This window comes from Leisingera sp. NJS204 (genome assembly GCF_004123675.1).
Classification (GTDB): domain Bacteria; phylum Pseudomonadota; class Alphaproteobacteria; order Rhodobacterales; family Rhodobacteraceae; genus Leisingera.
In genome coordinates this window covers 57,672-115,342 of sequence record NZ_CP035419.1, presented here as the reverse complement: position 1 = coordinate 115,342, position 57,671 = coordinate 57,672, and the positions used below count along the sequence as shown (strand labels likewise).

44 protein-coding genes and 1 pseudogene (1 of these 45 only partly in view) are annotated in these 57,671 nt (G+C 62.2%); 15 read left to right on the top strand and 30 right to left on the bottom strand.

The features are described from left to right. Positions 1-107: 107 nt before the first annotated feature. The gene (locus ETW24_RS21815; RefSeq protein WP_129373195.1) at positions 108-1,607 is read left to right on the top strand and encodes a caspase family protein; all 1,500 of its coding nucleotides are present in this window, start codon (positions 108-110) and stop codon (positions 1,605-1,607) included. A gap of 22 nt (positions 1,608-1,629) precedes the next feature. On the opposite strand, the gene ETW24_RS21810 is transcribed toward ETW24_RS21815, so the two are convergent. Then, on the bottom strand, positions 1,630-2,472 hold the full coding sequence (locus ETW24_RS21810; RefSeq protein ID WP_129373194.1) for a M15 family metallopeptidase: 843 nt from the start codon (positions 2,470-2,472) through the stop codon (positions 1,630-1,632). 181 nt (positions 2,473-2,653) lie between these two features. Here ETW24_RS21810 and ETW24_RS21805 point away from each other — a divergent pair, with 181 nt between their 5' ends. Continuing rightward, positions 2,654-3,229 (top strand): OmpA family protein, encoded by a 576-nt coding sequence (locus ETW24_RS21805; protein WP_129373193.1) that lies wholly within the window; start codon positions 2,654-2,656, stop codon positions 3,227-3,229. Positions 3,230-3,273: 44 nt separating this feature from the next. After that, a complete protein-coding gene (locus ETW24_RS21800) occupies positions 3,274-5,442 on the top strand; it encodes a serine/threonine protein kinase (RefSeq protein ID WP_129373192.1) in 2,169 nt (722 codons plus the stop codon). Between the two features lie 83 nt (positions 5,443-5,525). Here ETW24_RS21800 and ETW24_RS21795 read toward each other — a convergent pair whose 3' ends face one another. From ETW24_RS21795 to tssA, 22 genes and pseudogenes are all read right to left on the bottom strand, one after another. Next, on the bottom strand, positions 5,526-6,248 hold the full coding sequence (locus tag ETW24_RS21795; RefSeq protein WP_129373191.1) for a PP2C family protein-serine/threonine phosphatase: 723 nt from the start codon (positions 6,246-6,248) through the stop codon (positions 5,526-5,528). Then, positions 6,248-6,928, bottom strand: coding sequence for a type VI secretion system-associated protein TagF (tagF, locus tag ETW24_RS21790; RefSeq protein WP_129373190.1), 681 nt, complete (start codon positions 6,926-6,928; stop codon positions 6,248-6,250). The genes ETW24_RS21795 and tagF overlap by 1 nt, the downstream gene beginning before the upstream one ends. Continuing rightward, positions 6,928-10,500 carry a type VI secretion system membrane subunit TssM gene (gene tssM / locus ETW24_RS21785; protein ID WP_129373189.1) on the bottom strand — a complete coding sequence of 1,191 codons (3,573 nt, stop codon included), beginning with the start codon at positions 10,498-10,500 and terminating at the stop codon, positions 6,928-6,930. Before tssM ends, tagF begins: the two co-directional genes overlap by 1 nt. Next, the gene (tssL, locus tag ETW24_RS21780) at positions 10,497-11,921 is read right to left on the bottom strand and encodes a type VI secretion system protein TssL, long form (protein ID WP_129373188.1); all 1,425 of its coding nucleotides are present in this window, start codon (positions 11,919-11,921) and stop codon (positions 10,497-10,499) included. Before tssL ends, tssM begins: the two co-directional genes overlap by 4 nt. A 14-nt stretch (positions 11,922-11,935) precedes the next feature. After that, the gene (tssK, locus tag ETW24_RS21775; protein ID WP_129373187.1) at positions 11,936-13,276 is read right to left on the bottom strand and encodes a type VI secretion system baseplate subunit TssK; all 1,341 of its coding nucleotides are present in this window, start codon (positions 13,274-13,276) and stop codon (positions 11,936-11,938) included. A 47-nt stretch (positions 13,277-13,323) separates the two neighbouring features. Next, on the bottom strand, positions 13,324-14,799 hold the full coding sequence (gene tagH, locus ETW24_RS21770) for a type VI secretion system-associated FHA domain protein TagH (RefSeq protein ID WP_129373186.1): 1,476 nt from the start codon (positions 14,797-14,799) through the stop codon (positions 13,324-13,326). 8 nt (positions 14,800-14,807) lie between these two features. After that, positions 14,808-15,107: a PAAR domain-containing protein gene (locus tag ETW24_RS21765; RefSeq protein ID WP_129373185.1), complete on the bottom strand. Its 300-nt coding sequence runs from the start codon at positions 15,105-15,107 to the stop codon at positions 14,808-14,810. A 15-nt stretch (positions 15,108-15,122) separates the two neighbouring features. After that, positions 15,123-15,731 carry a DUF6931 family protein gene (locus tag ETW24_RS21760; protein WP_129373184.1) on the bottom strand — a complete coding sequence of 203 codons (609 nt, stop codon included), beginning with the start codon at positions 15,729-15,731 and terminating at the stop codon, positions 15,123-15,125. Positions 15,732-15,740: 9 nt separating this feature from the next. Further along, entirely contained in the window at positions 15,741-17,852 is a 2,112-nt protein-coding gene (locus ETW24_RS21755; RefSeq protein ID WP_129373183.1) for a type VI secretion system Vgr family protein, read from the bottom strand. Between the two features lie 64 nt (positions 17,853-17,916). Continuing rightward, entirely contained in the window at positions 17,917-21,492 is a 3,576-nt protein-coding gene (locus tag ETW24_RS25260) for a type VI secretion system contractile sheath domain-containing protein (protein WP_368075972.1), read from the bottom strand. Between the two features lie 549 nt (positions 21,493-22,041). Continuing rightward, positions 22,042-22,539: pseudogene (gene tssB / locus ETW24_RS25000) on the bottom strand (type VI secretion system contractile sheath small subunit); the annotation flags it as partial. Continuing rightward, positions 22,532-23,386, bottom strand: a complete 855-nt coding sequence (locus ETW24_RS21730) for an ion transporter (RefSeq protein WP_129373182.1) — start codon at positions 23,384-23,386, stop codon at positions 22,532-22,534. The gene ETW24_RS21730 and the pseudogene tssB (ETW24_RS25000), both read right to left, overlap by 8 nt. A 69-nt stretch (positions 23,387-23,455) precedes the next feature. Continuing rightward, the gene (locus tag ETW24_RS21725; protein ID WP_237454798.1) at positions 23,456-24,703 is read right to left on the bottom strand and encodes a hypothetical protein; all 1,248 of its coding nucleotides are present in this window, start codon (positions 24,701-24,703) and stop codon (positions 23,456-23,458) included. A gap of 35 nt (positions 24,704-24,738) precedes the next feature. Then, positions 24,739-27,462: a type VI secretion system ATPase TssH gene (gene tssH, locus ETW24_RS21720; protein WP_129373181.1), complete on the bottom strand. Its 2,724-nt coding sequence runs from the start codon at positions 27,460-27,462 to the stop codon at positions 24,739-24,741. 1 nt (position 27,463) lies between these two features. Further along, positions 27,464-28,519: a type VI secretion system baseplate subunit TssG gene (gene tssG / locus ETW24_RS21715; RefSeq protein ID WP_129373180.1), complete on the bottom strand. Its 1,056-nt coding sequence runs from the start codon at positions 28,517-28,519 to the stop codon at positions 27,464-27,466. Next, complete coding sequence (gene tssF / locus ETW24_RS21710) at positions 28,483-30,360, bottom strand: type VI secretion system baseplate subunit TssF (RefSeq protein WP_129373179.1); 1,878 nt, start codon at positions 30,358-30,360, stop codon at positions 28,483-28,485. The genes tssG and tssF overlap by 37 nt, the downstream gene beginning before the upstream one ends. Before the next feature lies 1 nt (position 30,361). Beyond that, positions 30,362-30,859, bottom strand: a complete 498-nt coding sequence (tssE, locus tag ETW24_RS21705; RefSeq protein ID WP_129373178.1) for a type VI secretion system baseplate subunit TssE — start codon at positions 30,857-30,859, stop codon at positions 30,362-30,364. Beyond that, complete coding sequence (locus ETW24_RS21700) at positions 30,852-31,655, bottom strand: type VI secretion system accessory protein TagJ (RefSeq protein WP_129373177.1); 804 nt, start codon at positions 31,653-31,655, stop codon at positions 30,852-30,854. The genes tssE and ETW24_RS21700 overlap by 8 nt, the downstream gene beginning before the upstream one ends. A gap of 90 nt (positions 31,656-31,745) precedes the next feature. Continuing rightward, positions 31,746-32,246, bottom strand: coding sequence for an Hcp family type VI secretion system effector (locus tag ETW24_RS21695; RefSeq protein WP_129373176.1), 501 nt, complete (start codon positions 32,244-32,246; stop codon positions 31,746-31,748). Between the two features lie 67 nt (positions 32,247-32,313). Continuing rightward, positions 32,314-33,810 carry a type VI secretion system contractile sheath large subunit gene (gene tssC, locus ETW24_RS21690; RefSeq protein WP_129373175.1) on the bottom strand — a complete coding sequence of 499 codons (1,497 nt, stop codon included), beginning with the start codon at positions 33,808-33,810 and terminating at the stop codon, positions 32,314-32,316. A 15-nt stretch (positions 33,811-33,825) separates the two neighbouring features. Further along, positions 33,826-34,341 carry a type VI secretion system contractile sheath small subunit gene (tssB, locus tag ETW24_RS21685; protein ID WP_129373174.1) on the bottom strand — a complete coding sequence of 172 codons (516 nt, stop codon included), beginning with the start codon at positions 34,339-34,341 and terminating at the stop codon, positions 33,826-33,828. A 70-nt stretch (positions 34,342-34,411) separates the two neighbouring features. Then, a complete protein-coding gene (tssA, locus tag ETW24_RS21680) occupies positions 34,412-35,485 on the bottom strand; it encodes a type VI secretion system protein TssA (protein WP_129373173.1) in 1,074 nt (357 codons plus the stop codon). Positions 35,486-35,670: 185 nt separating this feature from the next. Between tssA and ETW24_RS21675 the strand changes: the two genes are divergently transcribed. The 6 genes from ETW24_RS21675 (at position 35,671) to ETW24_RS21650 (ending at position 39,999) form a co-directional block, all read left to right on the top strand. After that, positions 35,671-36,516 (top strand): hypothetical protein, encoded by an 846-nt coding sequence (locus ETW24_RS21675; protein ID WP_129373172.1) that lies wholly within the window; start codon positions 35,671-35,673, stop codon positions 36,514-36,516. 61 nt (positions 36,517-36,577) lie between these two features. Continuing rightward, positions 36,578-36,997, top strand: a complete 420-nt coding sequence (locus ETW24_RS21670; RefSeq protein WP_129373171.1) for a hypothetical protein — start codon at positions 36,578-36,580, stop codon at positions 36,995-36,997. A gap of 3 nt (positions 36,998-37,000) precedes the next feature. Continuing rightward, complete coding sequence (locus ETW24_RS21665) at positions 37,001-37,618, top strand: MotA/TolQ/ExbB proton channel family protein (protein ID WP_129373170.1); 618 nt, start codon at positions 37,001-37,003, stop codon at positions 37,616-37,618. 16 nt (positions 37,619-37,634) lie between these two features. Next, a complete protein-coding gene (locus ETW24_RS21660; RefSeq protein WP_129373169.1) occupies positions 37,635-38,045 on the top strand; it encodes an ExbD/TolR family protein in 411 nt (136 codons plus the stop codon). Beyond that, on the top strand, positions 38,042-38,449 hold the full coding sequence (locus ETW24_RS21655; protein ID WP_129373168.1) for an ExbD/TolR family protein: 408 nt from the start codon (positions 38,042-38,044) through the stop codon (positions 38,447-38,449). Before ETW24_RS21660 ends, ETW24_RS21655 begins: the two co-directional genes overlap by 4 nt. Further along, complete coding sequence (locus tag ETW24_RS21650) at positions 38,446-39,999, top strand: DUF4384 domain-containing protein (RefSeq protein ID WP_129373167.1); 1,554 nt, start codon at positions 38,446-38,448, stop codon at positions 39,997-39,999. The genes ETW24_RS21655 and ETW24_RS21650 overlap by 4 nt, the downstream gene beginning before the upstream one ends. A 259-nt stretch (positions 40,000-40,258) precedes the next feature. Here the strand turns inward: ETW24_RS21650 and ETW24_RS21645 are convergent, their stop codons facing one another. Beyond that, positions 40,259-41,761 carry a caspase domain-containing protein gene (locus ETW24_RS21645; protein ID WP_368075970.1) on the bottom strand — a complete coding sequence of 501 codons (1,503 nt, stop codon included), beginning with the start codon at positions 41,759-41,761 and terminating at the stop codon, positions 40,259-40,261. Between the two features lie 186 nt (positions 41,762-41,947). Here ETW24_RS21645 and ETW24_RS21640 point away from each other — a divergent pair, with 186 nt between their 5' ends. Then, the gene (locus ETW24_RS21640) at positions 41,948-42,988 is read left to right on the top strand and encodes an OmpA family protein (protein ID WP_129373166.1); all 1,041 of its coding nucleotides are present in this window, start codon (positions 41,948-41,950) and stop codon (positions 42,986-42,988) included. A gap of 691 nt (positions 42,989-43,679) precedes the next feature. Here ETW24_RS21640 and ETW24_RS21635 read toward each other — a convergent pair. Continuing rightward, positions 43,680-44,780, bottom strand: a complete 1,101-nt coding sequence (locus tag ETW24_RS21635) for a ParB/RepB/Spo0J family partition protein (RefSeq protein ID WP_129373165.1) — start codon at positions 44,778-44,780, stop codon at positions 43,680-43,682. Beyond that, positions 44,777-46,081: an AAA family ATPase gene (locus ETW24_RS21630; protein ID WP_129373164.1), complete on the bottom strand. Its 1,305-nt coding sequence runs from the start codon at positions 46,079-46,081 to the stop codon at positions 44,777-44,779. The genes ETW24_RS21635 and ETW24_RS21630 overlap by 4 nt, the downstream gene beginning before the upstream one ends. A gap of 554 nt (positions 46,082-46,635) precedes the next feature. On the opposite strand from ETW24_RS21630, the gene ETW24_RS21625 reads away from it, so the two are divergent. The 3 genes from ETW24_RS21625 to ETW24_RS21615 all read left to right on the top strand — a co-directional run bounded on the left by ETW24_RS21625 (position 46,636) and on the right by ETW24_RS21615 (position 49,319). Further along, the gene (locus ETW24_RS21625) at positions 46,636-47,319 is read left to right on the top strand and encodes a DnaA N-terminal domain-containing protein (RefSeq protein WP_129373163.1); all 684 of its coding nucleotides are present in this window, start codon (positions 46,636-46,638) and stop codon (positions 47,317-47,319) included. A 105-nt stretch (positions 47,320-47,424) separates the two neighbouring features. Next, positions 47,425-48,699: a Vi polysaccharide biosynthesis UDP-N-acetylglucosamine C-6 dehydrogenase TviB gene (gene tviB / locus ETW24_RS21620; protein ID WP_129373162.1), complete on the top strand. Its 1,275-nt coding sequence runs from the start codon at positions 47,425-47,427 to the stop codon at positions 48,697-48,699. 185 nt (positions 48,700-48,884) lie between these two features. Next, positions 48,885-49,319: a GFA family protein gene (locus ETW24_RS21615; RefSeq protein WP_129373161.1), complete on the top strand. Its 435-nt coding sequence runs from the start codon at positions 48,885-48,887 to the stop codon at positions 49,317-49,319. An 81-nt stretch (positions 49,320-49,400) separates the two neighbouring features. Here ETW24_RS21615 and ETW24_RS21610 read toward each other — a convergent pair whose 3' ends face one another. The 4 genes from ETW24_RS21610 to ETW24_RS21595 form a co-directional block, all read right to left on the bottom strand. Continuing rightward, the gene (locus ETW24_RS21610) at positions 49,401-50,312 is read right to left on the bottom strand and encodes a MurR/RpiR family transcriptional regulator (RefSeq protein WP_129373160.1); all 912 of its coding nucleotides are present in this window, start codon (positions 50,310-50,312) and stop codon (positions 49,401-49,403) included. A gap of 61 nt (positions 50,313-50,373) precedes the next feature. Further along, positions 50,374-50,676 carry a type II toxin-antitoxin system RelE/ParE family toxin gene (locus ETW24_RS21605; protein ID WP_129373159.1) on the bottom strand — a complete coding sequence of 101 codons (303 nt, stop codon included), beginning with the start codon at positions 50,674-50,676 and terminating at the stop codon, positions 50,374-50,376. After that, entirely contained in the window at positions 50,669-50,905 is a 237-nt protein-coding gene (locus ETW24_RS21600) for a type II toxin-antitoxin system ParD family antitoxin (protein ID WP_129373158.1), read from the bottom strand. Before ETW24_RS21600 ends, ETW24_RS21605 begins: the two co-directional genes overlap by 8 nt. Positions 50,906-51,057: 152 nt before the next feature. After that, a complete protein-coding gene (locus ETW24_RS21595) occupies positions 51,058-54,915 on the bottom strand; it encodes a PEP/pyruvate-binding domain-containing protein (protein ID WP_254695774.1) in 3,858 nt (1,285 codons plus the stop codon). Between the two features lie 410 nt (positions 54,916-55,325). Between ETW24_RS21595 and ETW24_RS21590 the strand changes: the two genes are divergently transcribed. Beyond that, positions 55,326-56,222 (top strand): PhnD/SsuA/transferrin family substrate-binding protein, encoded by an 897-nt coding sequence (locus ETW24_RS21590; protein WP_129373156.1) that lies wholly within the window; start codon positions 55,326-55,328, stop codon positions 56,220-56,222. 17 nt (positions 56,223-56,239) lie between these two features. Next, positions 56,240-57,671, top strand: partial view of a response regulator gene (locus ETW24_RS21585; RefSeq protein ID WP_129373155.1) — the 5' portion only. 851 nt of this gene lie beyond the right edge of the window; only the first 1,432 of its 2,283 coding nucleotides appear in the window; its start codon is at positions 56,240-56,242; the stop codon falls past the right edge of the window.

The following is a 57,671-nucleotide window of genomic DNA, read 5'->3' as shown; positions in this document are numbered from 1 at the left end:
CCGGGCGGGGCCGTTTTTCACCTTCAGCGGCGGCGAATTTCCTTTTTCTTTGCTGCCGCAGCGGACTACATTGGGACATAGCTGAAACTGCCAGCCCGGGTATTCGCATGTCACTTCTCATCAAGCCTCTGATTTTCACAGCCTGCTTGCTTGTTGCAACGGGTGCGCAGGCCGCAAGCGACCGCATTGCTCTGGTTATCGGCGTGGCGGACTATCAGTACCTGCCGCCGCTGGAGAACACCCGCAACGATGCCGTGGCAATGGCGGACACGCTGGAAGGGATCGGTTTTGACGTCAGCCTCGCATTGGATCCCGGCACGTCGGATATGGTGCAGCTGCTGGAGGATTTCACTTTCCGTTCCGAAGTGGCCGATCTGGCTCTGGTCTATTTCGCCGGCCACGGGATCGAAGTGCAGGGCGAGAATTTTCTGATCCCGGCTGATGCCCAGGTGGCCAGCAACCGCGATGTGCAGCGCCAGTCCTTGTCGCTGAAACAACTGCTGGGGGCAGTGGACCGGGCCCGCAAGATGCGGATCGTGATCCTCGACAGCTGCCGCGACAACCCGCTGGGCGATTCCATCACGCTGGAACAAAGCAGCAGTGAAGCTGCCGAAACAAATGCCGCAACCCGCGGCGGCGGCGGCATGGCAGCAGCCGATCCGGACCGGGGCACCCTGGTGGCCTTTGCCGCCAAGGACGGCCAGGTGGCGTTGGACGGCTCCGGCAGCAATTCGCCCTATGCCACTGCGCTGATAGAAAAAATGGTGCAGCCGGGGCTGGAGATCAGCCTGATGTTCCGCCAAGTGCGCGACCGGGTGATGGAAAACACTGCTAATCTGCAGGAACCGCATACTTATGGCTCACTGACCGGCGTGCCTTTCTATCTTGCCGGCCCGGGCAAAAATGATGCTCCGGTCACGGTAGCAGATGCCTCCGAGGCCTGGGCGGCGCTGAAACCCGACCAGGAAGAGCAACTGCTGGCGCTGGCGGATCTTGGCGACACCCGTTCGATGCTGGGCCTGGCCTATATCCGGCTCAACCCCAATGAAGGCCGGTTTGATCCCGCCGCGGCGGTCGGCTTCCTGCAGCGTGCCTCCGATGCCGGCTCTCCCGAAGCGCAGTTCGAACTGGCCAAGCTTTATGAACGCGGCACAGGTGTCGCAACGGACCCCGCCAAGGCGTTGGAATTGTACCAGGCTGCTGCTGCACAGGATTTTGCGGATGCGATCAACGACCTTGGCTTCTTGCACTACCAAGGCGGGCTGGGATTGCCTGCCAATCCGAAAAAAGCCCTGACCTTTTTTGAACGCGCTGCGGATCTGCGTCACCCGCAGGCCCAGTTTAATTTCGCTGCCTTGATAGATGACGGTCTGATCCCGTCGAAAGGTCCGGAAGATTCAGCGCATTATCTTTATGCAGCTCTGCGCAGCGGCAGTTCTGATGTGCTCAACCTGCTGAGCGAGCGGCCCAATATGTTCACTCCGCAAACCCGGCGCTCTCTTCAGTTGAAACTGAAGGAGAACAACTTTTATGCCGGTGCCATTGATGGCAATTTCGGGCCAGGAACCCAACGGGGAATCCGGCAGGCTTACGGGTTGGAAGGCTGACGGGCGGATTTGCGAAACAACATCACAGCTGACCATCCGCGATCCACGCATCCAGCTGGCGGCGGCTGATCTCAAAGTGCATGCTGTCTTCGCGCCGGAATCCGGCGCCCCAGACCCAGCCCTGATCATAAAAGAAATCCGCCATGATGGTCAGGCCCAGCTGGGTCTTGCCGTCGGTGAAATTATCCAGTTTGCCATCAATGTTCAGATCAACGGCCAGGCCATAGCTGTGGGTCGACAGTGAATTTGCGGTGCCGCGGATCCGGCGCACACACAGCGCGCCGGCCGTATTGATGCGGGCATAGAGATCCGGATCCGCCTGGCGGATGTTTTCAAACACCACCTTCAGGCTTTCGATCGCCGGGCGCAGCATGCTGACCCGGATCGGCCCGACCTGTTCGGTCACCAGCTTTTCCTTGAGGTTCGCATTGGTCATCGGTTGGCAGGTATCGTTCAAATCCTCCCGCGGACGGCCCAGTTTTTCCGTCAGATACTTGCCGCCTGTGACCCGCAGCCCGCGGTTCACATTCAAACGGTCGGCAATCAGAACCACCTGTGCGTAATCCAGATCGGCGCCGCCTGTCTGGTTCCAGATTGCGGCCTCGCCTGCCGCGTCATCGGTAAAAGGGGTTCCCCCGCCTACCCCTCCGGCCGGCAGGCTGGCAACCTCGCTTTGCAGATCGGTCATCCGCGATTGCAGATCCTCGACCTGCTGGCGCAGCATCTCAATCTCGATCCGCGCGGTCGAATCAACACCGCCCGCCCCTTGGAAGTCTTCTTCACTCAGCAGCCAGCTGAGCCCGAACCAAACCGCCGGAGCCAGCACAAGGCCAATGGCGATTATCACTGCTGGCAAAACCCGCATTTTCCCTCCCGGATCAATTGCGCCCATTTCAATCCGTCGCCGCGCGGCAGTAAACCCCCTGATTACAACTTGCCGGAAACACCGTGTTTTTTTCCCGCGCTTCACTCTGCGTGCCATTGGCAGGCCGCAGGTGCTGGTATAGACTGCAGCCATGTTGAATTGGCAGGGGAGGGCGCCGGGCATGATCCGCCTTAAAGGAATTTTTGCAAGTGTTCTGGGTGCGGGCCTGATTTTTGCCCCGCTGGCTCAGGCGCAGTCGAATGGCGGCGAATTGTCAGTCGAGGAAATCACCGAAGCCTTCAAGAAGCAGAAGACGCGCGGCCTGGTTATCGTGCCAAGCAGCACGGCTGCCGCCGAAGATCCTGCGGAAGAAACCGCAACCGTGGCCGCCGCGGCCGAGGAGTACAATCCGGTCGACCGGCAAACTCAGATCAATGTACAGATCTCCTTTGACTTCGACAGCGCTGCGCTGCGTGCCGATCAGGCCCCGAAACTGGCCAATATGTGCGCCTCGATGAAGGCGCTTGATGGCACAGTGTTCCAGATCATCGGCCATACTGACAGCTCGGGGTCCGCCGCCTATAATGAACGGCTGTCGCTGCTGCGGGCGCAGGAAGTCCGGCGTCACCTGATCAGCTCCTGCGGTGTGGGCGAAGAAATGCTCAAAGCAATCGGCATGGGTGAGACCGCGCCTTACAACGAAAACAATACGCGCGCCGATGAAAACCGCCGTGTTGAATTCCAGGCTCTGGGCTGATCACGGCCCCGACCCGCGCCGGATGAAGGGCCAGGGAGACTTCCATGCTTGAATCGCGCCCTGGCGACTTGTTCCAGCCGGGTGACCTGCTGAACAATACCTACAGGATTGAAGGCCTGCTGGGTCGCGGCGGCACGTCTCATGTCTATAAGGCACGCTCGGAAATCTCCGGCAACCTGGTCGCCCTGAAGGTGCTGAAACAGGAACTTGCCGCCAATGAGGACTTTACCGTTCTGATGGCGCGCGAGGAGAATATCCGCGAAATCCGCCATGCTGCGGTGGTGCGCTATTCGGAAAATCACCGCACCCCGGACGGCCATATCTATCTTCTGATGGATTATGTCGAAGGCCCCGGTCTCGACAAGCGCCTGAAGCAGGGACCGATGGAGGCTGAGGACCTGCTGGTGATTTGCCGCCGCGTGGCCCAGGGCCTGCAGGCGGCGCATATCCGGAACATCGTCCACCGCGATCTTAGCCCGGACAACATCATCCTGCGCGGCGGTGACCCGGCCGAGGCGGTGATCATCGATTTCGGCATCGCCAAGGACACCAATCCGGGCGCCCAAACCATTGTCGGAAATGAGTTTGCCGGCAAATACTCCTATGCCGCACCGGAGCAGATGAGCGGAAACACCGACGCCCGCTCGGACATCTATTCGCTGGGTGCACTGCTGTTGGCCAACTACCGCGGCGCGGCGCCGAAACTCGGCGCCAATCCGATGGAAGTAGTTGAAAACAAGCAAAAACCACTCGACACAGAAGGCTTGCCCGAACCTTTCAAGACCCTGATCGAGCGGATGTGCGCCCCGGATCCGAACGCGCGGTTCCAGAGTGCAGGTGAAGTTCTGGCCTTTCTGGATGATCCCGATGGCGGCAGCCTGGGGGATATCCTGGATGGCCCGGCTGAAGACGCCACCATTATCGTGCCGCAGACCAGCAAACCCGCCCCGCCGCCACGATCCTCGGCCAAGCCGGTTCAAGGTAAGGCAGAGGAGACAAAGGGCGGCCGCGGCGGTCTTTGGGCGGCTTTGGCGGTTTTGCTTCTGCTCGGCGGCGGCGGGGCCGGCGCCTATTTCAGCGGCATGCTCGACAGTGTTTTCCAGCCCTCCTATCCAGTGGCCCGCCCCTATTCTTTCATCGCCGAAAAAGCCCCCGATGGTCCGGTCCAGATCGTTGGCAACGTGCCAAGCGAAGCAGCACGGGACGCCCTTTTGGCGCTGTCCCAGGATGCCGATCTGACTCTGGCCTCCGGCGCGATATCCGACACCTGGGGCGCCGATGTGCTCAACACGGTTGAACCGCTTAAGGGTTTGCGCGAATGGCGCCTGGTGGTCAGCAACAACAAGGCGCGGCTCACCGGCTCCACCGACGACACCAACGTGGCCGAAATGCTGAACGAGCTGTTCCGCAACGGCCTGCCCGGCGCCCTGGAAGGCAAGGCCGAGATCCGGTTTGAACTGCCGATGCTGCCGGTGGCCGAGGTCAAGGCAGTGATGGAGGCTTTTGCCGATTGCGGACCGCTGCTGCGGGACGGCAATGGCCATTACGACGGTTACGCGCCCAGCGACCCGGTGCTGATCAGCGGCCGCGTCGCCAGCACCGCCACCCGGCTGGAACTGTTCGATGCGCTGCGCGCGCTGGCGCATGAACGCCAGGTGGTGCTGGATGTTGAGGTGCTGAACAACGCGCTATGTGTTGTCGAACAGCATCTGCCCAAAGCCCCGTCCGGCGGCGCCGAAGTGAAGTTCGCCGTTGGCGGATCAAGCGTTGAGCCCAATCCATCAGGCCGTTTCTTTGTCGGTGAAAACCCGGTCATCGATATCCTGCTGCCGGATGATGTGACCGAAGGTTACCTGACCGTGTCGATCCTGGATGTTTCAGGCAATGTATTCCATTTGCTGCCCAATATCTCGCGCGAAGACAATGCTGTTGCCAGCCTGCGGGACGGTGCCTCGGGCACAGTTCCCGTGCGGGTTGCCTATAGCCTGGAAGAATCCGCCACCAACGGCGGCATTGCCTTCAAGGTTGACGACAGCACCCTTGGGAAAAGCAAAGTGGTGGTCCTGCACTCCGCGGAACCGCTGTTTGACGGCATGCGCCCGACGTCCGAAAGCGCAGTAGGGTTTGCCGAAGCCTTGCAGGCCAGCTACGAGGCGGATTCCAGCCGCATCCGCTCGCTGGACAGCCGTATTCTGGTGACTGCAAAACCCTGATCAGCGGGCCGGAGTTTTTTGGCAATTCCAGCTCGGAAAACACACGTGGTTTGTTCCGTTTCCTTCGTCAGGAAACGGCGGCGTCACAGGACGTCAATCACCACGGCGGTAATATTGTCCGCACCACCGCCATTCAGCGCGATCTGGATCAGCTGATCGCCGACGGTCTCCAGCGGTGTGCCGGTCAGCGCATCCTGCAGGATCTGGAAGGTGGCATATTTTGTCAGCCCGTCCGAGCAGATCAGGAAGCGGTCGCCAGGTTCCGTATCACCGCGGATTTTGTCGATCTCCAGCTCTTCCCCAACACCAACAGCACGGGTGATCGCGTTGGATTGCGGGTGCTGTTCCGCCTCGTCCCATGTCATTTTTCCAGCCAGCACAAATTCTGCCACAGCCGAGTGATCCTCGGTCAGCATTTCGATATGCCCGTCCCGCAGCCGGTAGATCCGGCTGTCGCCGGCCCATAGCCCGGCAAAATGCTGATTGGCCATCACCAGCGCCGCAACTGTCGATCCGATTGTGCCGCCGCCACGGGCTTCCGCCTCGGTCCGGATCGCCTTGTGCGCGTTCTGTATCGCCTCGCGCAGCGCATGCATCCGCGCCGCAGGATCCAGACCCAGCGGGATCATGGCCGCAGCATCGGCGATCAGCCGGCTGGCATAATCCCCTGCGTCGTGCCCCCCCATTCCGTCTGCCACGAGCCAGATATCATGCTCCGGCAGCGCCAGAACCGCATCCTCGTTGACCTTGCGCTTAAGACCCACATGGGTTTGCGCGGTGTAACGGTATTTGCGCAATTGGTTCATCACAGCCCCTCCGCATCCGCCCAAACCGGTGCCTTTAGGTCAAAAAGCCCCAGTGCGGTGCCGCCTTGCGGCAGATCCGCACAGGCCAGCCTCCGCGGCACGCCATCCAGCATCGCCGTCCACAGACTGCAGCCGGTCAGCCTCCCTTCCAGTGCGGCACCCGCCAAGGCACTTGGCAGTACTTCCGGCCCCTGGGCACCGGCCAAAACAAGACCCGGGCCTGCAGCCGGCAGCGGATCCGCCGATCGTATGTCCGGCATTGGAATACCCGCAAGCGCTTCCGCCAGGCTGTCCTTGGTCATCGTATCCTCCAATGCATCCAGCGCCACATCTTCCAGCCGTTCAAACAGCGCATCCTCGCCAAAGCAGGGCACGGCGGCCGGACCATTCCCTGGCAGCGCCGCCATCAGCGTCAGCGGAAACCGCCGGCCTACCCGGTCAACCGACGGCATCAGCACCCCGATCACCCTTTGCGCTCCGGCCTGTCCGGCAGGCAGGGTAAACCGCCAGATCGGAGCGGTCATGTAGTGGGCATCAAAACCCGGGCCATAAATCTCCCGCCCGTCCAGCATAACCTGCTGCAGCCAGGCATCCCAAACCCGCACAAATCCGCCCGGTGTATTCAGCCGGAAAAAATCCCCGGCTGAAGGCATCTTACCGAATGCACCGAACCCCGCCATTACATCGACTTCGGGCAGCTGAATTTTGCCATTGCCGGCAAGGCAAATGGGTTGATGACAGATCCGGATTGCAGTTCGAACAGTGCTAGCCGCCCGCCAACGCGGAAATTCACCCGCCGCCGATCCGAGACATTGGTGCGCCGCACCTCTGCCGCATCCAGCAGCCGGAACCAGGCCCAAGGCCCATCGCGCGACATCACGTTCTCGGCGTCGCGTTTCTTGGGCAAAAGGGTGATCCGCGCCAGCCCCACCGACCCCGGCCAAGTCACAGCCACAGGCGTCGGCGCACCGGACCGGTGGTTATAGGCCACTTTGGAACCATCGATCTCCAGCACAACCTCCTTCGCCTTGGGGTCCAGCGCGTTGACGGTGATCTGAAACTGCACCGCAGGCTGAGCACCGCCGGCAAAAAACGCCTCCTTGATCTCGGCGGCATATTGCATCTGCTGCAGCACCGCCGGGCTGATGCCCAGATCCACGTCATTCACCCGCTTCCAGGTCCAGGGACGGCTGCGGGTATCGACGTATTTCAACAGCTGATCGTTAAAGAAGCCATCAATCATCCCGCCGGGTGCAAACAGTTTGGCAAAATCCGCCATTGCCACATCAGCGCGGGCCGAGCGGTTGAACGGATAGCGGTTCCCCAGCGCCTGCTCGCAGAACGGCAGCACCGCCGATTGCCAGCGCGCATTGATCGACGCACGGGTGCCCTCCGAGGTGATCCCCGAAGACCCCGCGGAAATCTGCGTTGCCCAGCGGGGCAGCGGCCCGCCCATCCGGCTGGCGGTCTGCTGGAACTGCAGCAATGCCTGGCCGCTTTGCCCGCCCGTGGCCACGCCCGAGAAGGACATCTTGTTCAGCTCCTGATAGACCTGCTGCAGCTGGCCCATCAGATCATCCAGCTGCGAGGGCTGGCCTTCGGGCCGGTTCACCAGATTGTACAGCCATTCAAACCGTTCCTGCACATAGGCGCCCGGCGGCTTGGCGGCCTGTCCGGGCGCATTTTCAGCAGAGCCGACCAGCGCCTCCAGCAGGATCTGGCCCTGGATCGACAGATTGGAGCGCGCCTCAATCGCGGCCACGTTCTGGGCACCCGCAGCAAGAGTGCCCGCGTCCAGAATAGATTTGTCCTCGTTCAACCGGGTCTCGGCACTGACGTCGGTCAGGATGTTGACGATGGGCGAGGTTGGCCCCGACAGAACATTCGTGACCTCAACGGCGTGGGACAGCGACTCCAGCGGGATAATGTCGATATCCCCCAGGATCTGGTCATAGCGGCTGATATAGTCGTTGTAGTACAGGTCCAAAACGTCCCGGCTGAGCTTCAGCAGCACTGCCTCGTTCTGGGCGGCATCACTTTGCTCGCCCAGCACCCAGGCTTCGCGGTGGACCCTCTCGGCGACACTGACCGCCTCCGGCAGGAATACGTTGTGGAAGCCGTCATAGGTGAAGACGCCTTCGATTCCCTCGTTCAAGGGTTTGCCGGAACTGCGCACCAGCACCCGCATGACCGACGGGCCGCCAACATCCGTGATCCGCCATTTCGCCAGCGCCGTGGCCTTCTTCGAATTCAAAATGCCGTTGTACACCCGCTGCGCCAGCGGCATTTCCGACAGGATGTTCTGCGCCTGGGCAATCAGCGGGCCATTAAGGGCAATCTCCTCCATCGGCTGCGACAAAAGCGCGGTCAGATGATCCATCAGGTCGGCACGCAGCTGGTTGCGGGCGATGCCGGGATAGGCGATCCGCTCCCAATCCAGCCGCATCCACTCCTTGATCAGGTCCTGGTTCATCGGCCCCTGCAGGCCCAGCATCAGATAGATTTTCAGCGCTTCATACAGCGTGTCGGGATTGTTGATATTTCCCTCGATCTGCTGCTCCAGCCGCACCAGCAGCCGCGGCAGCAACCGCTGGTTCAGCGCCGCGCGGTAGGTCTGTGCGGCCTGGGTGCCGATCACCTCGCCCTGATACAGGCCATAGGTCATGGCGCCATCGGGTTCCGGATCAGACAGCACCGGATTGCCCGGCATGTCGCGCAGATTGTTCAGCGCGGCGGCCACCGGCACCAGATCGGTATCGCCGACCGGGCTGGGCGGCAACTGCGCCGCTGCTGCCTGATAGGCGGCAACCTGACCCTCAGCCTCGGCAATCAGATCGGTGTTCCTCAGATAGGACCGCACCCAAAGCGCACCCATAGCAACGGCCACCAGCACTGTCGCAGTGATCGCAATCCGGCGGGTCCAGCGGTAGCGGCGTTCGACCTTGTCATCCGCCGACACCAGCCCCGCCTCAGGGAACATCAGACTTTCAAACAGCCGGGTCAGGAAGAAAGACCGCCCGGTGCCCTGACCGGTGCCAATCGCCTGCCGCCCGATGCCAAAAGTCTGCGCCATGCCCAGCATCAGCCGGTCGATCGGCGTGCCTTCCTGGGTGCCGGAGGTGAAATAGACCCCGCGCAGCATCTGACGCTGTTCATAACGGTTGTCCTGAAACACCTCGGTCAGAAACTCGCGTGCCACACCGCGCATCGAGGCCACCTGCGCCGGGAAGCCGGCAATCAGGGCGCGGCGCTGGTGGTCGGTCTCGGTCTGCATCTTTTCCAAGAGCTGCGCATTGACCTGTCCCAGCAGCAGCCCGAACTCCTCGTCAAACCCGGCAATCGGCGCGGCGTCCTTTTTGCCCTTGGGCAGCGGCAGGGTGAAACCCCAGACCTGTTCGCGGTCCTCTTTGCCCAGAGAGTCGTGAAACTCCTGAAAACCGGCAATCAGGTCGGCCTTGGTGAACAACACATAGACCGGAAAACGCACGCCCAGCTTCTCGCGCAGCTCCGCCAGACGGCGGCGCACGGCAGCAGCATGGCTTTTCTGGGTGATCTCGTCCTGCAACGACAGGTCCGACAGCGAGATCGCGATGATCGCACCGTTGATCGGCTGCCGCTTGCGGTACTTCTTCATCAGCCCCAGGAAACCCAGCCAGGCGGCGTTATCCGCCTCGGCGTCGCTTTCCTGGGTGGTGTAACGTCCCGCCGTGTCGATCAGCACCGCCTCATTGGTGAACCACCAGTCGCAGTTGCGGGTGCCGCCAACGCCGCCAATCGCGGCCTTGCCCAGCTTTTCAGCGAGCGGGAATTGCAGGCCGGAATTGACAATCGCCGTGGTTTTGCCAGCACCCGGCGGGCCGATCATGATGTACCAGGGCAGATCGTTCAGATGCCGGCGGCCGCCCTTTGACTTGCGCAGCTCCTTCATTGCGTCCTTGAACTTGCCGCGCAGTTCGCCGATTTCCTCGGACAGCACATCGTCTTCCGAGGTATCCACCGCTTCGGCGATCTCCTCGGTCATCTCCTTGTCCTTGCGGCGGCGCCGCCAGAAGATGATGCCGATGATGATGAAGTACAAAAGGAAGATCACCCCGATGGTGATCAGCCGCGACGTCACACTGTCAAACGGGCGCCAGTCCTCGCTGCCGATGAAAGGGGTGAAATACCACACACAGGCCGACAGCACCGCTGCCAGGATCAGCAGGATGGTATAGATCGACCGGAACAGCGGAAAGATATAACGGCGGATCATCCTTCAACCTCCTGAACCAGCAGGATTTCGATCCTGCGGTTCTTGGCACGCCCTGCGCGGGTGCTGTTGTCTGCAATCGGTTCCTTGTCGGCGCGGCCCTCGGCCGACAGCCGGTCCGGGTCGGTCATCACCTTGGCCATGCCTGCCATCACCGATTTCGCCCGCGCCAGCGACAGCGCCATGTTGGATGGGAAGCGGGAGGAGCGGATAGGAATATTGTCGGAATGGCCCGCCACGATAATCTTGCCCTTTTCGTCATTCAGCGATTCAGCCACCCGGTTCACCGAGGACCGGAATTTCTGGCTGAGCTGGTCCGAGCCCGAGCCGAACATGCCGGACCCGGCCAGCCGGATAATCAGCGTGTTGCCCTTTTGGAAGACCTGCACGATGCCTTCCTTGATCTCAGGTTCCAGGAAGCCCGAGACCTTGGCGATCTGTTCTTCGGTTGTTGGTGCAGGCGGCGGCGGCGGCGGTGGCGGCGCACGCCGTTCCAGCTCTGCCTTGGGGCCGGAATCGACAATCGTCAGCTGCCCGACCACATTCTCGGTCTGGTTCGACAGCATCCAGCTAAGGCCCATAAACTGCAGCGCCAGCAGCGCGCAGGTGGCTGCCAGGGTGATCCACACCAGCCGCCAGACCGACAGTGCCTTGAACGGTTTGACCAGCCCTTCCCAATGCGGCGACAGATCGCGCTCTACGGGTCCGCGCTGGTTGCGGATGATCCGGGCCAATGCGCCGCGGATCTGCAGATGTTTCTCGGAACCGCCCTGCTCCACCCGCAAACGGCCCTCAAATCCCAGCGACAGGCACATGTACAGGAATTCGAGCATGTCGATATTGCCGCCCGGCTCTTTCTCCAGCCGTGCCAGCAAGTCATAGAACCGGTCGCCGCCCACCACCTCGCGGTGGAATGTGGCCACCATCGACTGCAACCCCCAGGCGGATTGCCCGCCCCAGGGCGTGTTCAGCACCACGTCATCCAGCGTCGCGCACAGCGCATAGCGCGCAATTTTCACCGTCTGGGCGGCAATGCCAGCCTGCAGCGCGCGGTTCTCGAACGCGCGCACCTCGGCCACCACATTCTTGCGCAAGCCATCCGGGTCCATGTGCTGGGCCCGGTTGCGGATCCGGCTGATCAGCGCAAACAGGGTCGAGGCACAGGCCGTCAGCTGGTTCATTCCCGTCAGCGCCATTTTCGGCGCCTTCGCCCCGCCCGCGGCAGCCTGCTGTCTGGGGGCCGCTGCCTGCGGCACGCCATAGGCATCCAGCCCCGGCTCAGCCGGCTGTTCCGCTCCGGGCTGGACCTGCGGTGTCTCCGGCTGCTGTACCGGCGTGGCCGTCCGCCGTCCGCCAGGGTTCGGCTTGATCACCGTCTTGTCGGTATCCCCCGGTTCGGCAAAGGGATCGTCATAATCAGCCATCTCAGCATCTTCCCTTATGCATTACGGATCGCCCAAAGCTCCATCTTGAGCCCCGGATACTGCCCAGACACATGCACTGCGATGCCGCCCGAAGTGGTCATCTTGCGCCAATAGGGGCTGTCCGCGTCCATCTCGAAATAGACCACGCCGGAGTGATAGGGGATCTGCCGCGGTGCCACCGGCAAGGGCCGCAGGGTGATCCCCGGCAGCGCCGAATTCACCAGCTGGCGGATCTCCTCGACGGGTCCGATCTTGGCCTGGCCGGAAAAATGCTTGCGCACGTCCTCGGCCGGAATGTCGGCGCTGACTGCCAGTACAAAACCAGCATTGCCCAGCAGTTTGCGGTCGGCAATGACCCCCACCGAGATACCGTATTTGCGCGCCTCCAGCTTGATCGGGATCGCCGTCTGCTCCAGAACCGAGCTGAGGTATTGGCGCAGCACCCGGATCACCGGCGCAAAGCATTCGACCAGATTGTCATGGGTATAGGGCGGAAACTCCGGCGCCTGTTTTTCGGTCGACATGAACACCGACAGCTCACCGGCCAGCCCGGCACAGGCGGTGAACAGGCGTTCGGGATGCAGGTTCTCGATATTGCGCAGATGGCGCACCTGCGGCAGCATCCGGTTGACCACCGCCAGCAGCATGAAGTCCGACACATCCGCCACCCCGCGGGCACCGCCCGCCTCTGACAAGCGGCCCGCCAGCGCCTCCATCCGGTGCGCCAGCAGCCCCTCCAGCTCACGCAGGAAACCGCTGAGCGCAGGCGCCGCCCGCACATCCAGGCAAGCCGGGACAAAGGCCTGATCCAGCACGATCTCCTTGTCCGGGCGCACCTCGATGATGCGCGCCACGGGGATCGCCAGCAGATCGGCCAGATCGTCCACCTCCAGGGCAAACTGCAGCCGCATCTTGCCCACATCCAACTCCACCGGCTTGCGCTCGGTCGAGGTGACATCGGTCACTTCCTGCTTGTCCGGACGCAACCGGCTGGCGGAGCGTTCGGCGCCGCTCAGGTCTACCTCGGTGGCGCCCTGGCGGCGCTGGGGCACGGTGATATAGACGATGCAATCCTTGACCGTCGAGGGCACTTCCATCGCCGGCGGGTGCGGATCCGCCATCGGCACCCGGAACACCGTGCCGTCATGGGTCAGCCCTTCGCAGGACTTCACCGCGAACTGGCCGATCTTCAGCGCCTCATGGTCGATTTCCAGCCCGTTCACACCCCAGGCATAGGGGCCGAGCCGCCGCGCCAGCCCGGCAACCAGCGCCTCGTTATAGCGGTCGGACTGCTGGAAGTGATGCGGCTGCAGAAACAGCCCCTCCGTCCAAAGTACTTTACTGTCCCAGGACACCGGGATCTCCTCTCAGTTGCGGGCACGCGCCAGCGGCGCGGTGCGCATCAGTCCTTCAGCCTGTCCAGCTGATCCTTGTAGGCACGCGCGAACTCGCGGCTGAACAAGTCGTGAAAATCATTCTCAGCCTGATCGGAAATCTCCGCATACAGCTGCTCATAGACGTCCCAGTATTGCGCCTTTTTACCGCGCAAAAGACCCTTAAGGCCGCCTTTGGTTTCGATCTGGCTTTCCAGTGCCTTGGGGTCGAGCCGTTTCAGCACACCTTTCAGCGCCGCCTCCATGCCGGTGACCATCGCCACCTCATGCGCCTTGATATCGCGCAGCGCCTCTTCAGCGGCGGTTTCAGGCGACAAGTAACCCTTGGTCGCCGGGCGCACCATCGCCTCAACCGCCTGTTCAGGCGTGATCGAGAATTTCAGCGGGTTGTTTCCGCCCGCCGAGATCATTGTCTGTTCAATCCGGAATTCAGACTTGATCGAGGTCCGCGTCATCAGGATTTCGCGCAGGCCGGTAACCAGTGTCCGCATCACCCGGCCCATGCGCGCCATTGTGCTGGCGTGTTCCGCCGGATCAAGGCTGACTTCGGCGCCGGCACCCTTGAGGAACGCGGCCACCGCGTCCTGCGCCTCAGCTGACGGCGGGGCCGCTGGCGCGATGGTCTTCTCTTCCCCCGCAGCCGTATCCTGCACCGGCGGTATCTCGGTCGGCGGTGCGGACGGCACTTCCGGCGGCGGCGCTGCGGGCGGGGTTTCCGGCACCGGGGGCGGAACCTCCCGCGGCGGCGGTGCAGGTTGCGGATCGGGGGCAGGCACCGGGGTTTCCGGCTCGCCTATACCGGACAGGAAATCATCGTCCCAATCGTCCGGGATCATGTTCGACTGTGCTGCAGGCACCGCGAACCCGTCCGAAGCGGTCGGGTTGTGGTTGGCCAGACTGGCCCCCTCCCCTTCGCGTCCGTCGCTGGCTTTTTGAAAGAACGGATCTTCTTCCTCGCCCAGGGGCGGCAGCAGCTCATCGATCGGATCCACCGGGTTCAGCTGAGCAGGCCCCTTCAGCCCCTCGCCCAGCAGATCATCCAGGAAATCACCGCCCGGCCCGGCGTCTTCCAGCAGCTGCAGCGGATCCGGCGCATTGGCGGCATTGCCGTGCGAGGCCGGCCCCTGCGCGGCGGGGGCAGCAATCATGCCGCCGACATCCGCCAGATCATCGCGGATTTCCACCACCAGCTCATAGTTGCCGACGCACAGCACATCCCCATTGTTAAGCGGCGTCGGCGTGCGGCCCAGCGGGATTTTGGAATAGTTCAGAAAGGTGCCGTTGGAGCTGAGGTCCACCACCACCACATTGCCATTGTGATCCTCGATCACGCAGTGATTGCGCGACAGCAGCTGGTCCGGATCCGGCAGCACCAGGTCGCAGCTGGCGCCGCGGCCCACAGTCAGGCTCGGCCCCCGCATCGGAACAGGGGCCGCATCGCCGGGCATTGCGCCCGAGCTTTGGAATTTCAGTGTCACTCCCATGCCTGGGCTTATCCTCCCACCAATACGGTGACCTGCCCCAGGGTGATCATGCCGCCGCACGCTGCCGTATCCATGATACGCGCCGCAGGCAGGCTGTTGATCAATACCGTGCCGGACCCTTTGACGATCGGGTGCGGCGGCGCCGCGGTACACATATCAGAGACCCGCGCCGCGGGCAGACCGCCCACCAGCACGGTCACCGCGCAGGGCGGCAGGATCGGCGTCGGCACCGGCAGCACCGGCGGCGGCGGGGTGGAGGGCAGCATGCAGGCATGCAGATCCGTCATCCGGGCCTGTGGCATTCCCATAACTTACATCCTCCCTCAGCTTTGCGTTGCCGCTTCCGGCACCTGGACAACCTGCCCCTTGCCGCCACGCGCAATATCCAGCGCCCGCTCTATCAGAACGCCGCCGTGTTCTTCAAACTTATCAGACAATTGACCCAAGGCCACCATATTCATGGCAAAGGCCGCCGCCTCGGACGCGCCTGCGGGGGCGGGATATTGATTCAATTCTCCCGGTCCCAGGGTGCCGGCCGCATAGAGCACCGCCAGCGCGCAATTCACCGTGTCATCATCCACATAGGCATGATCCAGGGTGATACGCGCCTTGTCGCGGTTTTCCTCGGATGGCTCAAACACCCAGGCCTCCGACGCCGTCAGCGAGGCCGGATCCTGGTCCGAGCGCGGCCCGATGTAATCGCGCGCCGCCAGACAGGCCCACCAGACCCGCTCCCGCGGGGGCAGCAGCACTGCCAAAAGCCGCAGCAGATCGACCAGCGCGCCTTTGCGGTCCAGCTCCTCCAGCACAGTTCCCGCCAGCGCCGTGGGCGGCGCCTCCAGCGGTGTTTTCAATATGACATTTGCCCGTGACAACAGCTTGGCCACCGGGTCAGCGGGCATTTTCACCAGCTTTTCAAATCTTGCCGACATCTGCACCACCTAGTTGATCATCGTGAGGCCGCCCTTCAGGGTCAGCATGGCCTCGCCTTTCACGGTGGTCATCGGCGCCTTGGCCTCAACCATTCCAGAGCCTTCGATCTTGATCATCGGCCCCTTGATCGTAACACCGGAATTGTCGATTTTTACCTCAGATGCCCCCACTGTCAGCTTGATCTCCTGGCCGGCGCTCATGGCGATCTTGCCCGCGGTCACATCAACCGTCAGATTGCCCAGCGACACGGTTTCCGAATGGTCCCCCTTGGCAATGGTTTCGGTCAGGTCGCCGGTGTCCACGTCCAGGGTCATGTTGCCGGTCTGGATGGTCTCGGACTTGTCGCCGGTTTCCACCACCTCGGTCCGGTCGCCCTCATGCACGGTTTCCGTCATGTGCTGCTGAACCGTGAACAGGTAGCTCTTTTCATCCGCCCCGGTCACTTCCGGATCGGGCGCATCCATGCCCACCGTCACCGTCGAGCGGTCCTTGACCAGCATCTGGTGATCCTTCTGCGCCTGCACCCGCATCAGCTCGCTGTCTTTCTTGTCGTCGAACATCAGCTCGTTATAGCCGCCGCCGCCCTTGGAGGAATTGGTTTTGATCCCCAGCTGGGTCTGATCATCGGGGTAGGTATAGGGCGGCATGGTTTCAGCATTGTAAAGCATGCCGGTGCAGATCGGCCGGTCGGGATTGCCGTCTTCGAACTGGATCACAACCTCCTGGCCGATCCGCGGGATCGCCACCATGCCCCAGTTCTTGCCGGACCAGGGTGTCACTACCCGTACAAAGCAAGAAGAGGTCTCACTCATCTTGCCTTCCCGGTCCCAATGGAACTGGATCTTGATCCGGCCATGCTTGTCGGTCCAGATCTCTTCGCCGCTCTGGCCGACCACGGTTGCAGTCTGCAGCCCCTGCACCTCCGGCCAGGGGGTCACCAAGGGCGCCCGGAACTGATCGGCCTTCAAAATGGCGCTGAAAGTCGATGCATAGACGTCATGCTCCATTTCCTCGGGCACATCCATATTGCGCGCCTTCAGGTCGCGCCGCATTGCCCCCTTGGTCGCAATCTCTTTCTTTTTCTGGCTTTCCCGCTCGCCGTAATCCCAGGCCACCTTGACATGATGCTCCGCCTCAATGACGAGATATTCTTTGTTGTTCTCCTTCACCGGATGTTTTTCCATGGTGAAGGTGCTGCCGGTGCCCAGGGTCGCCACACTGGAGGCGCCGCGCCAGCGGATGTGCCGGATCGCCTCCGCTTCCATCCGCACCCTTGAGCGTTTGTCACCCAATGGGGTCTTGGACGGATACCGGCCCTGATAGTCATAAACTTCGTAATTCTTGTAGGAATGGCTGCCCTTAAGTATTTCAGTGGCCGCCTTCAGATCCGCCGAGGGCGTTTCAAAATTGAAATCATTCAGCGTGACCTTGCCGCGGGTCAGGATCTCTTCTTTGGTCCATTCCGAGATATGCTCCTCGCGCCGCCGGTCGCTGTCATCGCGGGCGTGGAACTCAATACCCGCGCCGCCCTTGATCGGCGCATGGCCGCTGACACCATCGCACAGCACCAGCTTTTCAATCGCGGTATCGCCAATGGGACTGTCGAAGTAGAAGTATATCCCCTCTTCCTCCATCAGACGGCACAGGAAGGCATAATCGCTCTCGCGGTATTGCAGGCAGTATTCGCGCGCCTCGTAAGAATCGCTCAGCTTGTCGGTGAAATCGCTGAAACCGTACTCGCTGAACAGCTGCTTGATGATATCGACAGACGTCTTTTCCTGAAACACCCGCAAGTCGCTGGTCCGCGTCAGCAGCCAGAACCAGGGGCGCACCTCCGCCACATACATCTCGTAGCCGTTGCGAAAGCCCAGATACTCGACCGAAATGCACAGCCCGTTGAACTGATGCTCGGTCTGCTGGCGCATCACATGCACATTCATCTGCTTGCCGACCAGATCCTGAAGCTTGGGCTGGCTCTTGGTCGCGGCAAACTCAATTGTGGTCTCGGTCAGCTTGCTCAGCCCCTCGCGCACAATCGCACGGCTCATCATCAGGCCGTCGGTGGAATATGTCCCCGACATCCAGGCGAGGTCGTTTTCATGGCCCTTGCTTACAACCATGTCTCCTCCTTTCCGCGACGGGAACCGGGCCGGAAATCGCCGGCAGTGTTCTCAAACATTCGCATCATAAATCATCCAAAAGCGCGGCGAGGTCCGCATCCATTTCATCATCATCCCCGTCATCATCATCGTCGTCGTCCCCGAACGACGCCAACAGGTCGTCCAGATCCCCGAGGCCATCGTCATCCCCGCCGTCGTCTCCAAGGTCCAGATCGTCCAGGCCGAGATCATCCCCATCATCTCCGCCCAAATCCAGATCAAGATCCAAATCATCTTCATCATTGCCGCCGTCCGCTGGTTCGGCCGGCTTTGGCTGCCCGCGCGGATCCGGCGGCGAGGGTTCCGGCGCCGGCAATCCGGTCCAGGGGCCCAGGATCTCGCTGCCCTTCAGAGAATTGAAGGAGGTCAGCCGCACCTCGTCCCGCCCCTTGACCGCACTCACCGCCATGAACCCGCGCTCCTGCGCCAGCGCAATCTTGTCCAGATCAATATTGCGCTCGGTGCAAGGCAGCGCCACCTGATCGCCGAACTTATCGTTCACATAATGATAGGGCATCTCCCCCAAAGTCATGATTTTACCCAGTTGAAGCGACGGCCCGTTCTGCCGGAACGACCGCCCCAGCAGGATCGCCACCAACACCACCGGGTTGGCCCACAGCATGCCCTTCAGACCCTCGGTTTCAGTAAACTCCTCAAAATCAAATTCATAGCAAGGCTCAGTCTTCTCACCATATGGGCGCCGCAGCAGGAACCGCGGGCTGACCAGCCCCAGATGCCCGGCCTCCGCCATGCCCTGCAACGTATCCCAGGCATCGGCCACCAGCTTGGGCCGCTCCGCCTTCGGGGTCTTCAGGAACTCCGGCGAAATCGCGGCAAAGAACGGTGCATCCACATGCGCCGCCACCCGCGCAATCCGGCCCAAGAGTTCCGCATGCGGCGGGGTTTCCTCAAACTGATACATGCCGATCAGCGCCGAATAACCGCCGCGCCCGTTCTCCTCGTCCAGCGGCTCTTCGGTCAACAGCCGTACAAATCCGGTTTTCGACAGGTCTTCTTCCGCCGCCAGATCCACCGCCAATTCCTCGGCCGAGATGTCATACAGCATCACATCCAGCGTATCGTCATCCTCGATCGAGCGCGCCATCAGATCAAGCGAGCGCCACTGCGCCTCCACCGACTGGAACTCCGGATGGTGCAGCACCAGCCGCATCGCATCCGACAGCGCCTCATCCACCGCCTTTTGCATTGCCGCCACATCGGGGTCCGGCAGCGCCCGGATATGCGGGCCGACGACCCGCGCCAGCAGCTCCTCCACCGGCGAGGCCGGGCGCGGGGTGATGCCGGTTGCCCCGATCAGCTGCTGAAAGGCGCTCAGCCGTTTGTCGGCCGGCACTGAGTTACCCGCCGAGGTCCGCTTTGGCGCCCGCGCCTTGGTGCCGTGTTTCTCCGCCCAGGCCTTCAGCGTGCCCGCCGCATGATCCGCTGTCGCGCCGCTTTGCAGCTGTTTGCGCAGCCCCACCAATTCCGAAAACAGTTCAACGTTTTCATACAGCTCATCCGGGTGCAGACCGTCCAGATCCTCCAGCTTGACCGCAATCCCGGCGCCGTCCTTGCCGATCGGCAGCACCAGTTCAGCCGCAAAGCTCTCGATCACATCCTCAACCGTATCCGGGTCCAGCAGGATCGCCTTGCGGGCTGCCAGACCGTCGCCGGTCTCCAGCTGCCCCTTGGCTGCGCGGCCTGAGAAATCACCCAGAATGGCCAGCCGGAACCGCTTGCGCTGCAGCTTCTGCGGATCAGGGCGGTCCGCGCTCATGGTGCCATAAGCGAACTCGGGATCATCGGGTACTTCAACCGCCGCAGCCTCTGCCCCGGGGTCGTCATCGCCGGCGTCCAGGTCCCCCAGCAGCGCATCCAGATCGTCGCCCCCCGTGTCCCCGGCATCCTCTTCCTCACCGCCAAGATCCCCCAGCAGATCGTCCAGATCCATATCGCCATCATCACCCATCAGGCTGTCCAGATCGGAATCCGCATCTCCCAGCCCGCCCAGCAGCGCATCCAGATCATCCTCGGCACCCGCGTCTTCTGCCGCCTCCTCCGCCGAGGCCTCCTCGCCGAGGCCGGCCAGCAGACCGTCCAGATCGCCCTCTTCTTCCTCGCTGCCGAGATCGCCCAGAAGATCATCAAGGCTGGCGTCTTCCGCCTCCTCCGCGCTGTCCTCATCAAGCCCGCCCAGCAGCGCGTCCAGATCATCATCGCCCGCCGCTTCATCACCGGCGGCACCATCATCGTCCAAACCGCCAAGCAGATCATCCAAGCTGTTGTCTTCTTCCTCTTCAGCGGTGCTTTCGTCCGACGCGTCCAGACCGCCCAGCAAGCTGTCCAAATCATCGCCGCTATCCTCTGCGCCCATTGACGGCTCTTCGTCCGTATCACTCAATATCGCATCAAGGTCATCATCCTCGACTGCAGGCTCATCATCGTCCGTCAGGTCTCCTAGAAGACTGTCCAGACCGTCATCGCCGGCAGGCTCTTCCGCATCACGTCCGCCATCCAGCAAGGCGTCCGATTCCAAATCTGCGCCATCTGGCCCGCCATCGCCTTCGGTAAGGCCCGCCAGTATGTCATCCGGGACGTCTTCCGCGGCGCCCTCCTCGGGCGCATCGCTGCCAAGGTCCGCGAGCAAGTCATCCAGACCGCCATCCCCGGCGTCATCTTCTGCAGGCGCCTCCAATGTGTTCAGCGCAGCGCTCAGATCGTTGTCCCCGGCATCGTCCTCCGGTTCTTCCAGCCCGCCGAGGATACCGTCCAGGACATCCTCCTCCTCGGACGCGTCCTCCGCATGATCCTCTGCCAGACCGGCCAGCACGTCTGCGGCGCTGTCCTGGCCGTCCGTTTCCTCAGGCGTCTCAAGACTGCCCAGCAACGCGCTCAGATCTTCACCTGGATCCTCATCTTGCTCCGGGCCGCCCGCCAGCAACCCTTCCAATACGTCAACGGTCTCGTCTTCCGGCGCTTCTGAAGTCTCAACCGGCGCCAGACTGTCCAGGGCATCCTCCGCCGCGTTGCCGCTGTCTTCCTCCTCCGCCGCGTCTTCCAGCAGACCTTCCAGAACATCCTCCAGGCCATCCTCCGGGCCGCCGTCTTCAATGCCGTCTTCGACGGCGGCTTCAGCCAGGCTGTCCAGCGCCGCAGCGGCTTCGCTGCCGTCATCCTCTGCAACCGGATCAACATCTGGAAGTCCACTTAGAACACCGGTTATATCTTCGCCCTGGTCTTCTGCGATCTCTACCTGGGTCAGACTTTCCAGAGCTGCCTCCGCCGGATCATCGGCGTCTGCCTCTTCCGGCTGTAAGCCGGCCAGCTCATCCAGAACCGCTGCGGAGGCATCAGAGACATCCGCGTCCGGCACATCTGCCGCCGCCAGACTTTCCAAGGCGGCACCCGCGGTATCATCTTCCGCTTCATCCTCCGGCGCCTGATCTGCCAGCCCGTCCAGAATGCCAGTGTGATCCTCCGCGGGCTGCTCTGCAGTTTCAACCGCAGCGAGGCTTTCCAGCGCATCATCAGCCGCCGTGTCCGCCTGCTCCGGCACATCAACGTCCGCGAGCGCATCCAGGACACCGGAATGATCTTCCATTTCAGCTTCCGGCACGTCCGCGGCTGCCAGGCTGTCCAGCACCATCCCGGACACATCCTCCGCGCCGGCGTCCCCGGGTTCCTGCGCCGCCAGCCCGGCCAGCACATCGCCAGAAGTATCCGCGTCCTTCGTTTCAGGCACGTCCGCCTGCGCCAGCCCCTTCAGAACAGATGCTGCGCCATCCTCTTCTTCGGGTTCCGGCACGCCGGTTGCAGCCAAAGCCGCCAAAGCATCCGCCGCATCATCCCCCGGTTCGGGGTCTGCCGGTGCGGCGGCGCTTAGACCCGCCAGCACGTCAGCGGATGTATCTTTGGGTGCAGCATCCTGCGGGGCCGTATCCCGCAAACCTTCCAGAACCCCCGCCGAGGCATCCTCTGCCGCCTGATCCTCCGGCACCGCGTCGCGCAATGCGTCAAGAATCCCGCCGGATGCATCCGCAGGCGCTGCAGCCTCCGGAGCCGCCGCCGCCAGCCCGGCCAGCACATCGCCGCTGGTATCTGCCTCTTCTTCAGGCAGTTCCAGATTGCGCAGACTGTCCAAGGCCGCAGCGCTGCCGGCCTCTCCTGCCGGCGCCGACACAGCCGCCAGCAGCGACGGGTCGTTCAGGATCGTCTCAATCAGCGTTTCGGCGCCGGTCTTGCCGTCCATATAGGCCATCAGGTTCTGCAACTGGGTGCGCGCCTCCAGCAGCGGGCGCAGCGCATCCACCTTGGCGGCAATGGCGCCGGGCGAAAAATCCGCCATGCTTTCAAACGTCAGATCGACCGCCAGGTTGCCTTCACCGGTCAGCGTGTTGGGCACGGTAAAGGCGGCGCGCGGCGCCATAGATTTCATCCGTTCGTCAAAATTGTCGACATCGATTTCCAGGAATTTGCGGTCCGCAACTGCCGGCTGCTCAACCGTGGACTTGCCCGCAAGGTCGCTCATCACGCCCATCACAAAGGGCAGCTGCACCTTCTTTTCGGCGCCATACAGCTCCACGTCATATTCAATCTGGACGCGCGGCGCCCGGTTGCGGGCAATAAACTTTTGCGAGCTGTCAGCCATTTCCCTGCCCTTTCAACTGCGCAATTTCCGACCGCAACGCCTTGATCTCCTCGTGCAGCTCCCTCACATGCGCGTCCACCACATCGGTCTCCGATTTCACCAGATTGCGCAGTTTCTCGAATTCGGCCTCGGCGTCCGCCTCCACCGCGGTCTGCATCGTGTTGACCAGAAGGCCGATGAACAGGTTCAGTACCGAAAACGCAGTGATCACGATGAACGGCACAAAGAAGGACCAGGCAAAGGGGAACTCCTCCATCACCGGCCGCACGATACCCATTGACCAGCTTTCCAGCGTCATGATCTGGAACAGCGAATACAGCGACCGGCCCAGGGTGCCGAACCATTCATCAAAGGCCTGCCCGTACATCATCGTGGCCATCACGCCGAACACATAAAACACGATAGAGATCATCACGATCACCGCGCCCATGCCCGGCAAGGCATCCAGCAGCGCCTGTACCACCGCCCGCATCTGCGGGATGACCGACAGCAACCGCAGCGCCCGCACCACCCGCAGTCCGCGCAGCGCCGACAGGCCCTGGCTGTCCGGGAACAAGCCGAACGAGACCACAATCAAGTCAAAGATATTCCAGGCCGAAGCAAAGAAGCGCAGGCCATAGGCAAACAGCTTCAGCGCCAATTCCAGAACAAAAATGCCCAGAACAACAGTGTCGATGACATCCAGCAGACCGCCCGCATGCGCCCGCACCGCAGCAGAGGTGCCAAGCCCCAGAGTGATCGCATTGAAGATGATGATGCCCAGAATGGTATTGGTTACCCATTGGCGCTCAACAAATTCCCGGGCCCGGTCCCGGAGCGTCCCTTCGGTTTGCGCGCTGCTGTCCAATTTGTTTCTCCACCCGGTCTTTCAATTCTTGCCGGGCACGTTCTGCGCCCGGCGGTCTTGCATCATTTGTCAGGCCGCGTCGAACACGGTCCCGTCCAGCGCCTTGCTGGTGATTTTGTCGTAGGCATAGCCGCCGACCGCACCGCCCACGCCCAGGGCCAGATCCTTGGCGCCGGTAGCAATCGAGTTGCCGTCAATCGGCGACAGCGCCAGAGCAGCGAATTTCAACCCCTCGCGGAACACCTTCAGCGCTTTGGGATCCTTGATCGTCAGTGCCTTCACCCGCTTCATCAGCTCCTTGATATTGCTGGCCCAGCCGCGCGCATCGCCGTACATGATCTGGATTTTGTCGATGGCTTTCTGAACCTCGGCGTAGTTTTTCGCCAAGGCCGTATCCAGCGCCTTGCTGATCATCACCAGCTGGGTCTTCTTGTCCTTGATCGGATGCTTTTTCAGCTTCTTGCCGACCTCGGCCAGGAATTCCTTCTTCAGCTTTTCCTGCTGTTTCAGAATCTTGTTCAGGTTCTTGGACAGGTCATGCATTTTGACGACCATCTGGGCGTATTTCGCCTTCAGCGTATCTGCCGAATCCTCCACCGTCTTGACCGACGGCTGCGAGATCCCAAGGAACTCCTGGAACACGGCCGCCGACACCTCGTTTGCTGCATTCAGCGCCTTGTTTGAGGCCGCCTTTTCCACCACCGCCAGGTTTTTCACCAGGATGGTCTTGGACTGATCGATATTGATCGCCAGCTTGCCAATGTCTTTGGCCAGTGTGACGCCGGACTTGATCAGGCCGATGATGCCAAAGGCCGCGCCCGCGCCGCCGGAAAACGGCGAGGTCGCCATCGCGGCGATGCTCACCGCCAGCCCGGCCAGGGTGCCGGCAATGGACACGCCGATCTTGATCTTGAACTTGGACCATTCCTTTTTCTTCTTCTGCAGGCTGGTCCAGGCCTTTTGCGCCGCCAGCTCGGCGCCCTTTTCGGCCACTTTGACGTCATTTTTGATGGCGTCATTCAGCCCTTTCAACTGTTTTTCCATGTCCTTATCCGAGGCACCCTTGGCCACCATCTGGACAAACAGCTTGTCAAACACCTTGCACTTCTTCTCGATGGTGTCCTTGGTCTGCTCCAGCACCTCGTCGGCACCGGCATGGAATTCCTGCTGCAGAAGCGGGTCTTTTTCGACCCCCTTCTCCATTTTCTTATCCAGTTCGACCACCACCTTGAACGATAGTTTCGGCGGCTCCACCATCTCCAGCCCGGACACTTTGATGTCCAGGTTTTTCAGGTCCATAACAACATGTTTAACCATAGGATTTCCTTCCCACTGATTACTCTCGGACGCGATCAGTCAAACGCGTATGAAAATTCCCCGTCGGTGACGCCGATAGCAACTTTCTCGACGTCCTTGCCCTCCATCAGGCGGCGCAGAAATTCGTTTGAGATATCCGGCAGCATGGTGTTGGTGACGATCGCGTCGATCATCCGGCCGCCGCTGTCCAGCTCCTGGCAGCGGTTGACGATCTCTTCCACCACGGCGTCCGAATACTCAAACGGCACCCCATGCGACTCCTGCACCCGTTTCTGGATCCGGCCCAGCTGCAGCTTGGTGATCTCGCCGATCATCTCCGGGCTGAGCGGATAATAGGGGATCGCCACCAGGCGCCCCAGCAGCGCCGGCGGGAACACTTTGACCAGCGGATCGCGCAGTGCTTTTGCCATGCCCTCCGGCTCCGGCATCAGGTCCGGGTCCGAACACAGATCCATGATCGTTTCGGTGCCCACATTCGACGTCAGCAGGATCAGCGTGTTCTTGAAATCGATGATACGGCCCTCGCCGTCTTCCATCACGCCCTTGTCAAAGACCTGGAAAAAGATCTCATGCACATCCGGGTGCGCCTTTTCAACCTCGTCCAGCAGCACCACGGAATAGGGCTTGCGCCGCACCGCTTCGGTCAGCACCCCGCCCTCGCCGTAACCGACATAACCCGGAGGCGCGCCTTTCAGGCTGCTGACGGTATGGGCTTCCTGATATTCCGACATGTTGATGGTGATAACGTTCTGTTCACCGCCATACAGCACCTCGGCCAGCGCCAGCGCGGTTTCGGTCTTGCCCACGCCCGAGGTGCCAGCCAGCATGAACACCCCGATCGGCTTGTTCGGATTGTCCAGCCCGGCGCGGCTGGTCTGGATCCGTTTGGCGATCATCTTCATCGCGTGATCCTGGCCGATCACCCGTTTCGCCAGATGTTCTTCCAGGTTCAGAATGGTTTCGATCTCGTCCTTGACCATGCGGCCCACTGGAATACCGGTCCAGTCGCCCACCACGCTCGCCACCGCCTGATGGTCGACAATCGGCAGGATCAGCGCGCTGTCGCCCTGCAGCGTCTCCAGCTCAGCGTTCTTGTCCTTCAACTGCTGCATCAGTTCTGCGCGGTCTTCATCGGACAGCGGGCTATCGGCAGCGCCCTCTGCGCCGTCTTCCCCAGTATCCGGGGCTGTGTCCACGGGCGCGGCCCCCTCCCGGAGCTTGGCGCGCAGGTCCAGAATGCCCTCGACAACTGCCTTTTCCTTGTCCCAGCGTTCGGTCAGCCCGGCCAGCCGTTCCTCCTCAGCCGCCTTGGCGGCCTCCGCCGCCGCGCGCCGGTCTGCGACCTCATAGCCTGCGGTTTCATCCCGGCCGATGATCTCCAGTTCGGTGGTCAGCGCCTCGATCCGGCGCTGGCTGTCGTCCACTTCAGCCGGAACCGCGTGCTGGCTGACCGCCACGCGGGCACAGGCGGTATCCAGAAGGCTGACGGATTTATCGGGCAGCTGGCGTGCCGGGATGTAGCGCGCCGACAGGCTGACCGCAGCCTCGATCCCCTCGTCCAGCACCTGCACCCGGTGGTGATTTTCCAGCATCGAGGCGATGCCGCGCATCATCAGGATTGCCTTCTGAATGCCCGGCTCATCCACCTTCACCACCTGGAAGCGGCGGGTCAGCGCCGGATCTTTCTCAATGTATTTCTTGTATTCGGCCCAGGTGGTGGCACCGATGGTGCGCAGGGTGCCGCGCGCCAGTGCTGGTTTCAAGAGGTTCGCCGCATCGCCGGTGCCTGCCGCGCCGCCGGCGCCCACCAGCGTGTGGGTCTCATCGACAAACATTACAATCGGCACCGGGCTTGCCTGCACCTCGTCAATCACCTGGCGCAGGCGGTTTTCAAACTCGCCCTTCATGCTGGCGCCAGCCTGCAACAAGCCCACATCCAGCACCAAAAGCCGCACATCCTGCAGCGCAGGCGGCACATCGCCGCGGGCAATCCGCAACGCGAATCCCTCGACCACCGCGGTTTTGCCGACCCCCGCCTCGCCGGTCAGGATCGGGTTGTTCTGCCTGCGGCGCATCAGGATATCGACGATCTGACGGATTTCCTCATCCCGGCCGACAATCGGGTCAATCTCGCCGTTGCGCGCCTGCTCGGTCAGGTCGGTGCAGAACTGCTCCAGCGCCTCGCCCTTGCCCATTGCGCCCGGCGCCATCGACCCGGAAGCCTCGCCCGGTTCCGCACCGCCGCCGGTGACATTCGACCCATCCTGCGCGCCCATCCGTTCCTCGGGCGAACCATCAGTGGCATCGTTGAAGTTATCCGCCAGATCATCAGCGCCGATCCCGGCCAGCTCCGGCGACATATTTGACAGGATGTTGCGCAGGGCCGGTGTCTTCAGCATGCCCAACAGCAAATGACCGCTGCGCACCTGGCCTGCCGAATACAGCAACGATCCCCAGACCCAGCCGCGTTCCATTGCATCCATCAGATGGTCCGACAGATCCGAGATCGTCGACGCCCCGCGCGGCAGCATGTCCAAAGCACGGGTCAGTTCGGTGGCAATCTTGCCGGCATCCAAATCATAATGCTGAATGATCCGGTGAATGTCGCTGTCCTGCTGCGCCAAAAGCTGATGCAGCCAATGCACCAGTTCGACATAGGGGTTGCCCCGCATCTTGCAGAACACGGTTGCGCTTTCCACGGCCTGGTATCCCAGCTTGTTCAGCTTGCCAAACAGCGCCACGCGGCTGATCTCGGTCATCTTAAATCCCTCCCTCTATTCGCTCGTCAGCCCCGGCGCCAAATCCCGGGTACAGGTATAAATCATTCACGTCCGGCTGGTCCGCGTCCGGGTCGGGGCGCGACCGGATCCAGCTGGTATGCCCCAGCCGGGTGGTGCCGCCCAAAGACGCGCGCGGCACCTCGTCGCCTGCCAGGATCAGGTTCACGTCCCAATCCAGAAAATCCCCGGCATATGAGCGCACAATCGCGCGCAGCCGTTTCAAAGCCTCGCCGCCCGGCAGCAGCCGCTCGTAATCTTCCAGTTTCAACGGCCCGATCCGGATGCGGAACTTGGCGGAGCGGCTCCAGACCTTGTTGCCGATGCTGGTGCTGTGCCCCAATCCGCCATAGCCCAGCTGCCAGCGGTCGTCCGGCTCCAGTTCCAGCCAGCTGCCGACAAATTCCTCCAGCTGCACCGGCACCTCAAAAAACGCCGACAGGATCGACACCAGCCCCTCGGCATTCTTGGCACCCTTGGCCAGATGGCCGGCAAAATGCAGCTTGGCGAGATCCGGCATGTCGTCCCGGTCGCCGAATTTAAATCCGTTATAGCCGATCAGCGACGACACCTTGCGCGCCATCGGATCATCGGCCCGGTCAAAACTGACCGCCGGAGACCCTTGGGTCCAGGCCCGGTACAGCAGGCTCATCAGCCGGTGCGTCAGCATGTCGGCAAAGGCCACCATCGTCGGGTCGCGGTGGTTCCTTTTGCGGTCGCGGGCGTATTCGGTCAGATGCAGCGGCAGCGGCCCCTGCGGTCCGAACAGACCGAAAAAACGGTTGGTCAGAACCGCCGGTTTGCCCCCCTCGGCCGGTTTGAAATCCGCAATGGTCGAGGGCGGGAACGCCAGTTCCGCCTCTTGCCCCAAACGCAGCTTGTCCTCGCGCGGGCGGCGGCTTTCGCCCAGGCGCGGGGCGTCATTGAAATGCGCCTCCAACACCCGCAGGGCTTGAAAAACATGGTGCTTTTCAGGCGCCATGGCCAATCGGCCATACAGGCTCAGATCGTCCGGCCGAGGCCCTTTTCCGGTCGCCATCTGGCAATTTCCCCGCGTTTTTCAGTCTTCAGGACTGTCTCCGTGAATGAGTTGATGCTGGCATAGCCGCGCATGAACCGCTCCAGCACGGCCCCAAGCACATAGATGTTGCTGCCCTCGAAATAACTCTCGTCAAAGCCCAGGGTGATCTCCAGCCCGCGCACAGCGGTCGACAGGATCTCGTCGCTCATCCGGCGCACGATGGGGCGTGCGCCCACCGACAGGATCCCCTCCAGCTGCTTTTCTGTCACCCGGTCGCCCAAGGGCGCATAAAGCCCGACCAGCTCGCGCAGCGCTTCCGCCGACTGGCCCTTGCCGGTCTCGGCAATCGACACGTAGTTGAGGCTGAGGTGCGAGATCAGCCGCCAGGCGGTATCGCCCTGCGCCAGGGTGGGATGCGGGCGGGTTGGCGACACCGGCAGCGTCACTTTGCGCACCGGCCCGCCTTCGGGCAGATGGAACACATCGTCATTGCCGGTGGCCAGCAGCATCGGCAGGTCGCGGTTGGTGCACAGCGCGTTGACCGCCAGCTGTTCCAGCCCCGAGGAGTAGGGCACCTGCGACCGGTCCACCAGCGTCAGATAGACTTCCGACCCCAGGTAGGAACTGCGCACCCCGCGCAAGCGCTCCTTTTCCGAGCGCTGCCGCATCCGCCGTTTGACGGTGTAATAGGCCGGGTGGCTTTCGCCCGCGGCGGTGAAATCATTGGCCGAATAGAACGGGCGGAAGATTACGTCGTCCTCCCCCTCGCCGCTGATCCCGACCACGCTGTTCAGCCCGTAAATCTCAAAATCCAGGCCCGCAGTCCGGTTCGGGATCACGTGGTGCTCGGTATCGATCGGCGCAATCCGCACCCGGTCGCAGCGTTTTTCAAACAGGTTCACGGCCGGCACCGTGTTCAGCTTGAACACATCCGGCACCACGATCGGGGCAATCTCCGGCATTCCCTCGCGCAGCAGGATATACAGATCCACTTCGTCGCCCGCGGATTTCTTCAACCCCTCCTGCAGCCCCTGCAGTTCCACAAAACGGAACCGCTCCGGCATCGCAAAATACTCCTGCAGCAGCCGGTAGCCGTCATAGACCCGGCGCGGCAGCGGCAGCAGCGCCTCCTCCGGGCCAAAGCCTTTTTGCACCACTTTGGCGCCGCGCAATGGCAGCTGCCAATCCGCCCGCCGGTCGGTGGAGCGCGCAACAATTCCCTGCACCTGGGTGCACAGCAGTTCCAGCAGCGGCCAGCTGTTGCCCGCCTCGCTGGTCAGATACAGCGACAGATCATCCAACCCCAGCTTGCTGATCGGATCGCCGTCAATCCGCTTGACCCGCAGCCGGATGCCCGCGCGGGCGTCATATCCTGCGGCAACGCCCGCCGCGACCAGCTCGCCGCGCCCGTCGATATACTGCGCCTCGGTGATCTGGATCGGCCACATGGTCAGATCGGCAGAGGTGCGGAACTCGCAAGGCGTCTGCTCGCCCTCGGTCAGCCGCGACCGCAGGGTCGATCCGCGCTTCAGCACATAGCCGCTTTTGACCGCTGAATTCGCCACATCCGGCTCAAACGACGCAATCATCATCGACGGCGTCGGCGCCAGGTAATGCGGATAGATGATTTCCAAAAGGTTCGAGGTGAAATTCGGATACTGCAGCTCCAGCTCCAGCTGGACGCGGGCAGTCAGAAACGCCGCCCCCTCCAGCAGCCGTTCCACATAGGGGTCCAGAACCTCAACCCCTTCCATCCCCAGCCGCGCCGCGATCTTGGGATAGGCAGCCGCAAACTCCCCGCCCATGTCGCGCAGGTAGTTCAGCTCGTTCTCGTAATGGGTCAGCAGCCGTGTATCCATCTTACAGGGCCCTTTCCATTTCCACTTCGCCGGTGGTCAGATCGACCTTGCTGCGCAAATACAGCTCCAGCGGCATCGGCTGCGCCCACATGTCGGCGCGGATTTCCAGCCCCACGGTCATCTCGGTCGCATCAGTGCCATCCTGCAGCCGCACATCCACCGAGCCTTCGATGATCCGCGGCTCATAGGTTGCAATCGCCTGTTTGATCGATTGGCGGATCGCTTCGGCCTTTTCACTGGTCGAGGCTTCGCCGGCCACTTCGATCAGCCCGTAGTTCAGCACCGAAGCCGACACCGACGGATATTTCTGCGCATCAAAATGGCTTTCGACATTCTGGGTGTTCAGCAGCCAGGACAGATCGCGCTGGATGATTTCCCGCAGCCGCGACAGATCTATAACCCGGCTCTCGCGGGTTTCCTTCTGATCGCCAGGTGCATTGTCGGTCAGCCGGTCCAGCAGCGACGGCTGCAGGCGCTCGGCCAGAGTTTTGTCAGCCATTCTCTATGTCATGCCCATCCATCCGGAGTGTGCGCACATCCATGATGGCAATATCTTCATCGCCGATCGCCAGCAGCCGCTGTCCAAGACCGGTGTAGGTTTCCGCGCCGGCATCCTGCCACACTGTGGCACGCGCCAGCATCGACAATCCGTCCGCCTTCTCGGATCCGGGGTAGCGCGTCGGAATCATCGCTGCCACCGAACCGCCGCCCGCCAGGGTCAGCGTGCCGGCGGTCCAGACCGCATCGCGCAAATCGCTCGGCTCCTCGGCCTCGAATGAGACGATCTGCGCAAACGGCAGCCAGTAGTATTTGCCGTTGATCACCGCCTCCAGCACCGGACCCAGCCGCATGTCGGCGTCCGCAATCCAGTCGAATTTCTTGCCGTTGACTTCGCCGGAACTGGCCGGGGCCGCATCAAAGGCCTTGGCGCGCAGCTCCGCCGCTTCTGTGGGATTGCCGGTTGCCAGCAGTTTCTGGGCTTCGATCAGATGCGCCAGCCATTCCTCAGGCTCGCCCAGGATCAGCGGCGATTTTTCACCGGCAAAAACCTTCTCGCGGTAGACCTCGCAGATGATCGCCTCACGGTAGGCCTGCGCCATCACCGTGGCACCTTCATCCAGTCCCGCCGCCGCCTTCAGCTGGGCAATCGCCCGGTTCCAGTCGCCCAGAACGCACAGCAGCTGAAACAGGAACACCCGCAGCTTGGCGTTGCTCGCATCACCCCGGATTTTTTGCTGCAGCGCCTCCAGCGCCGCCCTGGGATCACCAGCTTTCAGATGCTCTTCGGGTGTCATGGGGTCTACTCCGCAACTGGGGTGGATGCTGCAAATACGTCAGAAAAACAGACCCCGGGCATGAAATACGCCCGGGGCCAGCCATTGGTTTTACTCGACCTTGCCGGTCTGAACGTTCCACTTGAAGGTGCCTTCAGTGGTCAGTTTACCGGTTTTCTGGTTGGTCGATTTGTACTCATGCTCGATCGAGGCATAAGCCAGCGACCAGGTCTCTTCCGGGATGCCGTCTTCGCTGCCCGAGATCGAGTAGCTGTCGATCACCACGTCTTTCAGCTTCCAGACCGAATAGACCAGCAGGCCTGCGCTGGCGCTGTCACCCGACCGGCACCAATGCATGATGATTTCCGGGCGCACGGTGCCATTTGCCACCGACAGCGCCAGACCGTTGGACGCTTTGCCCATCTGCGAGGTCAGTTCGATTTTGCCGAAGTTCGAATTTGCATGCATCCGCTGGGTCGAACCCAGATCGGTCATTTCAACGGCACGCTCGACATTCCAGCTTGCGGACTGAATGACGATCCATTTCTTGTGCTGTTCTTCTGTGGCGTCACCATCGACATCCGAGATTTGCACAAACATGTTAGCAGCCATTTTTCTATCCTTTCAATAACTAAGATCTCTACTGCGCTATGATCGTTTGAGGCTGGGGAGTGGAAAATCAGCCTCCCTTTTCCGAGGGCAGTTTGGATACCAGCCGCAGCGAGACAGAAAGCCCCTCAAGCTGGTAATGCGGGCGCAGGAAGAATTTTGAGGTGTAATACCCCGGGTTGCCCTCGACCTCTTCCACAACCACTTCGGCTGCGGCCAGAGGTTTGCGCGCCTTCTCGTTCTCCGAAGAGATATCCGCGTTGAAATCAACATAGTTGTTGATCCAGTCCTGCAGCCAGGATTCCATGTCCTGACGGCTTTTGAACGAGCCGACTTTGTCCCGCACCATGCACTTCAGATAGTGCGCAAACCGGCATGTGGCGAACAGATATGGCAGCCGCGCGCCCAGATTGGCGTTGGCAGAAGCATCCGGGTCGTCATATTCCGCCGGTTTGTGCAGTGATTGCGCGCCCATAAAGGTGGCCACATCGGTGTTTTTACGGTGAATAAGCGGCATCATGCCGTTCTTCGCCAGTTCCGCCTCGCGCCGGTCGTCAATGGCAATCTCGGTCGGGCATTTCTGATCGACGCCGCCATCGGTGGTCGGGAAAGTATGCGAGGGCAGGTTTTCCAACGTGCCGCCGCTTTCCACGCCGCGGATCCGCGAGCACCAGCCGTACATCTTGAACGAGCGGGTGATGTTCACCGCCATGCCATAGGCCGCGTTGACCCAGCCGTATTTCTCGCTGGTGGCGCCTGCGGTGTCTTCCTCAAAGGCAAACTCGTCCACCGGATCGGTTTTCGAGCCATAGGGCAGACGGCCCAGGAACCGCGGCATGGCCAGACCGACGTATTTCGCATCCTCGCTGTCGCGCAAGGAGCGCCAGGCGGCATATTCCGGGGTCTGGAAAATCTTGGTCAGATCGCGCGGGTTCGACAGTTCCGACCAGCTGTCCATCTGGAACAGAGTCGGCTTGGCGCCGGTGATCAGCGGCGCATGGGCGGCCGCGGCGATCTTGGACATTTCACCCAGCAGTTCGATGTCCGGCGGCGAGTGGTCGAAATGGTAATCCGCCACGAGGGAGCCGTAAGGCTCACCGCCCAGCTGGCTGAATTCCTCGGTGTAGATTTTCTTGAACAGTGGCGACTGGTCCCATGCCGTGCCCTTGAATTTCTTCAGGGTCTTCGACATTTCCTTTTTGGTGATCGGCATCACCCGGATTTTCAGCTGTTCATCGGTCTCGGTGTTGTTGACCAGATAGTGCAGCCCGCGCCAGGCGCTTTCCAGCTGCTGGAAGTCCGCGTTGTGCAGGATCAGATTGACCTGCTCGGTCAGCTTCGCGTCAATTGCCGACACAATGCTCTCGATCGAGCGCAACGCGTCATCGGACACCAGCGCGGTGTTTGCCAGCGCCTGCTCGGCCAGGGTTTTGACCGCGCTTTCAACGGCCGTCTTGGCCTGGTCCGACTTGGGGCGGAATTCCTTTTGCAGCAGGCTTGCAAATTCGGCAGAGCCAAAGGCGGCTTCACCAGCAGCGGCTTCCGCCTGGAGTTCTTCTTCAGCCATCTCTGTCCTCCTCTCTTATTCTTCGCTCTCGGCGTCGCCGCCGGGTTTCGGCTGCGCTGCCAGCGTCTTCAGCAGGCTCGGGTCCTGAATGATCTTCGAGATCAGATCCTCGGCGCCGGTCTTGCCGTCCATATAGGTCATCAGGTTGCTGAGCTGGGTGCGCGCTTCCAAGAGCTCGCGCAGCGGCTCCACCTTGGCGGCAATCGCGGCAGGCTTGAAATCGTCCATGCTCTCAAACGTGATGTCGACCGCCAGGTTGCCCTCGCCGGTCAGCGTGTTGGGCACCGTGAAGGCGGCGCGCGGCGCCATCGACTTCATCCGGTCATCGAAGTTGTCCACGTCGATTTCGAGGAACTTGCGGTCCGCAACTGCGGGCTGCTCCACTTCGGATTTGCCCGCCAGGTCGCTCATCACGCCCATCACAAACGGCAGCTGCACCTTCTTCTCGGCTCCATACAGCTCGACGTCATATTCGATCTGGACCCTTGGTGCCCGGTTGCGGGCGATGAATTTCTGTGAACTTCCGGCCATCTAGGTCTCCTTACTCGTCTTGCTTTCACGGTTGCCGCGGCCCGTTCCGCCGCTGCATATTCCGCGTCCGTCAGTCGTCGTCATTTTCGTCGATCCCGCCGATAAGGTGGACATTCTCCACCCCCTGCGGGGCCATGTCATTCATAATGGTGAGGAAGTCGGCCCCCACCAGTTTCTTCGCCCGCTCCAGCAGGATCGGCAGCGGGCTCGACGGCTCCCGCCGCCGGTAATAGGCAATGATACGGTCCAGCGCATTGGACACATCCATGGGCGAATTGATCACCCCCGGCGCTGCCGCCGCAGCGCTGCCGCCAGCAGCCGGCGCGGCCGCGCCGCCCTCGTCAGCCGCTGCATCCTCTGCAGCGTCGTCATCGCCGGCGCCTTCCTCAGCACTCATGTTAGCATACTCACGAATGCGCTTGGCGATCTGCTGCAGCAACTTGATCAGCGCACTCAGATCCGGGCCCTGCCCCGGTGTCTGCTCATCGAACACCGCTGAGATTGCCCGGACATTCTCTTCCGCCGCCACGATTGCCGCAAGCCTTGCAGACACGATTTCTTCGTCGCTGTCCTGAAAGGCCGCGCCGATAGTAGCCGTGTCCGGAATATGCTCCATGTTTTCGGGGGCGGTCACCACCCCTTCGGCAATCTCAATGTCGCGCAGGCAGAACCGGCCAAAGCCGCGGCTTTCGCTCAACGGCGCCCGGCGCAAGGAGCGGTAGAGCGGCGATGGCCCCGCCATCCCGTCCGGCTGGCCGCATAAATCCTGGATCGCATTGATCCGCATGGTCGGGTCGCCGTCGTCCTCATCCAGCTCCGGATGGCAGCTCTCCCAGAACTCCGCCAGGCAGCCGCGGATATAGGCGGTCGCATCGGCAAAGCCTGCCAGCCCTTCGGAATGCAGCAGCGCATCGCCCAGGAACACTGCAGCACGCAGATCATGGCTGCGCTCCAGCACTTCCAGCGCTTTCTTCTGAACTTCGCGGTAATCCGGATCCGTGGCCTCGATCGTCTCGTTGCCCACCACCGATTCTTCCCCCGGCTGGGCCGCCAGCTCCATCTCCGTGAAGGCTGGATCGTATTCGAGGTTCTCGCCGCTGGGCGCGTCGTCCCCTTTGGATTGCAGTAATGCTGCTGGATCCATTGTCTTGCTTGCCCCCGCTTTTTTTCCGGTTTGCGGCCTTATTGACGTAACGTCAAGCAAACCCCCACCTTTTTCAGGTCCGGTGGTTAAGGTTGCCCTAATCTCAAACTAAAACTTGACCCCAAGAGAGCCTTATCGGCATCCTAAAGTCAAATGGTTTCACAACATTTTGCGGCGGACGAATAATGAGTATTGAGCGCATTTCCGGCAAGGAAGTCAAAGCGATGGTTCGCGAAGGAGCCAGGAAGCGGATGAGTTTCGCCTTCTGCCTGGACCAGGGCAAAGATCCGCTGCTAATGATCCAGCCAGGCAAGAAACCGGAAGCCCTGAAGGCCCCGATGAAAAAGGAGGGCGGCGGCCCGCCGATGGCCTGGGGCACCTATGTGGTGCGCTCCGGCGAGATGGAAGTGATCTGCGAAAGCGCGCCGCAGCGGATGGTCACCGAGCTGAAGAAATTCCTCAAACGCAACCCGGCCAAGGTCAACGTGCTGTTCTACGACGACGGCGGCAACCTGCTGGACAGCCTCAAACCGGAAGCGCCGGAAGGCCAGGTGACAGAGGAAGACGCCGCCGATATTTCCGCCTCCGGCATCGACGCCAGCGCCATCGCGCCGCTGAAACGCCGCCTGAAACGCATCCAGCCCCGAATCTCCCTCGCCCCCGGCCCGCTGGAACTGAAACTCAAACGCGCCCTCGCCAAGTCCGTCAGCCTGATCAACGACGGCCGCCTGCAGGAGGCCGAGACGATGGTGGTGGTGATCGAACGCGCCGTTGCCCGCATCGGCCAGGACCGCGAGGATGAGGCCAAGTCGATGAAACGCGGCCAGCGCGAAATGGATCAGCGCAGCTTGGGCGCCCAGGTCAAACGCGCACAATCCTTGCAGGCCAATGTCGCCCGCGCGCCGGGCAAGGTCCGCGACCGCCTTGGCCGCGCCCTGCATGTGGCAGCGCGCCACCTGAAACGCCGCGACCTCGATTCCGCTCGCGACGCCATGGACAAGATCGAAAAGGCGCTGACCGCGCTGGTTTGACCCAACACCCCAATCCGCGCGCCGCGGGCTGGTCAACGATACCCGGAACCCGGAGACAGTAATGCCTTTGAAACGCCTGCTATCTGCCCTCGCCCTCGCTGCCCTGCCGTTGGCGGCGGCTGCCGAAACCGGCCCCTTGCGGGTCGAGTTGAACAAGACCGAGGAGATCGACGGCGGCGGCTGCCGCGCTTTCTTTCTGTTCCGCAACCAGACCGGAAAAAGCTTTGAAGGGTTCGAGATGTCGCTCGCCATCCTTGATGGCCAGGGGGTGATCGACCGGCTGCTGTCGATCGACGCCGCGCCCCTGCCCGTCCAGCGCACCACCCTGAAACTGTTTGAGATTCCGGAAATCAACTGCGGCAACATCTCAGAAATCCTGCTGCATGACATCACCACCTGCCAGCCCCAGAACGAGGACCAGATGGACTGTTTCCCGATCCTCGAACTTGGCTCCCGCGCTGCCGCGCCGCTGGTGAAATAAGCCATGAGCGGCACCTGGGAAATCCTCGGCACCGGCGGCCCGGTGATTGCGCTGCTGGCGCTGATGTCGCTGATGTCATTGACTGTAATCGCGGTGAAGCTGATCCAGCTTTGGCCAGTACGCTCCGGCCAGGCGGGCCGCGAACAGGCCCTGACCCTGTGGAAAGACGGCGACCGCAAACAGGCGCAGAACAGTATCGCCGCCGGAAAATCCCCCGCCGACCGGGTGATGGCCTATGCCATGCAAGCGCTGCAGGAAGGCCTGAGCGGCCCGCTTCTGCAAGATGAACTGCAGCGCCGCGGCAATGAGGAAGTGAGCCGGATGAACTCCCTCATCCGCCTGCTGGAACTCATCGCCATGGTCTCGCCGCTTTTGGGGCTGCTGGGCACCGTCCTGGGCATGATCCAGTCCTTTCAGGAGCTGGAACTGGCGCAGGGTGCCGCCAATGCCTCGGTGCTGGCCGGCGGCATCTGGCAGGCGCTGCTGACCACCGCCGCGGGCCTCTTGGTCGCCATCCCCGCCGCTGTCGCCGCAGGGCTGTTTGCCGCCCGCATCGACACCGCCGCGCAAGCCATCGAAAGCGCCGCCGGCCGCCTGCTGCTGATCGACGGGTCGCGCTGACACGGGGGAAGCTGCCATGATGATCAACCGGCCTGCCCGCCCCCGCGCCCTGATTTCGCTGGTGCCGATGATCGATGTCATGCTGATCCTGCTGGTGTTCTTCATGGTGACCTCCACCTATCTGAACCTTGACATGATCCCGGCGGTGAAACCCTCCCAAGGCTCTGCCGCCAGCACTCAGGCCCCGGCCGGCACCCTGATGATCCGCCTCGGCGCCGATGGCGTGCCAGTGCTGCGCGGCACCGCGCTGGACGCCGAAACTCTACAGGCCACCCTCTCCGCCGCCGTCGCCAAGGAACCCCTTACCCAAGTGGTGATTCTCCCCTCCGGCGCCGCCCGGACCCAGGCGCTGATCACGGTGATGGACACAGCTGCTCTGGCTGGCGTCACCCGACTGCGCGTGCTGCGGCTGGAGGCGGCGCAATGAAGCTCAACCGGCCTGCCCGCAGCCCCCATTCTGAAACCATCATCGCGCTTATCGACGTGGTGTTTTTCCTGCTGGTGTTCTTCATGCTGATCGGCCGGATGGATGCCACCGCCCCGTTTGATGTCCGCCCTGCCACCGCCGTCACCGGCCGCGACATGCCAGCGGGCGGCATTACCCTGGCGATCTCCGCCACCGGGGATCTGGCGCTGGACGGCGATGCCATCGCCCGCAACGCCCTCTCCCCTGCCCTCTCGGCCCTGCTGGCAGACGACCCGGACCTGCGGCTGCGCATCAACGCCCATCGCTCGGCCGAGCTGCGCCGGGTGCTGCCGCTGGTGGCCGAGGGCGAGGCGCTGGGGTTCAAGGACGTGGTGCTGGTGGTCACCCCGGAAACGGACGGATGAGCCGCGCTCCGGCCATATGGGCGCTGGGGCTTGCGGCCTCTGCCCTGATCCACGCGGCAGGCGCCGGCGCGCTGCTGATCTCGCTGGTGCCGCAGCCCCTGCCGCAACAGCCCAGCCCGGAAAGCAGCCTTAACCTGCAGGCCCACCGCATCCCGCGTTCCGAAGCCGTGCCGCAGGTGGCGGAAGGTCAGCAAGCGGCTGAAAGTAAAGCACAAAGCCAGGGCCTGGACGCAGGCGCGGTCCCGCAATCAAGCGCCAGACCTCAGGCCCTGCCTGCGAACCGTCTTGCCTCTGCGGCTCCGGCAGCTGCCAGCCTGCCACCAGCTGCGGCCCGCTCGCCTGCAGCAAATCCCGCATCAAACACCGGGCAAAAACTTGCCGGCGCCCCGGCTCAGGCGGCAAGCCTGGCTGTCGCCCGCCCGGCCCGCCAGCAAGCAAAAACTGTTGAACCCGCAGCCGGAAAGGCTCTTCCTGCGCAGGTAGAATCACAAGCCGCGGCATCCAGTATGCCCGCGCCCGTGCTGCTGGCTGCTGCACAGGACCCTGCAACACCACTGTCACTTGCAGCCCCTGCGCTGACCGCCGCCGCATCAATGCAGCCGGATCTGGCCGCCTTGCCGCAGGCCGCTCCTGCCAGCCAGCCCAGCCCCCAAGCACAGCCCGAAAGCGCAGCACTGGCCGACGCCGCGCTCAACCCTCTGCAAACCCCCGCCGTCACCCCCGACGCGCCCCGCATCAAGGCGGCACTGGCCTTTCAGGGCGGCACCGGCGACATCGACCCGGCTTCCCTCGCGGCATTTCAATCCTTCATGCAGCCCGGCGATGCCGTGGCTGAAGGCAATCCGCTGCGCGACGGGGTCGCCGGCATCCTCTCCGCCGTGCCCTGCTCCCGGCTGCAAGTCGCCTTTGTGCCCGAAACTGCCACGCTCCAGGTCCGCGGCCACCTGCCCGAAGACGGACTGCGCTCGCCTGTTCTGGCTGCGCTTCAGGCCCGGATGGGCGCCGATATCACCGTGTCCGATCAGATGCGTCTGCTGCCCCGCCCGCAATGCGGCGCACTGGCTGGAATTTCAGACGTCGGGCTGCCGCAAAGCACCGACCAGATCACCAATCCGCTGCTGGTCGGCGCCGACGCCCATGCCCGGGTTCTCGACTACTCCGGCGGCGAGCGATTGTTCTTCGACCTCACCGCGCCGGACTACCCGGCCTATGTCTATGTGGATTATTTCGACGCCGGCGGCGCAGTGCTGCACCTGTCCCCGAACGAGCTGGTGCCGCTGGCCAAGGCCATACCCAAAAGCGCCCTGCGGGTCGGTGCCAAAGAGACCGGAGATCCCGGTCTGCAAATCAATGTCGGCCCGCCCTACGGCCAGGAAATCGCAGTGGCCTTCGCCGCCTCCCACCCGCTGTATGAGGGGACCCGCCCGCTTAGCGAACCGGCGGAACCCTACCTGGAATTTCTTCGCAGCCAGGTCGCAGCAGCCCGCGCTGAACATGCGGATTTCAAGGGCGAATGGGTCTATTTTTTGATCACCACCCACGCCCCGTAGCCGCGTGCCGCCCCTTCCCTTCTTCCGGGTCAAAGGCTGCGCGAGCAGCCGCGCCCCAGGCGCGGTTCACCCTTGAGGCGGAAAAAGGGAAACACCATTGGAGATGGTGCCTTAAAGGCAAACCTGCCCTTAGGCACCTCTCAGCAGACCCCCGCGCTGTGCGCAGCACAGCGCCACGCCCAACGGCAAAGGTGCATTTTCAATGCACCGGAGCAGGCGGGAGCCCTCCCCTGCCCTGCTCCAGCTGTTCTTCGGTCCGTTACTGGCAGCCGCCCGCCGCCCAGCTCTTCAGCGCCTGTTTCAGCGCGCCGCCAAAGGGATGCTGCTTGCCCAGCGAACGCTGCATGTTGAGGCTAAGATAAGTATTCCCTTGGGTGCAAAGCCGCTCGCGCGTCCATTGGTGGCAGGAACTGCAGGCCTGACCTTTCCAATAACTCTCCGGCAGGCCCTCAATGGGCGGAAATGCGGGGGAACGGGTCACTGCCTCGGCCAGGGTCAGCCCGGCAATCTGCGGCATTTCCGAATGCAGCGGACTGGCATAGGTGACCGGCCCCGCTTCGGGCAGCGGCACCGGTGCAGGTTCGGTCTTTGGGGCCACAGCAACCGCCGCGCCGCCGGCCTCCGGATCCTGGCTTGCCCCGGCGCGCATCGCCGCCAGTTCCACCGTTGCTATCTCGGCAAACTGGCCTTCGGGATAGGCCATCAGATAGGCCTCAAATGCTGCCTTGCTGCCATCGCCCTGTGCGGCCTCGAACATCGCCGTTTCAGCATCCGCAACAGCCGGAGCCGAAGCCGCCGCCGGAGCTGCGGCAACCGCAGCACTGCCTTGCAGTTCTTCCGCCATCAGCTCGGACAGCAGCCCCCGTGCCTCATCCGCATGCTTCCCGTCGCCGTAGCCCCGCAGATACAGCATGATCTGCATCGCATCCCGCGACGCCTTGACCGAGCGCCAGATCTGCGCTTCCTGCACTTCTGCCGCGCTCATCACCGCTTCCGGCGCGGCTTCGGCAAAGACAAAATCACTGACCAGCGAGGACGTGTCCCAAGGCGTCTGGCCGCCGCCGCTTTGCTCCAGCACTGCCCGGCGCACCTGTTTGAACACTTGCTCCACCGGTGCGCCCGGCACCACGATCTCGCGCGCCAGCGCCTCGGTGAACGGGCTGTTTTCCCCGGCCCCGTCCAATGCCACATCGCCCGGTGCCGTGGCATAGGCCAGAAAGGTGCCGGTCGGCGCCTTCATTTCCGCCAGGCCGCTTTCATTCAGATCCGCCACCGTCTCAAACGGGTTGTTGCGGCAGGCATCCAGGATCACGATATTGGTGCGGTTGCGGGCCGAGGCCATCTGCCGCAAGACCGACTGCGCCTCCACCGCCATCAGGTCCAGATCCGCCGCATCCGCCAGCGCTACATCCACTGGCAGCAGATAGTTGCTGCCAAAGCTCTGCACCCCGTGGCCGGCATAGTAGAACAGGCCCGTCGCGTCTTCCCCTGCCCCGCGCAGCTTGCGCCCGAACTGGCCGATGGCCCGCTTCATTTCAATTTGCCGGGTATCCGCCGCCAGGGTGACATCAAATCCCAGCCCCTCCAGCGTCTGTGCAATCAGCCGGGCATCGCGCACCGGATTGTCCAGCGGCGAGACCGAACCATAGGCCGAGTTGCCGATCACCAGCGCCAGCCGCTCTTCTGCCAGAACTGTGGCACCCCAGCAGGCCGCCGCAACAGCCAGCACCATCAGCCGGACCCAAATCATCAAACCACGCACGCGCCTGCTCCAATTCTCGCCCCCGGTTTCTGTCCTGCGGGGCAGCTTCCCAATTGTTAAGGGTATTTGGTTACGAAACTATCGTGCCCTTGCGCCCGGCAGCAAGTGTGCTTTTAGTCTGGGCACATCTCTTTCACCCCTGCCCGCTGGCAGGGATTTCACGCTGGCAACCCAAATGGATCGCGCATGTTCCGTATAACCCTTTCAATTTTAACAGTTTTATTCCTCCTCATCCGCCCGGCACTGGCTGCCGGCCCGTTTGAGCACGGCTGGCAGCTCAATCCCGAATCCTCCGCCATCCGCTTTATATCGATCAAAAAGGGCAGCATTGCGGAATCCAGCCGTTTTGCTGCATTTTCCGGCAGTATTTCCGATCAGGGCGACGCCAGAATCCAGATTGCGCTCGATTCCGTGGATACCTCCATTGACCTTCGCAACGTGCGGATGCGGTTTCTGTTCTTTGAAACCTTCACCTACCCCGAAGCCGTGGTCACCGCCCGGATCGACCCGGCCATGATCTCAGATCTTGCTGCCGCGCAGCGCAAGCGGATTGACCTTCCGGTCACCCTCTCGCTGCACGGGGTCAAAGCGGACCTGACTGTTCCGGTAGCGGTAACAGCACTGGGCAACGACCGCGTATCTGTTGCCACCGTGCAGCCTGTCATTCTCAAGCTGGAGGCATTCAACCTCAACCCCGGCCGGGAAAAACTTGAGGAAGCAGCAGGCGTCACCATCACACCCGTTGGCCTGGTCAGCATGGACCTGATGTTTGACCGCACCTCGCCCGGCAGCACGCCTGTCCCCGCGGGGACAGTCACCGCGGGCGCCGCCACCGCGCTGGAAGCCAGCGGCGATTTCAGCCGGGAGGCCTGCGCCGGCCGGTTCGAAATTCTGTCGCAAGGCCGCAGCGTGAACTTTGCCCCGTCCACCGCACGGCTTGATGCCAACTCCCGCGATTTTCTGGAGAGCCTCTCGGACATCATCCGCCGCTGCCCCGGCATGGTGGTCGAAGTCGGCGGCCATACCGACAGCCAGGGCAAAGCCGCCTGGAACATGAAGCTGAGCGAGAAGCGGGCTGCGGCAGTTGCCCAGTACCTGCAGCGGATGGAAATCCCGGCCGAGCGCCTGGTGGCCGTCGGCTATGGCGAGACCACGCCGCTGGTTTCTAACAACACGGCGCAGAACCGGGCCAAGAACCGGCGGATCGAGTTCAAGGTTTTGAACTGACGCGCTGCTGATCCGCAAAAATTCCCACCTGATCCCCGCGGGGACAGCAGTGGCAAACACCAAGGCCCGGCCCCCCGCCGGGCCTCTTTTTTGGGGCAAATCCTGCTCTCTTTGTCTTGAGGCCTTCATCTGTCCCCGCGGGGACAGATGGGTTTTTTGGGTCTGTCACGGTGCGCGTTGCGCCCCGCAGGCCCGCCCGGACCACCCTTCATTTGCCAGGCCAGCCGGTTTGTCCCCGCGGGGACAGGCAAATATTCCAGCTGCATGACCACCCGTTTTTACCGCTGTCCCCGCGGGGACACTGGTGTTTTAGACCTAAACCGCAGAGGTAAGCCATGCGGGCAAGCCACCGTCCGGGACATAAGATGACGTGGTTTTCAAGTTCTGTCCCCGCGGGGACAGGCCCGGATTTCCCCAAAAAGCCACGGCAGAACCCAGCAGGTAAATTCCAGCCCATCCAGACCGGACCAGGTTTTCCGCAAGTGTCCCCGCGGGGACAAGGGTGAAAAACAGGCCCGAATATGCTGATTAGATACTGAATAGCGCTTTGGATATCACAATGCCGTCTGACCTGTCCCCGCGGGGACAAGCGCAGAAAACAACGCCGGAGGCCAGCAGCAGACGCAAAAAAGGCCCGGCATTTCTGCCGGGCCTTTGCCGTTTTCCAAAGCTGTCCCTGCGGGGACAATGGTCAGTCTTCCTGTTCCAAGGCCTCGAAAAACGCGGCGATTGCGTCCTCCAGCTTGTGCCGGTCGATCTCGGAAAAGTCGCGCTCCATCGCCATCTCGATCTTGCCGTCGCGCGCCTGGCAACGGACTGTCCCCGCGGGGACAGTGCAGCGCAGGGTGGTCTTGGCAACACCGGCGCGCGGTGCCGCGGCGGCGCGGGGCGCATTCTTGCGCTTGCCCTCGGCAAAGCTGCGCAGCACATCCAGCTCACCCTCTTCGGTTTGCGGCTGCACCCGCGCCAGCGTGTCCCGCAGCACCTGGGCGTTCATCGCATCCGCCTCCAGCCGTTTCTTCAGGTCCAGCCCCAGCGCCCGCGGGATCGCCTGGGGGAATTTCAGCCCCTCGCCCAGTGCCTTCAGCACCTGGGCGAAATGGCGGATGTAGACCCGCTTTTGCCGCCCGGCCGAGGCATAAAGATCATTGACCGCATCCTCGGTGGTCTCGGCCCCGGTCTGGGTATCCTCGGCATAGCGCAGCGCCAGCTGGGCCATCTCGGCAAAGGAAATGTCGCGGCGCACCAGGTTTTCATCCACCATCCGGCGGTAGAGGGCCTGCAAACTGTCGCCCTTGGCCACCAAACCCGCAGGGATCGCGGCATAGCTTTCGTCGCCGGTTTCCTGCAGCAGCGAAAAATAGGCGCGCATCCGGCGGTAACCCTGGATCAGCTCAAACTTGCCGTCGCCGCGTTCTTCGACCCGGATCGGGTTCGACAGGCCAACGGATTTGATCGATTCCTTCAGCTCATCCAGTTCCGGATCGCGGTCATCCTTGCGGTCACGGATCAGTTTATCCATGCGGATCATGCCAAGCGGGATCCGGTCGACCACCAGGCCCAGCTTCTTCAGCCGCACAAATTCATGTGCCAGCCGGTCGTTTTCGGCGCGGATATTCTGTTCGGCCTCGGCCCGCGCGCGCAACGCATCGGCGTTCTCCGAGATCGCGGTGGCCATCGGTCCGCGGCGGGCTTCGGACGGTTTCTCGTCCGGCTTTTTTGCGGCTGTCCCCGCGGGGAACACCTCTGGTTCAGACGGGAAGTCGATGTCGAAGACTCTGCGTTTGCTCATGCCTCATCCTCCAGGTTTTCCCAGGCTTCGACCGCGTGGGCCTTGAATTCATCATAGGCCTGATCAAACGACGCACGCGCGCGCCGCCAGGTTTCACGAGTCATATCCCGGTAGTCGATTTCATAGATGGAACTTAGGAACCGCCCCGATTGTTCAACTGCGCGGGTCATCTCAATCGGGTGTTCGGTCATTCTGCCCTCAAACACCTTCATAAATGCCGAACGCATCGCACGGTGCAAATCGTTACCGGACTCATAACGGGTAAGCAGGAAGCGGACGTCCTGGAAAACCTTGGGCAACGCAAATGTCCCCGCGGGGACAACGCCGTTAAACGCCGACAGATCCTCCAGCGCCTCGGACAGCTGGCCGACAAAAGAGGTGGTGGAGTCATATTCCCAATAGCCGGGGCCGGAGGGGATATAGAGCATGTCGGCGGCAAAGACCGCATTCATCGACTGGTAGCCAATCGCGGGCGGGCAATCGAAGATCATCAGGTCGTAGTCCTCGGCCGGCAGCTGATCGAGGTAGCGGGAGACCGCGGCGAAGAACGACCATTCCGGGTTCAGGTGGCGGTACTGGGCGGAGGCGAATTCGACAAAGGCCGCATTGGCGCAGGAGGGGATGATGTCGATGGTCGGCCAGCTGGTGGGTTTGACAAAGTCGCTGACCCGCAGGTCCTGCAGCCCCATGCCGGTGATCGCGTCCGGCAGCTGGCGCCGGGGCAGGGCGTTGCCGGACTCGGCGCCCTGCGGGACCGCGTTCATCCGCTCGGTCTCGCGCACCAGATCGCGGGCCATGATGCCCCAGACGGTGTAATCCTCGGTGACGTCGCTAAGGCCCATGGAGTGGGACAGGGTGGCCTGCGGGTCGAAGTCGACGCACAGCACCCGGTAGCCGTCCAGTGCCGCGGCATGGGCGAAATGCAGCGCCACGGTGGATTTGCCCGCACCGCCCTTGAAGTTTGAGATCGCCACCCTCAGCGCCCGTTTCCCCGCGGGGCGTTTGGGCAACAGGGATTTGCGGTTGATCTTGATGCGGCGGCGCAGCTCATTGATCTCCTCCAGCGAATACCAGCGCTGGCGGCCGTCTTCCTCGACATGGCCCTGGGGCAGGGAAGGGTCCGCCGACAGCCGTCCCCGCAGGGTCGACTGGTTGACGCGGAAGATCAGCTCAGCCACTTCCCAGGAGGAGAACCGGCGCAGGGTCTTTTCCATTTCGGGGGAGAAGGTCTGCTGGCGGATCCAGCTTTGCATCTTGAGAGATTGGGCCTGCATTTTGGACAGGTCTTCGTGCGTAAACATCGCTGCTCCTTAGCCTCACACGGTGTTGTTTTTTCAGCGTCCATTTCTTGCGGACGCTAATTCAGCCTCAATATCCATTTACGCCGAATTTGCAAAAAACGCAAAAGCAAATATGGTTTGGAATAGCGTCCTGTCCCCGCGGGGACACATCTGCAAAAGGCCCAGTGAAATATGGGCGGAACCGATTCGGAGACTGGCAGCCAAACGATTCGTTTCATTGGGTTTTTCTGGGGTTCTCACGCCAGATTTAGGGGGACACCCGGGAGCCGGACACAGCAGATTGGGGGACATTTCTGCTGTATTAGGGGACACACTGGATGTCCCCCCATACCATTGATACCAATTTTTCTATCAAAAAAGGGATTGGGTCTGAATTCAATTCCCGCCGGCGCTTGACAGAATCGGATTTCCGGACGCAAATCAGGTACAACAAACGAATAGCGTTGAGTTCGGAGCTAAACCGGCCGGCGCAAGTCTTAGCAAAAGACGCTGAGAACACTTGAGGCAGCATATCCCGGCCCAAAAGGGCAGGGGAGGGAGAAACGGGGGCAGCAATGCTTGCCAAACGGCCTGCGGGGCGCAACGCCTCGGCATTGAAGTATGACATCCTCACGGCGATGGGGGCCTATGCGCTTGGCCAGGGCAAGGGGGCGCAGAAGCTGGTGCTGCGCTTCATGACATTGATGACCGCACGCTACAACTGGCAGCGCGATGAGCTGGCAGTGGGCCAGCGCGAGATTGCCCGGCTGTGGGATGTGGATGAACGCACGGTAAAACGCGAGATGGCCAAGCTGCGGGGCTGGGGCTGGCTGGTGGTGAAACGTCAGGGCGCGCGCGGGCGGGTCACCGAATACGGGATCGATCTGGAGCGGCTGCTGGCGGATACGCAGGACCGCTGGGGGGCTGTGGGTCCGGATTTTGAACACCGGATGCAAAACAATGATGAGCCGGCGCCGAATGTGGTGCCGCTGCGCCCTGGGTCTGCTCCGCCTGCGCCGGATATCTCGGACGGCAGCGAATGGAGCCTGGCCAAGGCGGTGCTGCATGCAGAGGACCCGGCGAATTATGCGTCGTGGATACGGGGATTGGAGAAAGCCAGCCGCGCCGGCGGCCGGCTGATGCTAAAGGCGCCGAGCCGGTTCCACGCAAACTATGTGATGGCGCATCTGATGCCGCGCTTGCTGGCGGCGTGCCGCGATGTGGATGGCGGGGTCTCGGCGATTGTTGTCGAGGCATGAGGCCAAATCTGCGCTGCTGCGGTTGAACCCCTTGGGGGCGCGGCCTTATGTGGGCGGGCAGGGGGCTTGCCTTAAGACGCCCCGCAAGAACAAGGAGCAGCCCGGATGAGCGGCGTGCAGGATAAGATCTGTGTCATTGGACTTGGCTATGTGGGGCTGCCGCTGGCGGCGGCCTTCGGGCAGCACCGGAAAGTCGTTGGCTTTGACATCGATCCGGGCCGCATTGCCGAGCTGCGCCAAGGCGAGGACCGCACCCGCGAGCTGGGCTGCCAGGAGCTGGCAATGGCGGAGCACCTTAGTTTCACTGCGGATCCGGCGGAGATTGCCGGTTGCTCCATCTATATCGTCACCGTGCCGACGCCGGTGGATGCCAGCCACCGCCCGGATCTGAGCCCGCTTCTGGCGGCATCGGCGATTGTTGGCGGGGTGTTGAAACCCGGTGATCTGGTGATCTATGAATCCACCGTCTATCCCGGCGCCACCGAGGAAGATTGCGTGCCCATTCTGGAAGCGCGCTCGGGGCTGGTGTTCAACAAGGATTTCTTTACCGGCTATAGTCCCGAGCGGATCAACCCCGGCGACAAGGCGCGGCGGCTGGCGGACATCGTCAAAGTGACCTCCGGGTCGACGCCGGAGGTGGCCGAACGCGTCGATGCGTTGTACCGCGAGGTGGTGACGGCCGGCACCCATAAGGCCGCGAGCATCCGGGTGGCTGAGGCCGCCAAGGTGATTGAGAACAGCCAGCGGGATATCAACATTGCGCTGGTGAATGAGCTGGCCAAGATCTTTAACAAGATGGGGATTGATACCCAGGCGGTGCTGGAAGCGGCTGGAACCAAATGGAATTTCCTGCCGTTCCGCCCCGGTCTGGTGGGCGGCCACTGCATCGGGGTGGACCCTTATTACCTGACCCATAAGGCCGAGCAGCTGGGCTATCATCCCGAGATCCTGCTGGCGGGCCGGCGGCTGAATGACGGCATGGGCGCCTATGTTGCCGGTGAGATGGTGAAGGCGATGCTGAAACGCGGCCTGCCGGTTTCGGGCGCGCGGGTTCTGGTGATGGGGCTGACGTTCAAGGAGAACTGCCCGGACCTTCGCAATACGCGGGTGATCGACGTGGTGCGCAGCCTGGAGGAATACGGGGCGAAAGTCGATGTTTATGATCCCCATGCGGACCCGGAGGAGGCACAGGCGGAATACGGCATTTCGCTGGTCCCGGAGATCGGGCAGGGGGCTTATGCCGGGGTGGTGCTGGCGGTGGCGCATTCGGAGTTCCGGGAGATGGGGGCCGGGGCGATCCGCGCCTTGGGGACCGCCGGCGCGCTGGTCTATGACCTGAAATATGTGCTGGCACCGGATCAGGCGGATCTGCGGCTTTGATCAAGGGCCAAGAGCAAGCGGCGGCCTGTGCAGGGCCGCCGCTGCCGTTGCGTTTGCCGCTTTATCCCTGCAGCATACCCCTGACCGCTTGCAGGGCATGACCTAGCAAAAGCAGCGGCCCGCCCGGACGGACCGCTGCTTGCCCGGCGCCTGCGGTTTGATTCCGGGCTGTGGGGAGTTTGGATATGAGCGATATTCTGGAAGGCCGTTGCCTGTGCGGCGCCGTGAAAATCAGTGTCGATGGGGCGCATGACCCGCGCTCCGGGGCCTGCCATTGCCGCAGGTGCCAACGCTGGACTGGTGGGCTTTTCTTATGTTTTGAGGCAGATGCGGAGGCCGTTTCGGTTGAAGGGCCGGTGACCCGGTATCAATCGTCTGCCTTTGCCGAACGGGCGTTCTGCAGCACCTGCGGGTCACATCTGTGGATGCGGGACACGGATGAGGAAGATGAAGGCTATGACCTGATGCCGGGACTGTTTGATGCAGCTCTCGGCTGGCCGCTGCGGTCGGAGATCTATGCCGACCGGGCAATGGCGTCAGTGCGGCTGGAGGGCGATCACAAGCGGGTCACCCGCGACGAATATGAGGCGCAGAACCCGTACATTGACGGTGATGTCTGAAGAAAAGGTATCGTCCCTCAGCGGTCTGTGCGCGCCAATGCAGCGGCGGGCAGCCCTGACAGGCCGCTTTACGTAAGATCCCTAGCGGCTGACACGGGGCAGTTTCGGGCCGCTCCAATAGGCGCCGCTGTCCTGGCGCAGGACGTCATAGGCCTCGATCCGGTGCCGGGCGTCTTCCCCGCCGGCCGCGATCAGATGGGTAAGCAGGCATTCCAGAACCGCCATTGCACCGCCGACGGCGCCGAACGGGTGCAGCGAGCTGGCGGCCACCGCCAGCACATGATCGGTGCGGATGCCAGGGGCGATGACTTCGCTGTCAGAGATCAGGATCACCGATGCGCCGCGTTCGCCCGCCAGCCGCAGCGCCTGGATGGTGCCGGCGGAGTAGGGGGCGAAGGTGAGGGCGATCAGGCAGTCCTCAGGGCCTATGTCCAGCAGGTCGTCCAGCGCGGCACCCATGTGGCGCGGCACCAGTTCCAGCCCCGGCAGGGCCATGCGGCCTACGTAGTGGAAGTAATAGGCCAGCGCGTAAGAAGAGCGGGTTGCGGTGACATAGCTGCGGCGGGCGGAGGTGAGGGTGTCGATGATGGCCTGCGTGCGCTCTGCCGTCATCAGCCGCAGTGAGCGGGACGTGATGTTGAGCTGGTTGCGCGCCGCCGATGCCTGCAGCGCGCCGGCCGGGCCTTGGTCCTGCATCCGGTCGAGCCAGTCCTGGCCGAGGTCAGCCTCGTGCGTGGTGGTGAGGGCGGCGCGAAAGGGCGCGCGGAAGGTCTCGAAACTGTCATAGCCCAGATGCTGGGCAAGGCGGACAAAGCCGTTGGCGCTGATGCCGGTCTTCTGTGCTGAAGTGCGGACGGTATTGAGGCCGAAGTCGCCGGGGTTGTCGATCACGTATTTCGCCGCCGCTTTCAGCTTGGGCGGCAGGTTGTCCATCTGATCCTTGAGGTGCTGGATCAGCCGGGCGGTTTTCCGGGGGGCGAGATGCGGGTCCATGCAAGGTATCAGAGCAGATGTGCGGGGAATAGCAAGAGTGGAACGGGTGTTCCTGCCCGGGTTATTCTGACAGGAAGGCCATCAGGTCCTGACGGGCGTGCAGGATGCGGATGATCTCGGGGCGGGAGTGTTCCAGCCGGTAGATCACCAGATGCGCGCCCGATGGGTGGATGCGGACCGGCGGCGTGAACTCAGTGCGTTCGCGGGCCATTTCCGGGAAGTCAGCCAGCAGGTCGAACAAGGCAAACAGGCCATCGGCATAGGCATCCGCCTGCGCCTCGCTCCAGGTGTCCAAACCGTAGCGCCAGATGGCAGAGAGATCGGCGCGGGCGGCGGGGCGGATCAGCCAGCGCGGTTCAGCCATTGCGGCGCATGGCGGCCTTGAAATCCTGGGCTGACAGTGCTTCCGCCGGACCGCTGGCGAGGCCTGCGTCGATGGCGGATTGCAGTTCACCTATGGCGGCGGTGCGGGCCTGGTCGCGGCGGATCAGGTCGCGGACATAGTCGCTGGAATTGGCATAGGTGCCAGTGCGGGCCTGGTCCTCGACCCAGTCTTTCATCCGGTTCGGCAGGGATACGTTCATGGTGGCCATAGGCGGTCTCCTTTCGCTGGATCAGAGTATGGCAATCTTTGCCATCAATGCAAGGGGGAGGGCGCGGCGGCGGAATGGCGGGCAGATTTCTGCCCACAAAAAAGGCCCGCAACAACTGGTTGCGGGCCTTTCCTTGATTTTTTCCGGCCGGATCAGGCGGAGACCACTTTGAGGCCCTTTTCCTCCAGCGGCTGGATGCTGCCGTCTTCGCCGACGGTCACCCGTTCTCCGTGGCTGAGGCTGTCGAGACCCTTGCAGGCGACCAGCATCAGGACGTCTTTTTCGCGGGCGACGATGGCCATATGGCTGAGCCAGCCGCCGACCTCGGACAGCACCGCGCCGGAGCGCTGGACCCATGGCAGCCAGGCCGGGTTGACCATCCGGCAGACCAGAATGTCGCCGTCCTGGAAATCGGCAAAGGCTTCGGAGCTGATGTCGCTGTCGTCTTCCATCCAGAACACCCGGGCGGTGGCGCTGCCGCTGCCGGCCACGCAGGTGCCGCCCATAGTGCCGTCGCCACCCTGGGCCTGGGCGCCCAGCGACAGCATTTCGCAGTCGCGCAGGGTAAGAGTGACCGCTGTGGGCGCGGATTTCTTGCGCAGTGTTTCCTTTTCGGCACGGGCCTGGGCCAGGTCGCGCAAGGCGTCCGGGTTGGACCAGTTGCTGTCCAGCACCTCGTCAAAGGTCAGGCTGAACACCAGATCCTCCAGCCCGCTGATCTGACCCAGCGCCAGAAGGGCGCGGCGCAGCTCGGCGACGACGCGCAGCGCTTCGTGCTTGGCCTGTTCCTTGAGGTCCTGATAGGCAATGGCGATGCCGATGGTATCGTCCAGCTCATCCGGCAGGTTGGCGGGTGTCGGGACTGCGCCAATCGGCTCAACCGTGCTGCTGAGCAGTGAGTTCAGCAGCGCAGGGGCTTCGGCGTAGCGGGGCGAGGACAGCTCGTAATCGAAGATTGAGCGGTGTCCCATCAGCTGCATGGCGCGGGCCTGGGCGTCTTTGCCGGTGCAGGAGGCAATCAGGCTGGAGGGCGCATTGGGCAGCTCGGCGTGCATCAGATGGGCGCGCAGGGCGGGATCGCCTGCGGCTGCCGTGCCAGCCTCACCCATGGTGAAACCTGCCAGAATGTTGATCTTCTCGGCCTCCAGATAGACCTCGCGGATGAACAGTTCCTTGAGTGTGGCAATGGTTTCCAGCAGCTTGTCCTGCGGCAGGGCGGCATAATCCACGGCCTGCCAGATCGCCAGTTTGTTCTTCAGTTCCGGCATCACCTCAGCCCGGAAGCGGGTGATCATCGGATGTGCCTGCTTGCGCAGCTGCTTGGCCTTGGAGGCCGTCAGTTTCAGGGTCATACCCTGTTTCAGCGCGACATCGACATAGGTTTTGCCGAACAGGTTGACCAGATGGCCGTCGCGCCCCTCGGGCAGGCCATAGGGTACTCCCAGCTCGCGGCAGGCCAGATCAACACTGCCGCCGGGCGCCCAGAGATCGCTCATCAATGAGAAGCTGAGCGGGGTGGGGCGGGGCAGGACTTCGGACATTTCATCCTGTTCCAGGATGGTTTGGTCCGGGGCTGCGCCTGCGTAGCGGTCCAGCACGTCGCGCCATTCGGCGAGGCGGGTCTGTTCCTGCTCGCTGCCAAGCGACAGGGTGGTGATGTCGCGGCTTTGCACGATCTGGAACTGGCCGTTTGCATAGGCCCATTCCACGTCCTGCGGGGCGCCGAATGTCGCCTCGATCTGTTTGCCAAGGGCCAGCAAGGGCGCCATGCTGATCGTCTGGTCCTGATCTTCCGTTGCCGGCAAGTCAGTGTAGCGGCCAAAGCGCAAGCTGGTGGGGGTGACGCGGCCGGAAACCAGATCCTCGCCGCAGCCCTCGACCCATTCGATCATCGCCATGCCGGGAGCCATCGGATCCTGAGTGAACAGGACGCCGGCAAATTCGGCCTGGACCATTTCCTGCACCACGATATTGCCCTGTTCGGTGCTGTCGCCCTCGCCGGAATAGCTGGCGGCACGCGCGGAGGAGAAGCTTTCCACCACTTCGTCCAGCGCGGCGCGCATGCTGTCTGCGGTGACGTCGAGCACCGATTCAAAGACGCCGGCAAAGCTTTGATCAGCGCCGTCCTCGTTGCTGGCAGAGGAGCGCACGGCGACGGGTTTGCCGCCGGCCAGCAGGAAAACCTGCGCGGCAAATGCATCTTTCCTGGCATCAGACATGGCGCGGTAGTCGTGGATTGCGTCTGAACGCACGATCACGCCACCGGGGACCGGCAAGCCTGCGTTCTTGAGGATCGACAGGCGCAGGGCCTTGTTGCCTGCCTCTGCCAGTTCTTCGGTATAGCCCATCGGGATCACACCGCGCGGCAGCTTTGCCAGTTTGCGTTTATGGGCGCGCAGCGACAGGGCTTCGGCCAGCTTACGGTGCATGCCGGTGACATAGCCGCGCTGGACCAGCAGCAGCGTCAGGCTGAAGCAGAGGTAGGCATTGGCGGCACCAGACAGGCTGAACACCATGGCAAACAGCGCGGGCATGCCCAGTACCATCCACAGCAGTTTCTGGCGCTTGGTCTTGGCGACGGCCCACAGAAGGTAGATGGCGGCCAGGGCGCAGAACAGCGCGGGCATGATGAACAGCGGATCGGGCATGCCAAGGTCTGCCATCCACAGGAACGGGGTTTGCAGGGAGGCGCTTGCTTCTTGCGCGGATGAGACCCCCAGCATCATCACCGGCAGGAACAAGAGCGCAGTGAGGTTCTTCATCGGGGTCAGGCCTTTGTCGTCGTAGAACGCCTGCACCGCGCGCGCCTTGCGCACCGGGTCATGCGCCAGCTTTGCCTTCAGCGCCTTTATTTCATCAGCTGTATCATTGGTGATGATCTGGTCGCGTTCGGATTTCAGCGCGACGGGCAGCACCAGGATGCGGGTCACAATGGACAGAGCCAAGAGACCCAGGAGGATATGGCTGCGCTCATGTACCCACAGCAGGGCGGTTGCCAGCGCCGAGATTGCCTTGTCCCACAGACCGGTCTGCTGCTCGGCCAGCCAATCCTGCACATGCGGTTTCGGCTTGGGTGCGACGAAATATTCCCACGGCAGGGTGTAGCGGCCCAGGAAATCGATGCCCAGCTGCGACAGCTCCAGTCCCAGGACCTGGCTCATGAAGCAGCTGCGGCGGTCATAACAGGCAGCAATTGTGGGCTTGTCGGGGTCCAGCCCGGCGATGCGGTCCATCAGATCCGCGGTCGTCATCTTGCGGATCGGGATGTTGACCGCGCCGGGCAGGTGGCCTCCCGCAAAATCACCGGGATAGCGGGTGTCGACGATCTGCAGATCCTCGGAGGTCAGCAGCGCCTCAAAATCAGCGGTGCTGAGCAGCACGTCCCTGCCCGGGTATTCCGGAATGGCGCGCAGGTCCGAGAGGGTCTTTACGTCCTTGTCGGAGAAGTCGCGGCCCTCGACGATCCACTTCTCGATACCGCCGGCGATGAAGCTGCAGTCGATGCCCATTGCCGCCAGCTTGGCACAGGTTTCCGAAGAGCGGTTGCCGTTGTGGCAGAACAGCACGACCTTCTGGCCCGGCTGCACCGGGCGCGACTGCAGGAAGTCCGGGAAACGGATGTGGGTGGCGCCGGGCAGGGTGCCCATGGCGTTTTCGCCAGTCTCGCGGATGTCGTAAAACAGGGTTGAACCGTCCTCCAGCGCCGCTGCGGCGTCTGTGGTGCTCATTGCCAGCGGGTGGTCTTCCTGCTTGGAAAAACTGGTCTCCTTCAGCGAGGCGTCCTTGATAGCGGTGCCGTCAAATTGCGCCGGCCGCGTCAAAGTGGCCTGCAGTCTTGTCAGCTCGGCCTGCGCATGCGAGGAGTATTGCCAATAGTTTCCTGCAGCCAGTGCAATGGCCGCCAGTACGAGGACGGAGATCAGCTTGACCGGGTAGCGGCGTGGAGAGCTGCCCGGTTTGGGGGTAAAACCCAGTTTCGCTGCAATGACTGCGCCAAGGCCGGAAATCATGGCAATTCCCACGGCCAGAACTTGCGATAGTGAAGACACCGAGCCGATCACCAGTTCCGGCGATGGAATGGCCAGGGCCGCGACGGGAAGCGCCGAGAAAAGTGAAGTAAGCACAGTTATTTGCGCTGAACGACGGAGAGACCGGGTGGTCTTGGAGAGCAAAGGTGTGTTCTTCACGGTGGTTCCTGTTGAGCCAGCTGAGATTGATATTCTGATTTTATGGCGAATTTGCCTAAAAGATTACGAAAACCTTACTGAAGGGTTAATATAGAAGGCGAAGAATAAAAGAACCGCAAAATTTTTTAAAGAATTGCAAGTGCGTTAACATTGTATTCTTAACCATGTGCCATGTAACGAAGTATGGCGGCCCGCCTGCCGTGCCAGCCGATCGCAGTCAGGAGGCTAGAACCGTGACACTTTTCGAGTGGACCTTTGGTATCATTGAGCTTTTCAAGACCCGCTTGCGGGGAACGGCCCCTGGGGCTGTTCTGGCGATTGGACTTGCAGCCCTTCTGCCCGGTGCGGGCCAGGCCGGGACCGAATTGGTATTTGGCACTTATGCAGCGGATAAACCTACCGCAACGGTCAAAAAGTACCAGCCTTTCCTGTCTTTTCTGTCCGGCCGGATGAGCGAGGAACTGGGGGAGCCGGTTTCGATCCGGCTGAAGATCGCCAAGGAGTATGGCGAGGGCATTCGCCAGCTGGCCGGCGGCGAGGTGGATTTTGCCCGTTTCGGCCCGGCGTCTTATGTGCATGTGATGAAGGAGAATCCGGAAATCCGGATTGTCGCGATGGAATCCAAAAACGGCGGAAAGCGGTTCAAGGGGGTCATCGTGGTGCATAAGGACAGCAGTGTGCAGTCGGTTGAAGATCTGGCGGGTCTCAGCTTTGCTTTCGGCGATGAACTGTCGACGATAGGCCGTTACCTGGCGCAGGAATACCTGCTGGAGGCCGGAATCAGCGGTGCCGACCTGCATGAATACGCGTATCTCGGCCGTCACGATCTGGTCGGCGAAGCAGTGGGCGCCGGGAAATTCTCGGCGGGCGCCCTCAAGGAAAGCACGTTCAAAAAACTGGTCGCCAAAGGCGTGCCGATCCGGGTGCTGGCTTCCTTTGACAATGTGACCAAACCCTGGCTGGCCTCGGAAGCGATGCCGCAGGCGGTGATGGAAGCGATGCGCAAGGTCATGCTGTCCTCGGACAACGAGGAAATTGTGCGCCGGATTTCAAAGAACGGCTTCTTGCTGGGGGTTGACGACGACTATGACATCATCCGCCGGGCGATGGAGCGAAGTCTGGCATTCTGAGGCGCCGCAGTGAAGATATGAAACGTACAGGCATCCTTTTTCAGATCGTGTTGTCGCTGCTGATAGCCGCTTCTGCGGTTGGCTTTGCAGTCGGCAATCTGGCGCAGCGCCAGGAGGTGCAGCGGCTTGAAGAGCAGCTTGCCGGCCAGGCCGACCTGACGGTTTCCCTGCTCAGCGGGCTGATGCTGGAATCGATTATAGTCGAGGATGTCCCGGTCCTGGAGACCGGGCTGATCGAGGCCGTCACCCGGAACCCCCAGATCGTGTCGATCCAGATCCGCAGCCCGGCGGGCAAGCTGCTGGCTGCGGCCAATGCGCCGGGCGCGCCGCAGCCGGATCATCACGTGATCTATGAACGGCCGATTGAGCTGGAAGGCGCATCCTTCGGCACTATGGTGGTGGACTGGTCGACTCAGGACGGTAAAGCGCTGGTGGCGGCCAAAGTGCGCCAGATCATCATTTGGACAGTTGTGCCGGTGCTGGCGCTGTCGCTTCTGGTGCTGTTGCTGGTGCATATTCTGGCGCTGCGGCCATTGCATATGATCCATAACCGGATGTCTGATGCCATTGCAGGGCTGCGCAGCCCGCAGCGGCCGCTGCCCTGGTTTGCATCCCGGGAATTCCGGGCGTTGGATTTTTCGGTCGGCGTGCTGGAAGACACTTTTTCCGAGCGGGACGAGCGGGAATTTGCAATGGAGCAGGCGCGTGAGGCCGCAGATATTGCAAACCGCGCCAAGTCGGAATTCCTCGCCAATATGAGCCATGAGATCCGCACCCCGATGAACGGGGTGATTGGCATGGCAGAGCTGCTGCAGGACACCGGGCTGGATGAGGACCAGCGGATGTATGCAGAGACCATTGCAAAATCCGGCACGGCGCTGCTGACGATTATCAACGACATCCTGAACTTCTCCAAGATTGAGGCCGGCAAGGTCGAGCTTAACCATGCTCCGTTCAATTTGCAGACGGCACTGGAGGATGTGGTCACCCTGCTGTCGCCCAAGGCGGCGGAAAAGGGGGTCGAGATCACTATGCGGTACGACCCCGCGCTGCCGGAAATCTTTGAGGGTGATGCCGGGCGGATCCGCCAGGTGATCACCAATATTGCCGGCAACGCGGTCAAATTCACCCGCAAAGGCTATGTCTTCATCGACTTGACCGGCCGCAAGCAGGGCGGCCGCCATTTGCTGACGCTGCAGGTCACTGATACCGGCATAGGCATTGAGCCGGAGCGGACAGGACAGATCTTCCGCGCCTTTGAGCAGGCTGACAATGCCGCCACCCGCAATTTTGAGGGCACTGGCCTGGGGCTGGCAATCTCGGCACAGCTGCTGGAGCTGATGGGCGGCTCGGTGCAGGTGCAGTCGGAGCCGGGCAAAGGGTCTGTATTCACCATAGAGATGCCATTGCGGGCCGGCGGCCATGTCGCCTCGGCACGGGAGGGCAGCC

Coding starts and splice junctions, on each gene's coding strand:
- ETW24_RS21625 (WP_129373163.1), top strand. CDS start 46,636: ATGCTTGCCAAACGGCCTGCGGGGCGCAACGCCTCGGCATTGAAGTAT.
- ETW24_RS21725 (WP_237454798.1), bottom strand. CDS start 24,703: ATGGTTAAACATGTTGTTATGGACCTGAAAAACCTGGACATCAAAGTG.
- tssB (WP_129373174.1), bottom strand. CDS start 34,341: ATGGCCGGAAGTTCACAGAAATTCATCGCCCGCAACCGGGCACCAAGG.
- tssM (WP_129373189.1), bottom strand. CDS start 10,500: ATGATCCGCCGTTATATCTTTCCGCTGTTCCGGTCGATCTATACCATC.
- tssF (WP_129373179.1), bottom strand. CDS start 30,360: ATGGATACACGGCTGCTGACCCATTACGAGAACGAGCTGAACTACCTG.
- ETW24_RS21635 (WP_129373165.1), bottom strand. CDS start 44,780: ATGAGCAAACGCAGAGTCTTCGACATCGACTTCCCGTCTGAACCAGAG.
- ETW24_RS21800 (WP_129373192.1), top strand. CDS start 3,274: ATGCTTGAATCGCGCCCTGGCGACTTGTTCCAGCCGGGTGACCTGCTG.
- tssH (WP_129373181.1), bottom strand. CDS start 27,462: ATGACCGAGATCAGCCGCGTGGCGCTGTTTGGCAAGCTGAACAAGCTG.
- ETW24_RS21600 (WP_129373158.1), bottom strand. CDS start 50,905: ATGGCCACCATGAACGTATCCCTGCCGAACCGGATGAAAGACTGGGTC.
- ETW24_RS21655 (WP_129373168.1), top strand. CDS start 38,042: ATGAAGCTCAACCGGCCTGCCCGCAGCCCCCATTCTGAAACCATCATC.
- ETW24_RS21650 (WP_129373167.1), top strand. CDS start 38,446: ATGAGCCGCGCTCCGGCCATATGGGCGCTGGGGCTTGCGGCCTCTGCC.
- tssC (WP_129373175.1), bottom strand. CDS start 33,810: ATGGCTGAAGAAGAACTCCAGGCGGAAGCCGCTGCTGGTGAAGCCGCC.
- ETW24_RS21665 (WP_129373170.1), top strand. CDS start 37,001: ATGAGCGGCACCTGGGAAATCCTCGGCACCGGCGGCCCGGTGATTGCG.
- ETW24_RS21810 (WP_129373194.1), bottom strand. CDS start 2,472: ATGCGGGTTTTGCCAGCAGTGATAATCGCCATTGGCCTTGTGCTGGCT.
- ETW24_RS21760 (WP_129373184.1), bottom strand. CDS start 15,731: ATGTCGGCAAGATTTGAAAAGCTGGTGAAAATGCCCGCTGACCCGGTG.
- tagH (WP_129373186.1), bottom strand. CDS start 14,799: ATGGGAGTGACACTGAAATTCCAAAGCTCGGGCGCAATGCCCGGCGAT.
- ETW24_RS21805 (WP_129373193.1), top strand. CDS start 2,654: ATGATCCGCCTTAAAGGAATTTTTGCAAGTGTTCTGGGTGCGGGCCTG.
- ETW24_RS25260 (WP_368075972.1), bottom strand. CDS start 21,492: ATGGAAGATCATTCCGGTGTCCTGGATGCGCTCGCGGACGTTGATGTG.
- ETW24_RS21815 (WP_129373195.1), top strand. CDS start 108: ATGTCACTTCTCATCAAGCCTCTGATTTTCACAGCCTGCTTGCTTGTT.
- ETW24_RS21700 (WP_129373177.1), bottom strand. CDS start 31,655: ATGACACCCGAAGAGCATCTGAAAGCTGGTGATCCCAGGGCGGCGCTG.
- tssA (WP_129373173.1), bottom strand. CDS start 35,485: ATGGATCCAGCAGCATTACTGCAATCCAAAGGGGACGACGCGCCCAGC.
- ETW24_RS21610 (WP_129373160.1), bottom strand. CDS start 50,312: ATGGACCCGCATCTCGCCCCCCGGAAAACCGCCCGGCTGATCCAGCAC.
- tssG (WP_129373180.1), bottom strand. CDS start 28,519: ATGGCGACCGGAAAAGGGCCTCGGCCGGACGATCTGAGCCTGTATGGC.
- tagF (WP_129373190.1), bottom strand. CDS start 6,928: ATGGCGGGGTTCGGTGCATTCGGTAAGATGCCTTCAGCCGGGGATTTT.
- ETW24_RS21630 (WP_129373164.1), bottom strand. CDS start 46,081: ATGTTTACGCACGAAGACCTGTCCAAAATGCAGGCCCAATCTCTCAAG.
- ETW24_RS21660 (WP_129373169.1), top strand. CDS start 37,635: ATGATGATCAACCGGCCTGCCCGCCCCCGCGCCCTGATTTCGCTGGTG.
- ETW24_RS21675 (WP_129373172.1), top strand. CDS start 35,671: ATGAGTATTGAGCGCATTTCCGGCAAGGAAGTCAAAGCGATGGTTCGC.
- ETW24_RS21615 (WP_129373161.1), top strand. CDS start 48,885: ATGAGCGATATTCTGGAAGGCCGTTGCCTGTGCGGCGCCGTGAAAATC.
- ETW24_RS21670 (WP_129373171.1), top strand. CDS start 36,578: ATGCCTTTGAAACGCCTGCTATCTGCCCTCGCCCTCGCTGCCCTGCCG.
- tssE (WP_129373178.1), bottom strand. CDS start 30,859: ATGGCTGACAAAACTCTGGCCGAGCGCCTGCAGCCGTCGCTGCTGGAC.
- ETW24_RS21795 (WP_129373191.1), bottom strand. CDS start 6,248: ATGAACCAATTGCGCAAATACCGTTACACCGCGCAAACCCATGTGGGT.
- ETW24_RS21695 (WP_129373176.1), bottom strand. CDS start 32,246: ATGGCTGCTAACATGTTTGTGCAAATCTCGGATGTCGATGGTGACGCC.
- ETW24_RS21605 (WP_129373159.1), bottom strand. CDS start 50,676: ATGGCTGAACCGCGCTGGCTGATCCGCCCCGCCGCCCGCGCCGATCTC.
- tviB (WP_129373162.1), top strand. CDS start 47,425: ATGAGCGGCGTGCAGGATAAGATCTGTGTCATTGGACTTGGCTATGTG.
- ETW24_RS21755 (WP_129373183.1), bottom strand. CDS start 17,852: ATGGTTGTAAGCAAGGGCCATGAAAACGACCTCGCCTGGATGTCGGGG.
- ETW24_RS21765 (WP_129373185.1), bottom strand. CDS start 15,107: ATGGGAATGCCACAGGCCCGGATGACGGATCTGCATGCCTGCATGCTG.
- ETW24_RS21640 (WP_129373166.1), top strand. CDS start 41,948: ATGTTCCGTATAACCCTTTCAATTTTAACAGTTTTATTCCTCCTCATC.
- tssL (WP_129373188.1), bottom strand. CDS start 11,921: ATGGCTGATTATGACGATCCCTTTGCCGAACCGGGGGATACCGACAAG.
- ETW24_RS21595 (WP_254695774.1), bottom strand. CDS start 54,915: ATGATTTCCGGCCTTGGCGCAGTCATTGCAGCGAAACTGGGTTTTACC.